The organism is Flavobacterium sp. Root420, from assembly GCF_001427905.1.
Taxonomy (GTDB): Bacteria; Bacteroidota; Bacteroidia; order Flavobacteriales; family Flavobacteriaceae; genus Flavobacterium.
In genome coordinates, this window is sequence record NZ_LMEF01000008.1 from 1 (window position 1) to 57,671 (window position 57,671).

Sequence of the window (57,671 nt, forward strand, 5' to 3'; positions counted from 1 at the left end):
TTCAGTTTTGGTGGAGCAATTCAATTTACCAACTCAATGCGTATTGGCGCGGATAAAAACGCTCAGTTTTTCAAACCCGGCAAAACTTCAAAAACCACAGGTATCGAAAAAAATCGTGTGTGGTTAAATTTGACCAATGAAGAAGGTGCTTTCAAACAAATGCTTGTAGGGTATATTGAAGGGGCAAGCAATGATTACGACAGAGGATATGACGGTCTTTCATTTGACGGAAATAAATATATTGATTTTTATAGTATAGGGGGGACAAGAAAATTTGTAATCCAGGGTCGTGCGCTGCCTTTTACAGATACTGATACAGTTCCGTTAGGATATAAGACTACCATTGCCGGAGACTTTACAATCTCTATTGATCAGGCTGATGGTATATTTACCACTCAGTCCATTTATCTGGAAGACAAAACAACGGGCAAGATTCAGGATCTGCAAGCAGCANTTTACAATCTCTATTGATCAGGCTGATGGTATATTTACCACTCAGTCCATTTATCTGGAAGACAAAACAACGGGCAAGATTCAGGATCTGCAAGCAGCAAACTATACCTTTACAACTGCAATCGGGACTTTCGCAGATCGTTTCGTGCTTCGTTATACCAACAAAACACTTGGAACAGGTGATTTCGAAAATATCGAAAACGGACTTTTGATTTCAGTGAAAGATAAAACCATAAAAGTTACTTCGGCAAAAGAAAACATCAAAGAAGTTACGATTTTTGATATAAGTGGAAAAATGATTTACACTAAAACGAAAGTAAATTCAAGTGAACTTCATCTATCAAACTTACAATCTGGAAATCAGGTTTTACTGGCAAAAGTAACTTTGGAAAATGATTATGTTGTAACGAAGAAAGTCTTATTTCAATAAATAAAAAAAACCTAAGAATACAAAAAAGTCCATTCGCCGCGACGAATGGACTTTTTTTGTAAAATCTAAAATCTTAATTTATCTCTTTTCAATCAAAATACTGACAGCATTTCCGCCAAAACCAACAGCATTAATTAAAACCTTTTTGATTGATTTAGTTTGCTTTTGCTTTTCTCCAAATGGAACTTCAATAAACCTATTATGTTGCATCATCAAAAGAGCTAATTCTAAACTCAATATTCCGGAAGCTCCAAACGTATGTCCAATTTTCCATTTATTTGTTGTCAGTAGCGGCAGTTTTGATCCGAATACTTTTTCGATAGCACGTAATTCCGTTAAATCTCCTTTGATCGTTCCGGGAGCATGCATTACGATTGCATCAATGTCTTCTAAACTTTCACCTTTTAATGCCATTTTCATCGATTTCTGAAAACAGTCTGCTTCTGCAGAAATCGAAATATTATGTTCTAAAATTTCTGTTGCATAACCAACACCTGTAATATATGCGATAGCATTGTCTTTTTCTCCAGCTTCTAAACAACAAACTGCTGCGCCTTCACCCAAAATCATAGTATTTTGAGTCTTTTCAAAATCAAAAGCGAGATTTGGCCAGCTTTCTTCTTCCTGATTAATTCGTGAATATATTTTTAAAGCTCTCATTTGAGCAATCGTAAAATCAGTCAGCGGCGCTTCACTCCCTCCTACCAAAAACTTATCAGCCATTCCGGATTTTAACCAGGCGACTCCGTTTAACAATGCATGTAGCGCTGTTGAACAAGTTATGGAATGTGAAATTTCAGGACCAACACTTTGTAAATCATGCGCAATCCAGGATGAAATATTTCCTAAAGTGGTTGTTGGAGAAGCCAAAGTCTGCGCTTTTCCGGTATCTATATACTCCTTATAATGCTTTTCGAATAAATCAGTAGCCCCGCGAGAAGATCCAATGTTTATCCCGAAGATATCATCTGAACTCCAGCCAGCTTGCTGAACTGCTTTTCGCGAAGCTGCCAAAGCAAACAACACTGAATCGTCTAAAAATTTATATTTAGGATCTGATTCCCGAATCTCAGCAACAATCTGTTTTGATTCAACGCTTAGAGCAGCAACAGATGTTTCCTGCTGATCTAAAAATTGCTTTGAAAAACAATGTTGATTATCGAGGTATTTTTGCCAAACTTCATCGATAGTATTCCCTAAAGGGGAAATAGAAGAAAAAGCGGTGATGGAGATTTTATTTGTATTCAAAATGTTTTTTTATGCTTGGTGTTTTTTTAACCGCAAAGATCGCAAAGGGTTTACGCAAAGGTCGCAAAACTTTGTAAATGTTTGAATTAATTAATTGCAAAGTTCACTAAGTTTTGTGAAAAATGGACCACGGATTACGCGGATTAAACGGATTTACGCAGATTAATAATTTGAAATCTGCGTAAATCCGTTTAATCCGTCAAATCTGCGGGCAAAATTAAACCATTTCTATGGCTTCTTCAATTGTTTTATATACTTTTTCTAGCTGATTATCTGTCATTATATACGGTGGCAGAATATAAACTATGTTCCCAACCGGTCTCAAAATAACCCCTTTATCAATAAAGAAGTTATATAATTTGTTTCGCATGGATCCGTAGTAACTTTCCTCTGAATCGGATTTGATTTCAACTGCAAAAATAACTCCCAATGTTCTGGCTGTAATTACTTTTGCATGATTTTTAATTTTCTTCTGAAATGCTAAATGACTTTTATTGATTCTCTCAATATTAGTCTGCATTTCATCCGTCTGCAATAAATCGATACTGGCCAACGCTGCTGCACAACCTGTTGGATTCGCCGTAAAAGTGTGACCATGAAATAAGGCTTTATTGATATCATCATCATAAAAAGCATCAAAAACGTCTTGCGTAAATGTTGTAATTGCCATTGGAATTGTGCCTCCGGTTAACGCTTTCGATAAACAAATCATATCTGGATCCTCTGAAACATAATCCATTGCAAAGGTTTTACCCGTTTTACCAAAACCCGTCATGACTTCATCAGCAATTGTCAGGACTTTGTTTTCTTTACAAATCTGAATTAATTTAGCTAATGCATCGGCTTCATACATCACCATTCCGGCCGCTCCCTGAACCAAAGGCTCAAAAATAAATCCGGCGCAATTGTGACTTTGAATTACATTTTTCAGCGCCTCAAAACTTTTTTGTTCCTGCCCTTTAACCGGAACCGGAATTCTGACAACATCAATAAACATTCCCTGAAAGGCTTGGGTATAAAACGAAATTCCACTTGCGGCCATTGCGGCAAAAGTATCACCGTGAAAAGCATTTTCAAAAGCAATTATCGTCGTACGTTTTTCATTTTTATTGAAGAAATACTGTAAAGCCACTTTGATCGCCACTTCAACAGCCGTTGAACCATTATCTGAAAAGAAGATTTTTTGCTGATTTTTTGGCAGGATTTCCATCAATTTCTCCGCCACTTTTATTGCCGGTTCATGGGTAAAACCGCCAAACAAAACATGTTCTAAGGTTGTTAACTGCTTATAAATCGCATCGGCAATATATTTATTACTATGCCCAAATGGGTTTACCCACCAAGAAGCAATCGCATCTATATATTCTTTATTGTTTTCATCCCAAAGCAATGCACCCTCTCCTCTGGAAATGGCAATTGGCGTTTGCGAAGTTTTGTGCTGGGTATAAGGATGCCAAAGGTATTGGCTGTCTTTTTCTGTTAAAGTCATTTCAATATATTTCAGATTGCTGATTTTAGATTTTAGATTATTCTAACGATAGAAGATTATCTCGGAATAAATCTGCGTATTCGCGAATTACGTTTTGATCGAAATATGGTTCTTCGTCTATTCTTCCAATGCATTTTATTCCGGTTTTATTGAGAATCAAACTTTCGGTTGATTTGTTTTTACTTCCGCTAAAGATAATTCCTGCCACTTTAAAACCTCGATTTTGAATTGCTTCAATAGTCAACAAAGTATGATTGATACTTCCTAAATAATGTCTCGAAACGACAATTACTTTATAATCGGGCTGGATCAAATCTACAATAGTTTCATTTTCATTTAATGGAACAAAAATTCCTCCCGCACCTTCAATAACCAAATGATTTTCTGTTTTGGGTTCGTTGATTTCTTTTAAATCAATGGTAACTCCATCAATCTCTGCAGCCAAATGCGGACTTGCAGGCGTATTTAATACATAACTGTTGGGAAAGAATTGCGATTTGGAATTTGAAACTTGAGACTTTACTTTATGACTATCCGAATTGTCTAAATCTCCTGCCTGAATCGGTTTCCAATAATCAGCTTCTAAAGCTTCAACTACTATTGCTGAAGTTATGGTTTTGCCAACATCAGTTGAAATTCCTGTTATAAATATTTTCATAGATTGTTGTTTCGCCGAGATTCACAGAGAAAACGCAAAGCAACACAAAGAATAAATAGTTTTGTGAATCTCTGCATTTTCTCTGTGAGTCTCTGTGTAATACTTTCTACAAAAATACCAATAAAACAACAAACCCATCAATTACGATGGGTTGTATTTTATTCTTCTTTTAATTCGTCGATTACTTTTTTGATTTCTTTGGCATATTTTCCGTAAAATTTATGAACCCACCATTCCAGGGCAATTCCCATAAAAAGCATACTAAAAACAACAACCAAAACCAATCCTGCCAATTGGTAATTGGTAATATCGCTTGCAAAAAAACCAGGAATTTTAGATAATTGAAAGTAAAAGAAACCTATTAAAAACAAAATTAAAAAAGGTGTTAATGCAAATCCGAAAGTTTTATACAATTCCATATTCAGCCTTATATCAAAATAAGTTTCATACAAACTATCCTTTGTTTTTAGCTCTATCGAACCCAATCTCTTATAAAAGAAGTAAAGTTTTACCAGATAATAAATGCTGACAGCTGTAAAAAGACTGTAGAGCAAATAAAATAAAACCACCCCCTTCTGAGGAAAATCGAATAATAAAGGAATAAATCCCATCAACACAATTGAAATGATTTGGTAGATAAATTCATTTTTCAAATTGTATTTAATTTTATCGAGTGGCGTATTTGCCGATTGTATTTTTTCTAAATTATTTGGAAGAACTACATTTTCAGTTTGTTCATTTTTCCATGCGTTTTGTATATCGTTAAAATCCATATCCTTGATTTTTAATAATTTCTTTTAATTTTTCTTTTGCTCTGTTTAGTTTCACTCGCGCATTTCCTTCAGAAATTCCGAGATTCTCGCCAATTTCCTTATGCGAAAAACCTTCTAACTGATAGAAAATAATCGCTTTGTCAATTTTTTCCAGTTTCTGAACTGCTTTATAAAAATGATCCAACTGACTTTCTTTGATATGCGAATCACCTTCATCGTCTTTAATATTCTCCGAAGCAATTTCATATTTATCAACTTTCCGTTTTTCCTTTCTAAGAAAAACAATCGCTGTATTTACTGCCACGCGATACATCCAGGTCGAAAACTGACTTTCATTCCGAAAAGTATCATAAGATTTCCAAAGCTGACAAACAATCTCCTGAAACAAATCTTGCTGATCGTCATGATTGTCCATGTACATCTTAGAAACTTTGTACAAAATTCCTTTGTGATTTTCTATCCGATTTAAAAACTCTTGCTCTTTTTCTTTCAAAACAGTTCTAATTCAATATTGGTTTTACACTATATCCTGATTTTCTCAATAAATTAATTACTCCTTCTTCACCTCCTAAATGTGCCGCACCAAATGCAAAAAATACACTTTCTTTTTTCATTATTTCAGGCATATTTTTTACCCAATTATTATTTCTGTTATCCAGTATAATCTTTTTAGTTTTTTCACTTGTAAATTTCTCATCTGTTGAAATAGCATACAAACCACCGATATTTTCTGATTTGTAAGCTGCTACTAACTTAGCAGTCTCTTCCGGAGTTGACTCTGCTAACATTGAAATCATTTCATCGTTTGAATAGGCATTTTCAAACATTTCAAACTGAGATTTAACGGTTTCTAATCCTCCTATCTCAATATTGCGTTTTTTAGTCTGTTCTATAAAGTCCATTTCATAAAATTTCAAATCCGTGCAGCCAAAAGTCTTCATCGAAATTAAACTCATTACTGTCAATAAACTAAAACTATCTACTTGCTGAACGGTCATTCCGGTTGTCTTTTTCAAAATTGCATCAAGTCTTGTCAATTCCTCCGGAATCAATTTTTTACTCAAAGGTTCTTTTCCCATTGCCATTTTTTGCATCTCTGTCATTTCATTTGGGTCTGCAAAATTGATTTCTAAAACTAATTTATTAGAAGCTTCGAATGCTTTTTTTGTTTTTTCTGAAAGAAAATAATCGCCACCGCAAATCATATGAATGGTTCCGTACAAATAAGACGGTTTTGATAATCCGTTTCCGGAAACTTCCCACAAAAGTGAATTTTCTAGTTTTGGAGATTTAGTTTGTGCCTGGGTTGACAAACTAAAAATAATGGCAATTACTGTAAGTACTGATTTGAATAAATTTTTCATTTTGTTGATTGATTAAAGTTATTGATTGATTTGATGATTAAAACTCCTGTTATTGCTTACTGTATTTTTTTTTTATTGAAGCAAAAGTTGCTACAAGCAGACAAATAATGATAATAAATAGATGGGGATATGGCTTACCATACATATGATGGTTTACTACTGAATACGTTAGCTGTAATGAGATTAAAAAAAGCAATACATTACAAATGATTTTTTTTACTGAAGTGATTATAGTTTTCATAAATATTTTGGTTTATTTGATTACGACTCGTAAGTAATCGAATAATCAAAACGTTACAAAAAAATTAATCTTTTTTAAAAATGTGAGGGAATTCAACTATTACACAGAGATACACAAAGCAAAAAAACAGAGATTCACAAAAAATCTTCGTGATTCTCTGTGTTACTTTGTGTATCTCTGTGGAATAATTTAAACTATAAAGACGAAATCTCTCAGAAGTTCTAAAACCTGATTGATTTCTTCTTCAGAATTATAGCTATGAATACAAAAACGCAAACGTTCCTGACCTTCCGGAACGGTTGGAGAAAGAATTGGTTTTACATCAAAACCTTTATCCTGTAATTGTTGTGCCAATTGTTTTACTTTTTCATTCCCGGGAACAATGGCAGATTGTATTGCCGATTTACTTCGGACAAACATTGGCTTTAAGCCTAACAAATTTTTCTGCTGATTGAAGAACACAATGTTTTGACGCAGTTTCTCAATGTTTTCCTTTTCAATTTCCAAATGCTGATAAGCCAATAAAATGGTGGCAACAGAATGTGGAGACAATCCTGTTGTATAAATAAAACTTCGGGCGAAGTTTATCAGATATTCTTTAAGTTCAAGACTTCCTAAAACCACTGCTCCGTGACATCCCAAACCTTTCCCGAAAGTCATAATTCGGGCAAAAATTCTATGATGTAAGTTTAGATATTGTGTCAGGCCTTCCCCCTTCTCACCAAAAACGCCAAGAGTGTGGGCTTCATCAACCACCAAATAACAATTGTACTTTTCTGAAAGCGTTACCAGTTCTTCCAGATTTGGACTGTCGCCATCCATAGAAAAAACAGTTTCCGTAACGATATAGACATTTGTGTTTGGAAATTTTAAGATAAGATGCTCTAAATCTTCAAAATCATTGTGGTTGAATTTATATGATTTGGCATTCGACATTATGATTCCGTCCCTAATTGAAGCGTGACTTAGTTCATCATACAAAATAACATCGTTTCGTTGCGGTACAGCGCTAAAAAAACCAACATTGACATCATAACCCGAATTAAAAATCAAAGCCGATTCAGCGTCTTGAAATTCAGCAATAAAAGTTTCAGCTATTTGATACAAAGAATGGTTACCGGAAATTAATCGGGAACCCGTCGCCCCATTTTGAATAATCTCATTTTCGATTAAATAATGATGTGCCATTTTGAAAATAGCTTCCGATCTTGAAAACCCAATATAATCGTTTGAAGAAAAATCGACAAGATTATTAAAACTTGGCAATTGTCTTAGCGCGTTATTTTGCTTTCGGGTTTCAAGCTTTTGAATAAGATTTTCAGGTAATTTCATAAAAACAAAGTTATGGAATTGAAATTAAATTAAACAAACAGCGGGTTTGATGTTGCCCGCTGTTTTCTAATTGATTATTATATTGCACTAATAAATGGTGATTCTCTGCTGTATTTAGATTCCAGCATTTCGGTTATCATAAAATTGACAATATCATTTGCGCTTATTTTATCTCCCAGGCAATCTTCTAAATTAACTGAAATTTCAGTACTTTCATCCATAAATTCAATAAACGGAACCCGAACCTGAGTCCAATTTACATCACTTGCAATCAAAAAATCATACGCTTTTTGTCGATCTTCCTGAATTATTGGGAAATTGGCTTTCATCCAATCTGTTGCCATCATTGTTTTGAGGCTTTTTTTATCAAATGGAGTATCAATATTAAGTCCGGCCAGCAGAATATATCTTTCAATTCCATAATCCTTCATTACTTTCAAGATATTGCTTGTTGCCAAACTTGCTACAAGCGGTTCGTCTTTTCGCTGTCCCACCGTACTCAAAATAGCCTGACAATCTTTTAATAATAATTTAATAGAATTGAGATCGAGTGCATCTCCTTGAATAATTTCGATTTGCGAACTCTGAATGGTAAAACTTTCAGGATTTCTAAGCAAAAGTTTTATACTAAATTTCTGTTTCAACAACTGGTCTACAAGAAATTTCCCAGTTCTTCCGCCACCGCCTAATACGGCCACTTTATTTATATTTTTCATTATATCTTCTTTTAAAATTTGACAATATTAATTCACGCTTTATCAAAGTGACAAAACGGAAATGATAAAAGCTTACTGAGTTTTTATCTTTGAAATCAATATTTTATAAAGAGATTTTAATACTGCAAAAATATAGAATTGTGGTAAATAAAAAAAGCTATCTAACGCATCGGATGGGTTTTTCCTTTATTTCTGTCCTTCCTTCTCAAGCCATTTAAAGTTTCCTTTCTCAGTCGCATCAAGAAGATCAATATTAAGCTTGTTTGAAATATCTAAAGAAAATTGGTAGGCAGCGTCTTTATTTTCAAAACTATACATTTTGTAATGTCTGTTTTTAACATACCAAAGACTTGTTCCATATTCGCCCCACTTATCCTGGAAAAATGAAACATATTCAAACTCCGTTACTTTAGATTTTACATCATATGAAAATGGTCCAACAATATATCTGGAAATAATAAGATTGGTATCCAGGTCTACAAGCAAATTCTTGGTAGCAGAAAATTTTAATCCGTAAACAAAACAATATGTTCCAAAAAAAACTAATCTTACACAGGCTCTAATACAGATTTCTGTTGATACTTCAATAAAACCATAGTAAACAATTAATGTTACCATATAAATTATAGCACTATAAAAAACTGAAGCTAGTAATAACTCATACCAACTTCTTTTTTTCTCGAAAATTGCAACTTCGTATTCTATCTTTTCTTTCATTTTCCAAAAATAAAAAAAGCCAAACATTTCTGTTTGGCCTTTTCATTTATTTTGAAACTGTTTTAGTCAACTAAAACAATTACTTTATTGTCTTTCATTTCGATAGTACCTGACGTAATCTCTAATGTATAGGTTTGGTCATTTACTTTCGTGAATTTATCCGCTACATCTTTAGAAAAATTGAAACTTGAAGCTGCAATTTTAATAGTTCCTTTTTCCAGAATAGAAACAATAGGAGCGTGATGATTCAATATTTGAAAGCTTCCATCAACTCCAGGTAATGTAACAGATGTTATTTCTCCTGAAAATAATTTTGCTTCTGGTGATACTATTTCTAAAATCATATTTTTTTTAGTTAATAGTTGATGATTGATGGTTGATGGTTGCTTTCTAACAACTGACAACTAACAACTAACAACCAATATTATTATGCTTCAGCTAACATTTTTTCTCCAGCTTCGATAGCATCCTGAATAGAACCTTTCAAGTTGAAAGCTGCTTCCGGAAGATGATCTAACTCACCGTCGATAATCATGTTGAATCCTTTGATAGTATCTTTAATGTCAACCAATACTCCAGGAATACCTGTAAATTGCTCCGCTACGTGGAAAGGTTGAGACAAGAAACGTTGAACACGACGTGCTCTTGATACAGATAATTTATCTTCTTCAGATAACTCTTCCATACCCAAAATCGCGATAATATCTTGCAATTGTTTGTATTTCTGAAGAATCTCTTTTACTCTTTGTGCGCAGTCGTAGTGTTCAGCTCCTAAGATTTGAGGAGTCAAAATTCTTGAAGTAGAATCTAACGGGTCAACCGCTGGATAAATACCTAACTCAGCAATTTTACGAGACAATACAGTTGTAGCATCTAAGTGAGCAAACGTTGTTGCTGGTGCCGGGTCAGTTAAATCATCCGCAGGAACGTAAACCGCCTGTACAGATGTAATAGATCCTTTGTTTGTAGATGTAATACGCTCTTGCATAGCTCCCATCTCTGTTGCCAAAGTTGGTTGGTATCCTACTGCAGAAGGCATACGACCTAAAAGTGCTGATACCTCAGAACCTGCTTGTGTAAAACGGAAGATGTTATCAACGAAAAACAATACGTCCTTACCTTGATCAGTTCCAGCTCCATCACGGAAATACTCAGCGATAGATAATCCTGAAAGCGCTACACGCGCACGAGCTCCAGGAGGCTCATTCATTTGTCCGAAAACGAAAGTAGCTTTAGACTCTCTCATTCCTGGCATATCTACTTTAGATAAATCCCATCCTCCATTTTCCATAGAGTGCATGAAATCATCACCATATTTAATAATTCCTGACTCTAACATCTCACGAAGCAAGTCATTTCCTTCACGTGTTCTTTCACCTACTCCTGCGAATACTGAAAGTCCACCGTGACCTTTTGCGATATTGTTGATCAACTCCTGAATCAATACTGTTTTACCAACACCTGCACCACCAAACAATCCAATTTTACCCCCTTTTGCATAAGGTTCAATTAAATCGATTACTTTAATACCTGTGAATAAAACTTCAGAAGAAGTTGATAAATCTTCGAATTTAGGAGCTGGTCTGTGAATAGACAAACCGTTTTCTCCTGTTTTTGGCAAGTTTCCTAAACCATCAATTGCATCTCCAATTACATTGAATAATCTTCCATATACATCTGCACCGATTGGCATTTGGATTGGATTACCAGTTCCAACTACTTCATATCCTCTAGACAAACCGTCTGTAGAGTCCATAGAGATTGTACGAACAGTGTTTTCTCCAATATGAGATTGTACTTCTAGAACTAACAATGTTCCGTCTTTTTTTGTGATTTCTAATGAATCATAAATTTTTGGAAGTTCAACATCTTTACCGTTGAAAACTACATCAACTACTGGTCCAATGATTTGAGCAACTTTTCCTATTACTTTTGACATTACTTATGTATTTATTAAATAGCTATTTAGGTTTATCGAAAATACCTCTTTTTTCAGAGCGCAAAGATAATTTTTTAAAATATAAAATCAATTTTTTTTTCATAAAAAATACCATGATTTTGTTTGATTCCTAAAAGACAGGCTTCAAATATCTAAAATGGCAATTTTTTATCAAATAAAAAAAGCCACTACATTTTAGAAATGAGTGACTTTCTTACTAAAAAAAATTGGCTTTATTGAATTACTTGCGGATATTGAATTGGGTATAAGGCCAAATCAACATGACGCAGTGTAGAACCATATTTCGCATTAATGGCATCTATAAAAATATTAGCAATTAAACCATAACCTCTTGCACTTGGATGAACTCCATCTAAAGAAAAAGCACCTCCTGTAGCAAATGAAGACGACATGGTGAAATTTCCAAATCGAATTCCGCCGCTTGCTAATTGCGTTAAGGTTGCTCTTGTATCAACAAAAGCCAGATCTTTTTCCTTAGCTACTGCCTCAATTGTTACATTATACGCATCTGTTGCTTTTTTAACCTCAGCTGCTTCTGTTGGAATAAGCACATGTTTATCTTGTAACGGATAAGTTATTCCAAATTTATTTAAAGGAGCAGGTGGTGCAATTCCTAAACCAGAATTTGCTGCAGTTGGAGGCATACCAATATCTGGTCTTGTTGTCAAAACTACTAAATCTGTTGCTTTAGCTTGTCTGGCCTGGCCAAATACAGTACCGTAAAAAGCAGCAGTCTGCGCTCCTAATGTTGGAGTAAATGCAGCAGTTAACTGTGCTGATAAATTTGTCAAACTCTCATCTTTTATTAGAAGAGGATGATTTGCAGCCGTTTCAGACAATAAATTAATTCTGTCTCCTGCACCAAAAGCAGTTAATGCTTGTTTTAACGGGCCATATAATTGTGCATTCAATGCTTGTATTGTCGCTTTACCTACAGCTTCACTACCGCCACCAAGTATTTTAGTCGTCACTGGATTATACGGAACTGTTGTAAAATAAGGGAGTGCCGTGATGTATGGCAAATTTGCCACAACGCCTTTTGCACCTTTAGCAGTAAGTCCTGTAACTAAATTACTATATACACTCGCGAACACTGTTGGATCTGTAATATCATTTCCTCCATAGGTCGACGGATTAGGATTTCCAGTCTGATCCTTTCCTATTCCTCCTGAAGTTGCATAGGATAAAACGTCATTTCCTCCAATAAACAAAGAGAAAAACGTTGGATTCTGAGCAATTGCATCTGCTAAAACCGAAGTCCCTGGAGCACTTGAAAATCTGGCAAAATATGGATTTGCAGCGCCAGTCGCGACACCGGCAACATTTCCGTAACCCGCCGCCAGTAAATGAAAACTTTTAGCACCCGGAACACCTAAATTACCAAATGTACCTGTAAGATGAGCCGTAACCTCAGTTGTTGGTTTTCCCGGAACATTTACAGGAGTCAGAGTTTCTCCAACAAAATATAAACGTGTCCCTGCGATCACATTTCCTCCCAGCAACAAACCACCAATATTATCATTCATATATGGCGTTGCAAAAGCACCTCCTCCGGCCGCAACAAATTGTTGTGCCAAAATATTAGTATAGGCTCCATCCTGCCCTTTTTTAAAGAGCGCATTATCACTATAACCCGCTGCAAAAGAATCTCCAAGGGCAACATATTTTGTAAAAACTGCTGACCCGGGTACAACAGGCACTTCTGCGGGCGCATCACTATCATCATTATTACACGCCATAAAGGTTAAAGAAACCAATAAAAGCCATTTTATATTTTTTTTCATGTCATTAAGTTTAAAATTATTACATCCTTTTATTTTCTTTCGTTTAGAATAATAGAAAGAAAACCCTACTTCATCAAATTAATTATTTTCAATTATGGATTAATTGTCCACGAAGCAAACCACATCTGACCAATTGCTCCAGCACCAATTACCTGAAGATAATCTTTTCCGAAAAGGTTAGTTGCCCCAACTTTAATAACTGATTTAAGTTTTGGAAAAGCATAATTAATCTGAGCATCAAGAACTGTGTTTTCAGGAATCATACCATCTCCGAAAGAAGATTGCCATAAATATTCTGTATTCCATCTTACATTCAAATTAAATCCTAAATTTTTAATCACTTTAGCATTTCCAAGAGAAGCTTTAATTCTGTGTTTTGGTGTATTAAATCCTGCTATGAAACTTGGATCTTCTGATTGATCAAAATCAAATTGTGCGTAGTTATAATTTACCCCTACTTCAAAATCTTTATACACTTTTTTAGACAAACCAACTCCAAAACCTAATGAAGAAACTTCTGCCGTTGTATTAGTATATACCTGATAAACTCTTCTGTCTCCAAACGCTAATGCCTGATACGTTTGCTGAACTGCAGGATTTGAAGGATCTGTTCCTACTGTTCCATAATAAGGAGAAATTACTCTCGCTGTATTCATGAAATCATTGTAGATATTGTAATAAGCATTTATGTCGATTGATAAATCATTTTGAACTACTGAACGATATCCTATCTCAAAAGCCTGAACTTGCTCTGGTTTTACTAAACCAATATTAGCAACCTTAAGATCTCCAGGATTTGCAGAAGCAGCAAAAGCCTGAACAGAAGCTACTGTATATGCATTATGATAAGCATTTTGACCAGACATACCAATAGTCGCAGGCTGTCCGGCAATTGTTTGCCCTGCTGCGCTTACATTTACAGTCTCCTGGAAACGATCTAAATTTTCAGCGGCAGAACCAATTAAAGCAAATGGCCCTAAATCTAAACCAATATACTGATCTTGTGTTGTTGGGTTACGAAAACCTGTTTGATAAGACAATCTGAAGTTATGTCTTTTAGATTCTCCTGCAGAATATACAAATGAAACTCTAGGAGAAAGGTTACCATCAAAATTTTGGCTTTTATCATAACGTAATGATCCTGTAAATTTTAAACGATCATCCATGAATTTCTTTTGCAATTGTGCGTATGCACCATATTCTTTGTACTCAATTGGTCCATCATAATCTGTAAAGATTGTACCTTCTGAATCCATTATATATTTTCTCCAGGAACCACCAACCTGAATTTCTGCCCATTTAATTATATCTCTAAAATTATAATTCACATCAGAATGATATAATTTTGAATGATCAATAAACTTAGCACCCTGAGTAAAATCAGGATTAGATGTTACAGATTTAAGAGCACTGTTAAACTGAGCCGAACCTGGTTCAAATCTTGGAGAACCTGTTGGTTTTGGAATAAAAGAAATAGCAGCTGGTAAAATATTATAATCTGCAAAATTTCTGGCAATTGCAGCAGATTCATTTGCATTAGTTCCCATAACAGCCCCAGAAAATTGGTAAGCTGTAGCATAATTGGTAAACCATTCCTGATCTGATTTTGCAGCTCTGTTTACGTTCCAGGCAGCAAATCGCATATCATATGAATTCCCTGCATCCTCATCAGTAGCATACACTCGAGCAAAAAAGTTTTTTCCTTTTACTTCGATTTTTCCTTGTTGCATCATGAAATCCTTCAGTGCATATCTATTGGCTCCCTGGTAAATTGTACTACCTAAACCAATTTTATATTGTAAAATAACTTCCGTATCATCCTTAAAAGGTTTGATATGCGCAGAGAAATCCGCTTTAATGTTTTTAACTTTATTATCCGTTAAATCCTGTTCACGATATCCGGTTCTACTAACTTGTCCTACATTCGGAATAAAAGTTGTTACTTCATCACCATATACATTTAATCCATCATAGTTTTGATTCATTGCATGACCTTCAGAACCTCCAGTCATACTTCTTTTATCGGCAGCAATCCATTCCGTTGCTTCCATATAGGTGAAATTGGCTTTTAAAGCAAAATTCTCTGTAAATGCTTTTGCAGCTCTAATTCCAAAATCATTGTAGTCATTTGTTCCGGCAGCATCCTGACTTGTCTGGCCATATTTGTAGTAAACACTAATTCCTTCATTAGTAAAAGGACTTTTACTATTCATAAACATAATACCATTAAAAGCATTCGCACCATAAAGTGCAGAAGAAGCACCTGGCAATAACTCCACGTTTGCTACATCAATATCAGAGATCCCAATTAAGTTACCTAATACAAAATTTAATGCAGGAGATGAATTGTCCATTCCATCAACCAATTGCATAAAACGAGTATTTGCAACAGTAGCAAAACCACGTGTATTAATCGATTTAAATGAAATACTACTGGTATTAAAATTTACTTCTTTTAAATTTTCTAAACCATCATAAAAAGTTGCCGCAGTAGTGTTCTTTATTTCCTGAATACCCATCCTTTCAATTGTCACTGGTGACTCAATCACTCTTTCAGGAGTTCTCGAAGCTGAAACCACGATTTCATCCAGCTTAGTTTCTTCATCTTTCAGAACTACATCAAGTTTTTGACTCAGCGATGTTACACTGATTGTTTTAGTTTCAAATCCTACCGCTGATACTTTAATTGAAAAAGGTGGTTTTGCAGTAGTGCTTAATTTGAAAGTACCATCAAAGTCCGTTGAAGTTCCTGTTGAACTCCCAACCACATTTATGTTGGCACCAGGAATAGATTGTTTGTTACTATCGGTAACAGAACCAGTAATTGTATTCTGCGCAAAGGATATTCCGCAGAAAAACAACATAATTAGCAAATACACTCTCATGTGGGTTAGTTTTTGGTTAGTTTATCTAGCCAAAATACAAATATTTTTGATATTAATAAAAAAACGTTAAAAAAAATTAATATAACGCATCTTTTTTGTTAGTATTTTAACATTTTCACATTGTGTTTTATTAAAGTAACAGCAACAACAAAGCATTTCAAATCTTAAATAGTATGCATACATATAAAATTTAAGAGAAAAAATGAAGATTTAATAAAAATAGCGGGTAAGAAAAAAAATTTGACAATAAAAAAAAGCGAGACGTAAATCTCGCTTTTTAACATATTATAAATTATAAACTTATTCTACAGTAACAGATTTAGCTAAGTTACGTGGCTGATCAACATTACAACCTCTCATTACAGCAATATGGTAAGAAAGCAATTGCAATGGTATTGTAGTAATTAACGGAGACAAGGCATCTGAAGTTTCAGGAATCTCAATAACATAATCCGCTAACTCGCGAACCTGAGTATCGCCTTTAGTAACAACAGCGATGATTTTTCCGCTTCTTGATTTTATTTCCTGGATGTTACTTACAATTTTATCATAGTGCCCTTGTTTGGGCGCAATAACAATAACGGGCATATGCTCATCAATAAGAGCAATTGGACCGTGTTTCATTTCAGCTGCAGGATAACCTTCAGCGTGAATATATGATATCTCTTTCAGTTTTAAAGCTCCTTCAAGTGCAACCGGAAAGTTATATCCACGACCTAAATACAGGCAATTTGGGGCATCTTTAAAAGCAGCAGCAATTTCTTTTGCTCTTTCATTTGTTTCTAATGCTTCAGCTACTTTTTCAGGAATTATTTCTAATTCTTGTAAATAAGTATGGAAATCAGTATTTGATAAAGTACCTTTTGCTTTTCCTAATCTTAAAGCAATCATAGTTAAAACTGTGATTTGAGTAGTAAAGGCTTTAGTAGATGCCACTCCAATTTCTGGCCCTGCGTGTGTATAAGCACCTGCGTGACTTTCTCTTGAAATAGAAGAACCTACAACATTACAAACTCCAAATACAAAAGCACCATTTTCTTTTGCCAATTTAATAGCAGCCATAGTGTCTGCAGTTTCTCCAGATTGAGAAATAGCGATTACAATGTCATCTTTATTAATAATTGGGTTTCTATATCTAAATTCAGAAGCATATTCTACTTCAACAGGAATACGTGTAAATTCTTCAAAAATATATTCCGCTACTAGTCCTGCATGCCACGAAGTACCACAAGCAACAATCAGAATTCGTTTCGCATTTAAGAATTTCTCAAGATTATCTTCAACACCAGCCATTTGAACAATTCCTTCATTTGCGTGAAGTCTTCCTCTGTAGGTATCTTTTATAACACTCGGTTGCTCGTAGATTTCTTTAAGCATAAAATGGTCATAACCACCTTTTTCAATTTGCTCCAAATTCATTTGAAGCTCCTGAATATAAGGATCTACTAAAGAGTCATCTTTTATTTTTCTAACTTTAAGAGGCTTGTGCAATCTAATGTTTGCCATTTCACCATCCTCAAGATAAATTGCATTTGAAGTGTATTCAATAAAAGGAGAAGCATCAGAAGCAATAAAATATTCTCCTTCACCAACACCAATAGCCAAAGGGCTTCCTAATCTGGCAGCGACAATTTCATTAGGATTTTTTTTATCAAAAACTGCAATTGCATAGGCACCCACCACTTGATTCAAAGCAATTTGAACTGCCTTTCCTAATTTTATACCTTCATTTTTCTGAACTTCTTCAATTAAGTTCACTAAAACTTCTGTATCAGTATCCGATTTAAAAATATACCCTCTTTTTATTAATTCTTCTTTAAGTGGTGCATAATTTTCTATAATCCCGTTGTGAATAATCACTAATTCACCAGAATTAGAAAGATGCGGATGTGAATTTACATCATTTGGCACTCCATGGGTGGCCCAACGAGTGTGTCCAATCCCAATAGTTCCGTTGGTCGTAAAACCATCTTTTGTTTTAGCTTCAAGATCCGAAACTTTACCTTTTGTTTTACAAAGTTTAACGCCTGAATTATCATACAACATAACTCCTGCACTATCATATCCTCTGTATTCGAGTCGCTTTAGTCCTTTTATAACAATAGGATACGCCTCTCGATGGCCGATATATCCAACAATTCCACACATATATATTTATTAATTTGGTTTCGTATAGTAAACTTCAAGTCTCAATCTCTTATCATCCGGTACAGTAGCTTTACTTCCATATAATATAGTTCCCACCGGACTCATAACTGATCCTCTTGGTGCTTCTGAAAAATACTCGTTTGGATTTATTTGAATCCTATTTTTCAATTTGTTTGAAGCCACTAGATCAATGCTTTCTGTTACAACTAAACCTAATTTTACATTCACAGCTGTAGCATCTTTTATAAGATTCCTGATGTGATTTGTAATTCTCACCTTGTATGATTTTCCACGTTTAGTAGTAGCATCAACCTCTAAAAGACCTCCAAAAATATATCTCGTTGCTTTAGGATCACTACCTGCAAATCCGCTAGTTCCGTCAGAATAATCTATTAACGGAACATTATTTGTTAAATCATACAAATAAACTCTTTTTGGCTCGTAGTCTGAATCTTTCATTTTATCAGAATCAACATAAAAAACCAAATTTGCTTCATTTACAATCCACTTATTTGTTCTGATTTCAGCTAATTTCGTTGCAAAATTAGAAAGGTCTATTACAGCAAGTGACCCCTGACCACCTTTTAAATAAAGATTTTCATCACCATTAGTGTTATCAGGATTCTTTATCGCAGTATCATAGTTGGTGTTTTTAGTATCATTTAACAAACTAACAGCAGCACCAGCTAAATTAATTACGAGAGATTTATCTTCTTTTACAGTTTCTGCGTCTGTTGTAATAGCAGTTTTGGCCTTATATTTAATTGTTATTTTACCTTTAGAAAAATCTAAAAGCGCCATATTGCTCTTAAGTCCTGCTTTCTCTGCCTTAAAATAGAGTCCTCTGAAATACTCCTGAAAAGCATCACCATTTGCAAGTTTTGAAGCTGCGGCATTTAAGATTTTAGCCTGAAAAAAATCTTTATTTAAATTTAGGCGCATTTCCGGAGCAACTCTTGTTGTAGTCTCTTTACCAGTTGTAGCATCAGTCGTTACATCTACTAGCTCTTTAGCATCAAAAAAGAACTGGTCATTCTGCAATACATTTGGATCATCGTTTAATCGATTTCCTTTTTTAAAATTATCAAAATCAGCATTTTGATCTGTATAATACAATTGTGCCAATTGTGATCCGTTATCAAAATAAGAACTACGCATCTGAACGCCAGATTCGTAAACACTTAATTTAAGGTTACCTTCTGGTGCCCCAAAAATAGAATCTAACTCATAAACACGGCTTCCATCAGTATTTGTACTTTTTACATGACTAAAGTAAGGAATATTCAACAACACACTTTCAACAACCGGCTCTTCACCAATAGTTGGAGCATAGTCAACTAATGTAAGCTGAGTAGCAAAATTACCGTTTGTAGTTCCTAAAACAGGATTATCATAAATACCTAATCCATTAATTGCTAATCCATTTGATTGAATTGGCGTAATTTCCTGGTTATAAGCCAAAACATCATATTTTTCAGGCGCTAAATCAAAATGGTTATCTCCGATCAAATCATCACCAATCGCATTAAAATCTTTATCGCAAGAATAGAAAAGAACAACCGTTGCAACTAATAGAATTTTCTTAATAAAAGAAGTATTATACATGTTTAATAATAAAGTTAAAATTTAAAGACCCATACTTTTATAGAAATTTGTATACGCTTCAGCGAATGCATCTTTCGTGGCGAAAGGTAAAAAAGGTTTTCCTGAAGATTCTATAAATTTTGTTAAACTTGGGGATACGTTTTCAGACGCTATAATAACGGCATCAGAATGCAATATACTGGCCTTTAAGATATTTTCGTAATTAGGTATTTCTAAATCAGCAACGGACTCATGTGGAACGCCATCGAATTTCACCTTGTTGATCATTTCCAAATCTAAATTTTCGTCAAAAGATTGCCCGTATACAGACGTTACGATTTTAGTTTCAGAAAATAAAGCTTCGTTTTTATAATAATGTTTCATGTAAATTGGCAACATAGCAGCCAACCAACCGTGAACATGGATAATATCCGGAACCCAATTTAATTTTTTTACCGTTTCAACAACTCCTTTTGCAAAAAATATGGCTCTTTCGTCATTATCAGGATACAAAACTCCCTCCTCGTCAGCAAAAGTTGCTTTACGCTTAAAATATTCATCATTATCGATAAAATAAACCTGAATCCTTTCTTTCGGAATTGAAGCTACCTTAATAATCAATGGCATATCTAAGTCATTCACTACCAAATTCATTCCTGAAAGTCTAATCACTTCATGTAACTGGTGTCTTCGTTCGTTGATATTTCCATATCTTGGCATGAAAATTCTTATCTGACCTCCCTGATCATTAATCATTTTGGGAACGTCATAAGACATTAAAGAAACCTCATTTTCAGCCAAATAAGGCACGACTTCAGATGATACATATAATATCCTCTTATCTTTCATAATAGTATTTTACTTAATTTTTGGTAATAAAAACGTTGCAAAATTACAAAAATTTATGCAGTTTATAACTAATATATTATGTTTGCACTAAATTTTAATAATACCGCCATGCATATTTTCTACGGTAAAGTAGCTTTGATAGCTTATTTAAAAACTATCAAAACCGCAAATTCAACTATCGGATTTGTACCAACAATGGGCGCTTTACACCAAGGGCATCTGGCTTTAATGCAACGATCTCTTAAAGAAAACGATGATACTGTTGTTAGTATTTTCGTCAACCCTACCCAATTTAACAACCCTGAAGATCTTGCAAAATACCCAAGAACACTTGAAGAAGACGTTAAAAAAATGCGAGGTTTAAGTGACAAAATGATTTTGTATGCTCCTTCTGTAGATGATATATATGAAGGACACACTATTTCGCAGGATTTTGATTTTGACGGACTGGAAAATCAAATGGAAGGAAAATTCAGACCCGGACATTTTAACGGAGTTGGAACTATTGTGAAACGATTATTTGAGATTGTTACTCCAACCAATGCTTATTTTGGCGAAAAAGATTTTCAGCAATTACAGATCGTAAAAAAAATGGTCGAGAAAAACCATTTGCCTGTAAATGTTGTTGGCTGTCCAATTTTCAGAGAAGACAATCAGCTGGCTATGAGCTCGCGAAATGAACGCTTAACTCCTGAAGAACGAAAAGAAGCAGCTATTATTTATAAAACCCTAACCGAGGCCAAAGAAATATTCAAAACAAAAACTCCGGAAGAAACTATAGAATTTGTTAAAAATTCTTTCAAAGACAATCCAAGATTTGAACTTGAATATTTTGTTATTGCTGACGAATCCACATTATTACCTATAGAAAACAAAATTAAAGACAAAAACTATCGTGCCTTTATAGCGGTATTTGTTAATTCTATAAGACTGATTGACACCATTTCATTAAATTAATTTACCTTTGCAGCATGCAAATTCAAGTTATAAAATCTAAAATTCATCGTGTAAAAGTAACTGGAGCTGATTTAAATTACATCGGCAGTATTACTATTGACGAAACATTACTGGAAGCTTCAAATATTATTGAAGGAGAAAAAGTATCTATTGTAAACATCAATAATGGCGAACGTTTTGAAACTTACGCAATTAAGGGAGAAAAAAATTCGGGTGACATTACCCTGAATGGCCCTGCTGCAAGAAAAGTTCAAAAAGACGATATTATCATTATCATTTCATATGCAACCCTTGATTTTGAAGAAGCAAAAACCTTCAAACCATGGATTATCTTCCCAAATGAAAACGATAATTCGCTAACCTAAGTTTTTCTTTTACACCATATTTCCTTTCCGTTTGACAAGATTATTTTGTCAAACATGATTACTATTGTCTAAAATAAAGTAAATTCCAGACAGAAAACTTCCTTGCTTTTTTAAAATCCTAAATAACAAAAAAGCAAATAAATTGTTATATTGCTACACTATTTCAATACTTTTTAATTCACTGAAATGCCCCAACTCATGAAAAAAGTTTATTTGCTACTGACCTTAATTTCTGTTTCTGTCTTCTCACAGAAAAAATTTGACAACATTCAATCTGAAAAACTGGGAGAGGAAAGAAGAATAACCATCGGACTTCCTGCTTCTTATGAAGCTAATCCAGAAAAAAAATATCCTGTTTTATATTTATTAGACGGCGATTATTTGTTTGACCCTTTTTCCGGAGCTGCAAGCTATGGTTCCTATTGGGGAGATTTACCTGAAATGATCATTATTGGTGTTCATCAAAATAAAGATGAAGAACGTTACAACGATACTACAATCGATCAAAACACAGGATTACCTTTTGAAAAAGGTGCCGAATTCTTCGAATTTATTGGTGCAGAATTACTTCCTTATATTGAGAAAAAATACCGCACAGCTCCTTTCAAAATTATCGCTGGTCATGACGTTACAGCTAGTTTTATCAATTTTTATTTATACAAAGAACAACCTCTTTTCAACGCTTATATCTGCTTAAGTCCTGAATTGGCTCCTAAAATGGAAGTACGCGTTCCGGAAAAATTTGCTAAAGTAACAGAGCCTTTCTTTTACTATTTATCTGCAGCTGATGGAGATATCAAAAAAATAAAGGAACCTATAGAAAAATTAGACAGCAATATTAGAATCGCTAATAATCCATTAGTGAATTATAAATACGATGTATTTAAAAATACTTCACATTACACTGAAGTTTTACACTCTATTCCAAGTGCTTTATATCAGATATTTGAAGTTTACAGACCGATAAATTCTGCCGAATTTAATGAGAAAATAGCAATTCTTGAATCTGGTTATGCTGATTATCTGGAGAACAAATACAATGTTATGTCTAAAGTTCTGGGCGTTCAGATTCCGGTAAGAATGAGTGATTTTAAAGTAATTGAAAATATTATCTTAAAAAAGAATGCTTACGACGAATTAGGCAAAATGGCCGAAATTGGAAATGTAAATTATCCAAAGGCGATGTTAGGAGAATACGAATTAGGATTGATGTATGAGAAAATGGGAGATCCTAAAAGAGCTTCAAAAAAATACCAAAACGCTTCGCAAATGGAGCCAATTGGCGATTTGAACAAGGATTTGATGTACGAGAAAATTGACGAAATGAATACACTTGCCAAAAAAACCAAATAATGTCTAAAGTTAAAACTTCCTTTTTTTGTCAGAATTGCGGAACTCAATATGCCAAATGGCAAGGACAATGCAATGCCTGCAAAGAATGGAATACTATTGCCGAAGAAATCATTCAGAAACAGGAAAAAGTAGCATGGAAGAGTGAACCGACCTCAACCGGTAAAGCACCACGTCCATTAAAAATCAATGAAATTGATTCGGCTCAGGAAATCCGAATGGATACCACTGATGGTGAATTGAATCGTGTTTTAGGCGGTGGAATCGTTCCTGGCTCTTTGACCCTTTTGGGAGGTGAACCCGGAATAGGAAAAAGTACCCTTTTGCTTCAGATTTCATTAAAATTACCTTATAAAACTTTATATGTTTCCGGTGAAGAAAGTCAGAAACAAATAAAGATGCGTGCCGAAAGAATTACGCCAAATAGTGACAATTGTTATATTCTGACAGAAACAAAAACGCAAAACATCTTCAAACAAATTGAAGCTATTCAGCCTGAAATTGTCATTATTGATTCTATTCAGACTTTGCATACGGATTATATTGAATCTACAGCCGGAAGTATTTCTCAAATTAGGGAAACTACCGCCGAGTTAATCAAATTTGCTAAAGAAACCAATATTCCGGTTATTTTAATCGGACATATCACTAAGGATGGAAATATCGCCGGACCTAAGATTCTGGAGCATATGGTCGATACCGTTTTGCAATTTGAAGGGGATCGAAATCACGTTTACCGCATTTTGCGTTCCTTAAAAAACCGTTTTGGCTCAACTGCCGAATTGGGAATTTATGAAATGTTAGGCAGCGGTTTGCGAGAAGTGAGTAATCCGTCTGAAATATTGATTTCTCACAAAGACGAAGAGATGTCCGGAACTGCTATCGCCACTACAATGGAAGGCATGCGTCCGTTAATGATCGAAATACAATCACTTGTAAGTACCGCAGTTTACGGAACTCCACAACGAAGCACAACTGGCTACAATGCCAAAAGATTAAACATGATTCTGGCTGTTTTAGAAAAAAGAGCCGGATTTCGTTTAGGCGCTAAAGACGTTTTCCTGAATGTAACTGGTGGAATTTCTGTAGACGATCCCGCAATTGATTTAGCCGTTGTTGCCGCCATTTTATCCTCCAATGAAGATATTCCGGTTACAAAAGGTTTTTGTTTTGCCGGTGAGGTTGGTCTTTCAGGAGAAATTCGCCCGGTAAATCGTGTGGACCAACGCATTCAGGAAGCTGAAAAATTAGGATTCAATACTATCTTTGTATCCAAGTACAATAAAATCGCCTTAAAAAATACCGGAATCAAAATTGAGCTTGTCGCTAAAATTGAAGATGTAGCCAGTATTTTATTTGGTTAATTTTTTATAAACCTACTTTATGAATTTTCCAAAACAAAAAATTTCTAAAGCACTCTTAATACTTGCCCTGGTATTAGCAGTGCTTTTTTCAGGACTTTACTTTTTTCGCGATTCGCTTTTAAAACAAGCCATTGCCAAAGTAACCCGCAAAATGAATGTTGATTATAATAGCACTTTTTCAGTAAAATCTGCCTCATTTGATGGTTTGTCCACGATTAAATTAACGGATGTTATTCTGGTTCCGAAAAATGCAGACACGCTTTTTCACATTCATAAAATTGAAACCAGTATCAGCTTATCCAGTTTATTAATTGGTGATGTTCAGGTTGGAACTTTGAAAATCAACAACGGCTACGTTCAATTTGTAAAAAAAGGAAAGATTCGAAATTTTGATGCCTTTTTGAAAAGAGACAAATCAGAGTCGGATACTAACGAAAAAAGAAAATACGCGACTTTTGCCTATCGCATTATCTCAAAATTGCTGAATTTGGTTCCGACCGATATGAATTTGGAAAACCTGAATTTCAGAATTGATGATAACGGTAAAAAAGCCTCAATTTCGATTAGTAAACTCGTTTTAGATAACAAACAGCTCGAAACCAATCTTCATGTGCAAAGCAAAAATTTCGATCAGCGCTGGAACATAAAAGGTTTTGCGGATCCCAGAAACAAAAAAGCAGACATCCGATTTTTCAATCTGGATACCGGTGCCATTCGTGTTCCATATTTGGATGAACGTTACAATCTTAAAGCGAGTTTTGATTCCATTCGTTTAAACGTTGAAAACATTGATAAAGACGGAAACGAATTGCATATTGACGGTTTTACTTCGATTACCAATTTAAAAATCAATCACCTAAAAATTGCCAGCAAAGATGTTGTGATCAAAAATGCCCGTTTTGATTATCGTTTTTTGTTGGGAGATGATTTTATTTCGATTGACAGCACCTCGAGCATGCAATTGAACAAGATAAAAGTAAAGCCTTATGTTTCTTACAACACAGAATCAGACACGGTTTATACTTTGAAAGTTACTATTCCGAAAATGAAAGCACAGGATTTTATTGTTTCGTTGCCAGACGGATTGTTCACCCATTTTCAGGGAATGGAAGCGACGGGAAATTTTGATTATAAACTGGATTTCAAATTCAATAAAAACAAACCCAATACGCTGGTTTTTGACAGCAAAATGAATAAGGAAGATTTAAGAATCACGAAATACGGAGAAGCCAATCTTAACAAACTGAATGGAGAATTTGTCTATCGCGCCATTATTCAAAATGTTCAACAGCGCCCAATTTTGGTTGGAAATGCAAATCCGAACTACACGCCTTTAGATCAGATTTCACCTTATTTGAGAAAATCAGTATTGACGACAGAAGATCCGTCTTTCTTTTCGCATCGTGGTTTTATCAACGAAGCTTTCAAACAGTCGATTCTAAAGAATATCAGAACCAAAAAATTCTCACGCGGTGCCAGTACGATCAGCATGCAGTTGATTAAAAACGTTTTCCTGACCCGTGAAAAAACGCTTTCTCGAAAGCTGGAAGAAATTCTGTTGGTTTATATTTTAGAAAACAATCGCATTGCGAGCAAAGAAAGAATGCTGGAAGTGTATTTCAACATTATCGAATGGGGACCAAATGTGTATGGAATTGGGGAGGCAAGTCATTTTTACTTCCAAAAAAGCCCTTCCGCTTTAAATGTAGATGAATGTTTGTTTTTGGCTACGATTATTCCGAAGCCGAGAAAATTCATGTATCAGTTTAATGACGAAGGTAATTTGAGAGATTATGCCGTAAAGAATCAGAAGTTCTTAAAGAATTTAATGTTTCGTCGGGGCCTTTTAATTCCGGAAGACACTCTTGGCCAATTACCTGTTTACATTTCAGGAAATGCCCGTTCTTTAATAAAAATTAAAGCTCCGGATTCGACTGCTGTTCCTGTTGATTCTTTGGCTATGGATAATGAATTTGATTTGTAAACACTAATTTCACAGATTTACACGAATTATTTCTCATCAATTTTAATATTTATAAATAAAAAATTCCACAAACTAACACGGATGAATCTGTGTTAATTTGTGGAATTCGTGTTTATCATAAATTCTAATTAAGGAGCCGGATCAGGAATAATCGCCTGAACTTTCTCAATCTCGTTTAAGATTTCTTTTGAAAGAATCACATCGATAGTATCAATATTTTCTTTTAATTGCTCCAAAGTAGTAGCACCAATAATAACACTAGTTAGAAACGGCTGTTGCAACACAAATCCCATTGCCAATTCTGTCAAAGTCAATCCGTGCTTTTTAGCAATTTCCAGATATAATTTTGTTGCTTGTGTACATTGCTCGCTGTTGTAACGTGTATATTGAGGAAAAAGTTTAATTCTCGCCTTTGGATGTTCTTCTCCGGTTAAGAATTTTCCCGTCAAAGTTCCAAATCCTAATGGGGAATATCCGAGTAAACCAACATTTTCATGTATTGAAACTTCAGCAGAACCGACCTCAAATAAACGATTTAATAAGTTATATGGATTTTGAATCGTTTTGATTCTTGGCAGGTTTTGATATTTGCTTTCTTCGAGAAAACGCATCATTCCCCAGGCATTTTCATTTGAAACACCAATATGTTTTATTTTTCCTTCTTTAATTAATCCATCAAAAGTCTCCAGAACTTCTCTGAAATTATCTTCCCAAGGGTCATTTTGAACTTTAAAAGCACGCTGTCCAAAAGTGTTGGTTTTACGTTCCGGCCAATGCATTTGATATAGGTCGATATAATCTGTTTGAAGGCGTTTTAAGCTATTTTCTACGGCATATTTAATACTTGCAGGTGAGAAATCCAGTTTTTCGCGCATATAGCCAAAATTCGCATTTGGACCCGCAATTTTTGAAGCTAAAACCACTTTATCTCGGTTTCCAGACTTTTTAAACCAGGTTCCAACTATTTTCTCTGTACTTCCGTAAGTTCCTTCACTTGCCGGAACAGAATACATTTCGGCGGTATCAAAAAAGTTTACACCTCTTTCAAGTGCATAATCCATTTGGGCATGACCTTCTGCTTCTGTATTTTGCTGCCCGAAAGTCATCGTTCCGAGACATATTTTACTAACTTTTATATCGGTATTGGGTAAAGTTGTGTAGATCATTCTTTTCTTTTTAAGGTTCAAAGTTGCAGAGGAACAAAGGTACAAAGGGATTTTTCAAATCAAAATTTGATAAAGGTTAAAAAAAGCACAAGATTCTTTTAAAACTTTTAAGCATAAAAAAGGCTCAAAGTTAAAAACTCTGAGCCTTTGTACCTTTGAACCTATGTGCTTTAATTAATACTATTAAGCATTTCAGCGATTTCATCTAATCTTGGCGTTAAGATGATTTCGATTCTGCGGTTTTTTGCTTTTCCTTCCGGAGTTGCGTTGCTTGCCAATGGAGAAAATTCGCTTCGACCGGCTGCTGTTAGTTTTTGTTTGTTGATTTTAGTGTTTTCACTTAAAATATTTACAATGGCAGTTGCTCTTTTAGTTGATAAATCCCAGTTGTTTGCAATAGGTCCTGAACCTGCATATGGATCGTCATCTGTGTGTCCTTCAATGAGAACTGAAAGATCCGGATTATCTCCTAATACTTTTCCTAACTCCACAACCGCTTTTCTACCTTCAACACCAACAGCCCAGCTTCCTGAATTGAAAAGCAATTTGTTTTCCATAGAAACATATACTTTTCCGTTTTTTTGTTCAACTGTCAAACCTTTACCTTCAAAACCATTTAAGGCTTTAGATAACGTTTCTTTTAGTTTTTTCATTGCCGCTTCTTTTGCAGCGATCATCGCTTCAAGTTCGTTTAAGCGACTTGCCGTTTTATCTAAACGCGCTTGCTCTTCGGCTAATTTTTTAGATTTTGCCTCTAATTGCGCTAACAATTCACGGTTTTTGGCCATATTACTTTCTAATGCATCATTGCTGTTTTTCTCTAATGCATTATAAGAATCCTGTAATACTTTGTATTTTTTTTGCTCGGCAGCAAGATCTGCTTTTTGCTTAGCAAGATCGTCTTTTGTGCTGGCTAAATCTTTGGTTAGTTTATCACGATCTAATTCCAGCTGATTTTTTGATTTTTGCAGTTCAGCATTTTCATCAGCGATGGAACGATTTTCTTTTTTAAGATCTGAATATTTGGTTTCAAGATCGTTGTAGATTTTCTTGGATACACATGAAGTCATAGACAACGCCACAACTAGTAATCCGATAGAGGCCTTTTTAATCATTTTACTTTTGGTTTTATTTGGAGGGTATTAATAATTCAAAATTTCTTGTTTAACGGAGACCCTAGCCCTGATGGGAGGGAAAATCCTTTTGTGTCCGCTGCGGCGGACACAAAAGATTTGGAAGGACAGCAGGAAATAGCTTCTTGAAATTCCAATAAAAAAAATTCCAAATTCCAAAACTGTTCGATTATATCCGTTCTACGTTCGCTTTTCTCTCAACAAGAACAATACCAAACTTTATTCAATTTCGACTAAAACCGGGCAATGATCAGAATGTATAGCATCCGGAAGAATAACAGCACGTTTTAATCGGTGCTCCATGGAATCGCTTACCAAATTATAATCGATACGCCAGCCTTTGTTATTTCCGCGGGCTCCTGCACGATAACTCCACCACGAATAATGATGCGGGTCTTTGTTGAAATGACGGAAACTATCGATAAATCCGGATTTCATAAAACCGTCAAGCCAGGCACGTTCTGCGGGTAAAAACCCAGAAACCGTTTTATTACGCACCGGATCATGAATATCGATCGCTTCGTGGCAAATGTTGTAATCGCCACAAATAATCAGATTCGGAATAGTTACTTTTAATTCGTTGATATAGTTTTGAAAGTCATCCATAAACATAAATTTATGATCTAATCTTTCAATATTTGTTCCTGACGGAAGGTATAAACTCATGACAGAACAATCATCAAAATCGGCACGAAGGTTACGACCTTCAAAGTCCATATGATGAATTCCGGTTCCGAAAACGACATTGTTAGGTTTTATTTTAGAAAGGATAGCCACACCACTATACCCTTTTTTTGTTGCGGGATAATAATATTGAAAAGGATAGCCTGCGGCCGTGATATCATCAACGGGAATTTGTTCCTGGGTCGCTTTTATTTCCTGAAGGCAAATAACATCAGGATTTGCCTGTTGTAACCATTCGATAAATCCTTTAGAAATTGCGGCTCTGATTCCGTTTACATTATAAGAAATAATTTTCATTACAGTTTATTTTTAGGAATTCAAATGTAATAAAAAAGTGGAAAGTTTGTGTTGGAATCAACGAAAAGTAGAGTTTTTTGTTATCTTTGTTCGCTGCTCTAATAAATTAAAAATAGTACATGGGTTTAGTTACCGCGAAAGAAGTTGCAAAGGCAATAAATGTTGATAAGTACGGAGTTTTCGGTACTTTTTCAGGCTGGATTCTTATGAAGGTTCTTAAGATCTCTACCCTTAATAAAATTTACGATCACAATAAACATTTAGAGGATCTTGCGTTTTTAAACGGAATTTTGGATGAGATGGAAATCAAATTTGAAATTCCTGAAGAAGATTTAAAACGTTTACCAAAAGATGGTGCTTATATTACCATCTCAAATCATCCGCTTGGAGGGATTGACGGTATTTTGTTGTTGAAATTAATGTTGGAAAGAGAACCAAATTTCAAAATCATCGCCAACTTTTTATTACACCGAATTGTTCCGCTTAAAAAATACATCATGCCGGTTAATCCTTTTGAAAACCATAAGGATGCCAAATCAAGCGTGGTGGGAATTAAGGAAACTTTGCGCCACTTAAGTGATGGAAAACCTTTGGGAATTTTCCCTGCCGGGGAAGTTTCGACTTATAAAGACGGGAAATTAGTTGTTGATAAACCTTGGGAAGAGGGTGCTTTGAAGTTAATCAGAAAAGCAAAAGTTCCGGTTGTACCGATTTATTTCCACGCTAAAAACAGCAAATTATTCTATTGGCTTTCTAAAATTGATGATACTTTGCGTACTGCAAAACTGCCTTCTGAATTGTTAACCCAAAAAGATCGTGTCATTAAAGTTCGTATTGGTAAACCGATCTCCGTAAACGAACAAAACGAAATTGAATCATTTGAAGAGTATTCAGAATTCTTAAGAAAGAAAACGTATATGCTTGCCAATCCATTTGAAAAGGACAGCAAACTGATTGATACTGCAAGTTTAAAAATACCAAAAGCGCCTAAAAAAATCGTAACTCCTGCCAGCGAATCAAAAATGATTGCTGAAGTTGATGCTTTAAGAAATAGTGATTGCCGTTTGCTGCAAAGTAAAAACTACGAAGTATTTTTTGCAACAGCAAAATCTATTCCGAATGTATTGCATGAAATTGGCCGTTTACGTGAAATTACTTTCCGTGAAGTGGGCGAAGGAACCAATGAATCTATCGACATCGATAAATTTGACCAATATTACCACCATATGTTTTTATGGGATGATGAAACCAAGAAAATTGCTGGTGCTTACCGCATGGGATTGGGTTCTGAAATTTATCCGAAATACGGAATTGAAGGTTTTTATCTTAATGATCTTTTTAGATTCGAACCAGAATTGCATGATATGATGCACAAATCGATCGAAATGGGTCGTGCGTTTATCGTAAAAGAATATCAGCAAAAACCAATGCCTTTATTCTTATTATGGAAAGGAATTATCCATACTACTTTGCGTTATCCTGAACACAAATATTTGTTAGGTGGTGTAAGTATTAGTAATCAATTTTCAGATTTCTCTAAGTCATTAATGATTGAGTTTATGAAATCGAATTATTACGATCCTTATATTGCACAATATATTCATCCGAAGAAAGCTTATAAAGTAAAACTGAAAGATGCCGATAAAGATTTTATTTTTGATGAAGCGGAATCAGATTTAAATAAATTTGATAAAATCATTGACGAATTAGAACCAGGTAATTTACGTTTGCCTGTTTTAATTAAGAAATACATCAAGCAAAATGCGCGTGTTGTAGCTTTTAATGTCGATCCTTTATTTAACAATGCTATTGACGGTTTAATGTATATCAGGATCGCCGATATTCCGGAGAGCACTATGAAACCTGTTATTGAAGAATTTCAAATAGAATTAGAACGAAAATTATCTGAGAAAGAAGATTAATTGTGATTCGATATAAAAAGAAAATCCCGTTAGTAAAAAATTACTAACGGGATTTTTTATATTCTAAAACCAGGGTTTTCTACCAACCTGATACGTTTGGTAAAACTCTTCGTCGGTCTTTGTTAGATAAAGAATCCCTTCTATAAGTCCTATTAAACTACCTAGTCCGCATAAAAGATTAAGAAGTATTTGAATTATTCCTTCTTTGGTGTAACCTAAATAGAATTTATGAATTCCTAAAGCTCCTAGTAAAATTCCAAAAATTCCAGCAACAACTTTTTTATTTTCTGGCTTAGGAGTTCCAAACTCTGATTGTGTATTTTCCATAATCTTAATTTAAATTTTAAAATCAATTATCATTAAAAAGAAAACCCATCCGCCATTGCAGATGGGATTTTTTTGTTTTAGAACCAGCCTTTTTTTCCTACTTGATAAGTCTGATAAAATTCTTCGTCTGTTTTCGTCAGGTAAATAATTCCCTCAATGAAGCCTATTAAACTTCCGATTCCACAAGTAACCAAAGTGATTACTATTTGAATAATCCCTTCTTGTGTATATCCTAAGATGAATTTATGTATTCCAAATCCTCCTAATAAAATACCTAGAACTCCGGCAACAACTTTTTTATTCTCTTGTGTTGGAGTTGATGGTGTGTTCCAAGCTTCTGGTTTTGTATTTTCCATTTTTATTTATTGTAAATTATTGTAATTCAACGTTTCCGATTTCATTAATTTCTTCAATTTCATTTTTTGGATCATTTCCATAATAGTTTTCACCTGAATCTCCTTCTGTGAATAACAGTACCAAAATCCAAATTGGACCAACTAATGGAATCATAGCTACCAAAATAGTCCAGCCACTTTTACCAATATCGTGCATTCTTCGAACTGAAACTGCCAAAGACGGAACCATTGTTCCTAGTGCATAAAGCATAAGTAAGCCATAAGCTAAACCAAGAGCCAAAGGGCCATTATCTGTAGCCGCGTATATAATAACTCCTAAAACAACAAACAATAAAAAGATAATTGTACTAGCCAAACGGAAATACCAATATTCACTTCTTCTGGCTCTTCCTCTGAAATTTGCATAGTTTTCGAAAACTACTTTTTTGTACCATTCAATCATAATTAATAAAATTAGTTAGTTAAACCCTACTCTTTTTAGGATTTTCGGCCGCTCCTCTCTAAAAATTTTGTTAAAAATTTTCCGAACAATATTAGAAAAAAATAATCTTAAAAACTAATTCCGAATGTTACTTTTAAAGAAAAGACTTATTATTAAAAACTAAATTCATTTTACAGAAAAAATACAACTCCTTAAGTCTTAGCCACATTGGGCTATTGAGCATAAACTGCTTTGATTTTATCTACAATAACCTGTGCCAAACGTTCATGACTTTCAAAAGTCCAGCCTGCAATGTGTGGTGTTAGTAAAACATTTTTAGCTTCTAATAAATATTGAAAAGCTTCCGGCGTATTTTTATCCTGAAAAAGGGTTTCAAAAGATAATTTCTCATACTCCAAAACATCTAAACCTGCCCCCAGAATCTTTTTAGACTTCATGGCTTCAACCAAATCCGCTGTAACGATATTTTTACCACGCGAAGTATTAATGATCCAAAATGGCTTTGCAAATGCATTTATAAAAACTGCATTTACCATTTTGTCCGTTTCTGGTGTCCACGGAAGATGTAAACTCAAAACATCAGTTCTTTTTTGTAATTCTTCCAAAGAGACTTGCGTGGCATTTTCGTCACCTACATTGTCCAGAATATCGTAAAATAAGACATCAACATCAAAACCGCGAAGTTTTTTGGCAAAAGCTTTTCCCATATTTCCATAACCAATAATCCCGACCGTTTTTCCGTCGAGTTCATGACCGCGATTGCTTTCACGATTCCAATGGCCGGCTCTTATTTCGGCGTCAGCCTGATTCAGATTATTAAAAAGAGATAAAATTACACCTAACGAATGTTCTGCAACAGCGTTGCGATTACCTTCAGGGGCAGCAATTAAATGGATTCCTTTTGTCTCGGCATAATCGCAATCGATACTTTCTAAACCCGCGCCAACTCTGGCAATAAACTGTAAATTGGCTCCTTTATCTAAAAACGTTTTGTCGATTTTAAAACGGCTTCTGATTACGATTCCGTTATAATCCTGAATTTTAGCTTCAATTTCTTCCTTTGAAGATTTAAAATCGGCGTGGTTCTCAAAACCGGCTTCTTCAAGTTGTTGCCAAAGAATAGGATTGTTGCTGTCAATATGTAGAATTTTTACACTCATGTCTAAAATTTTTATTATGCTAATGAAAAACAAAAATACAGCTTATTTTATTTTAATCTCGCAAAGTCGCAGAGGCGCAAAGAAAAATGACTTAAGAAAAACTAAACTTTGCAGCTTGGCTACTTTGCGAGAATAATTAAAACCAAACTTTAAAAGTCTTAACCTTTGTCGGAATTTTTTATTGCTTATATTTTTTTTAACTTTGAAAATAACTCCGCTGAGAATTCTTTCCGATATTCATCTTCAAATCAGCTTAAATTCTCACCAATGAAATTGACTAAAACTTTTAAATCCTTTTTTGCTAACGAAAAATCGGGAGGGCTGTTATTGCTTTTTGTTACTATTATTTCGCTTTATCTTGCCAATTCCTCTTTTCAGACTGAATATATAGCTTTTTGGGAAAAAGATTTAGGCGGACATTCCATCACACACTGGATCAATGACGGATTAATGACAATTTTCTTCTTGTTGATTGGTTTAGAATTGGAACGCGAAATTTACCATGGAGAATTATCGAGTATTAAAAATGCCTCCTTACCCTTAATGGCAGCTTTAGGCGGAATGTTGGTTCCTGCGGGAATATTTTTAGCCTTGAACTATGGAACTTCAACTCAAAATGGAGCCGGAATTCCGATGGCAACAGACATTGCGTTTGCAATTGGAATTTTGTCATTGTTAGGAAACAAGGTTCCGCCTTCACTAAAAGTATTTTTAACCGCCTTGGCTGTTATTGACGATTTGGGCGCTATCATTGTAATTGCCATTTTTTATACCACTTCAATTTCTTTCGCCAATCTTGCCATTGCTTTAGGAATTTGGGCAGTCTTATTTGTTTTCAACCGAATGAAAGTCCACAATCTGATTCCGTATTTAATTGGGGGAATTGCTATGTGGTATTTTATGCTCAATTCTGGTGTTCACGCTACGATTACGGGCGTAATATTGGCATTTGTAATTCCGTTTGGGGATGGTGGCGAAAAATCAATTTCACATAAACTGGAACACTTTTTACATAAACCTGTAGCTTTTGTAATACTGCCATTGTTTGCTGTCGCCAATACTTGCATTGCAATTGGCTCTGACTGGCATCAGGGATTAAATCATTCTAATACTTACGGAATTATTCTAGGACTTGTTATTGGTAAACCATTAGGGATTTTGCTTTTCTCTTTTATGGGTGTAAGTGCCGGTTATTGCGTTTTACCAAAAAAATTAAAATGGACTCATATTTTAGGTGCCGGAATGTTGGGCGGAATTGGTTTTACGATGTCAATCTTCATTACCATTTTGGCCTTCAAAGATCCTGAGACTATTGTTTTTTCCAAAATTGCCATTTTGATTGCTTCTGTACTTTCCGGAATTTTCGGATTTGTTTATTTGAAGTATGTTTTGTCTAAGAAAACCACTTAACTTCAATGAAATCAACTTATAAAATCTTTTATACTATTTTCTCTATTATACTAATTTCAGCTTGTACCAATAAAAAAGCAGAAACTGTAGTAGAGAAAAATATTCCTAAAGTCGAGATGTCTCTTCAAACAAATAAAAACGAAGAATCAATTGAAGGAATTTATAAAACAGCTGAATGTGACATTTCTGTAGAAATAACAAAGACCAAAGACGGATATCAATACTTCTTAAAAACAAATACTCGTAGAGCAAAAGGCAAGGCTATTTTTTCTAAAAATGAATCGGACGAAAAATATTTGTTTTTGGAAGGAATAAAATGGGATGAATATGAAGGAGATATCAGCAATCAGGAAAACGATTCAATTACAGAATCAGAACCAAAAGAATTAGAAATACCAGTTGGAATTGACGCAAGCTATGTAAAAGACACACTTACAATTCAAAATTATGGCAATTCTACGAATTCTTATACTAAGATTTCAGAATGTGGTTTGAAATATATTCAACTTATAAAAAAGTAAAATTCCAATTTTTTTAAATAACCAAATTCCAATTTTACTTTAAATGAAAAGAATTAATCAAATACTTTTTTCTTCAATAGTAGTGATCATTTTGCTTGTTGGGTTGATATTTTATCAAATGAAAACATCTAAACCAGAAAATCCAGGCTGTGCAACACAAGATCGCCCAAAAGATTTCTGCGGAACACATAAATTCACAGAAAACGGTGAGAAAGGAAAAGAAATCTTCAATTCAAATTGCGCTGCTTGCCATAAAAAAGACGCAAAATCTACTGGACCGGCACTTAGAAAAATAGACTCTTTGATTTATATAAAATGGCTAACTAATAAAGAAAATAAAATTGACAGCAACAAAGTTGAATTATATGGAATTGATTATCATAAAATGGTATTCTCGAAAACTTTAGACGAAAATCAAATTGCTGGTTTAATAGAATACTGTAATAACTAACTTTAAAACTTACTTATTATGATTGCAAGAATCTGGCACGGAAAAACAAAAGTGGAAGATTACGAGGTTTACACCGAATTTCTACAAAAAACCGCTATTCCTGATTATTCAAAAACACCCGGTTTTATAAAATTATCCTTTTTAAGAAATATCAAAAACAATGAAGGTCATTTTACTTTGATCACGTATTGGGAGAATCTCGAAGTAATTAAAAATTTTGCCGGAGAAGACTTTAAAAAAGCGAAATATTACCCTGAGGATGTTCATTTTCTTTTAGAATTTGAAGAAAAGGTTGAGCATTTTGAGGTTTTTAGTTGATTAAAACTCTAATTATCACGTAACATTGTCATTTCGACGAAGGAGAAATCACACTAGAAACTCCGCAATCAAAATCGTCGATCTTTGGCGAGCCACGTGTGTGATTTCTCCTCCGTCGAAATAACAAAAAACCGAGTATTCCAATATAAAAAATTCCAAATCCCAACGATAAAACATTGGAATTTGGAATTTTTTATATTGGAATTTCTTTTTTAAAGTTTATCCCTTAATCTGTTTCAAAGAAGTCTTAATTCCCTTTATTAAAGATGAACTAAAACCATTGTGCTCCATTTCATTCAAACCAACGATTGTACAGCCCTGAGGCGTGGTTACACGGTCGATTAATTGTTCCGGATGCACTTTTTCCTCTAACAACATTTTTGCAGCTCCTTTTACGGTTTGTGCTGCAATTGCCAAAGCTGTCTGCGAATCAAAACCAATTTCGATTCCGGCTTGCATAGACGCACGTATATATCGTAAGGCATAAGCCGTTCCGCACGCTCCAAGAACTGTGGCCGCATCCATTAATTTTTCGTCAATAACCGGAGCTGTTCCTAAATCCTGGAACAAATCAACAATTGGCAACGCTTTTTCTCTGTCTTTTTCAGGAAAAGAAATACAAGTCGCTGATTCACCAAATTGCGCTGCTATATTCGGCATGATTCGGATTACCGGATATTCATTATTTGTTTTAGATTGAAGCACATCAAGGGACAAACCGCTTACTGCAGAAGCAATCGTTTTGCCTTTGATTACCGGTAAAATTTCAGCAAAAACAGTATCAACCTGATACGGTTTAATAGTTAAAATTACCACATCAGCTTCCTGAATATTGTGTTTATTATCATTAGAAACCGTAATTCCGTATTCTGTTAAATATTGAATACTGGCAGTGTTTCTTCTTGTTACTGTAACCTGATTGTTTTTGGAGAATTTGGCAATTCCCAAGGCAATAGAAACCCCTAGATTCCCTCCTCCAATTATATGTACTTTCATTGCTTATTTATTGGCTGGTTAATAGCATCTTTTCGGTTTGCAAATTACATAGATTTTAAGGATCTTAAATCACTGTAATCTATTAATTTGTGGCAAAAATCTAAAATCCAAGAATCAATTTGGCCACTCCAAAGTAGAGCATAATTCCAAAAACGTCATTGGTTGTTGTAATAAACGGACCTGTCGCAATTGCGGGATCGATTTTATTTTTATGAAGAAAAAGAGGCACTAAAGTTCCTAAAGTCGCAGCGAATAAAATCACTACAATCATCGAAATTGAAATCGCCATTCCCACTAAATATTGTTGGTACATAATCGAATGATATCCTAAAAGAAGTAATGAGATAATACTTCCGGAAATCATCGATACAGAAATCTCTTTACTAAAATAACCTCGGCTGAATTCTTTTAAAGTTCCGTTTGCCAAACCTTGTACCACAATCGCAGAAGCCTGAACCCCAATATTTCCGGCTGTAGCCGAAAGCAATGGAACAAAAATAATTAAAGTGGAATATTTTTGAAATGTTGCTTCGTTTCCTTTCAATACAAAAGAAGCCACAATTTCGATTACCATACCAATTAACAACCATGGTAAACGCGCTTTGGTTAACTCCAAAACACTATCGTTTGATTCAACGTCTTGTGTAATACCCGCTGCCAACTGGTAATCTTTGTCGGCTTCGTCCTTGATTACGTCTACGATATCATCAATTGTAATTCTTCCGACCAAACGACCGAGTTCATCCACAACAGGAATAGCCTCCAAATCGTATTTTTGCATGATACGTGCTACCTCAACATCTTCAGTATCAACATTTACAAAATTTAATTTTCTGATATAGATGTCACCAATTTGTGTTTTAGTCGAAGTCGTCAACAAATCTTTTAATGATAATCTCCCTTTTAAGCGGTTTTCATCATCGACCACATAAATCGAATGTACTCTGGAAACATTTTCTGCCTGAATACGCATTTCTTTTACGCAAGTCAGTACATTCCAATTTTCATTGACTTTTACCAACTCTTTTCCCATCAAACCACCTGCAGAATTTTCGTCGTAACGCAACAAATCGACAATGTCTTTTGCGTGTTCGACGTCAAGCATTTCCGAAATTACTTCGGCTTTGATTTCTTGTGAAAGTTCACCGATAATATCGGCCGCATCATTGGTTTCAAGCTCATCAAGCTCTTCAGCAATTTCTTTAGGCGAAAGTCGGCTTAAGATGTTTTCACGCAAATCATCTTCTAACTCAAGAAGAATTTCTGCTGTTTTATCACTATCTAAAACCCTGAAAATATAAGTTGCTTCGTCGAAATCCAGCTCGTCCAGGATTTCGGCAATATCGGCGTGGTGCAAATCGTTTAATAAAACTTCAAGTTCTTTGTCGTTTTTATTAACAATATGCTCTTCTAATTGGTGGATTAATTCTTTGCTAACTTTGAACTCCATCGGCTTCTATTTTTTGAGTCAGTTCAATAAATTCTTCTACACTAAGTTGCTCGGGACGTTTATCAAAGATAGTGTCTAATCGCAAATCATCAGTTAAATTTAATGTTTTCAAACTGTTACGTAATGTTTTTCGTCTTTGCTGAAAAGCAGTTTTCACTACCGTAAAGAACAACTTTTCACCACATGGAAGACTATAATCTTCCTTTCGGGTCATTTTCATCACACCCGACTTCACCTTGGGCGGAGGAATAAAAACATTTTCGTCAACAGTAAACAAATACTCAGTAACATAGAAAGCCTGGGCTAAAACAGATAAGATTCCGTAAGCCTTCGAGCCTTTTTTCTCGCAGATTCGCTCCGCAACTTCTTTTTGAAACATTCCCGAAAACTCTGGAATCTGATCTCTAAACTCTAATGTTCTAAAAACAATCTGAGTCGAGATATTATAAGGAAAGTTGCCAATTATAGCGAATTGTTTGTCTTTGTAAACTTCATTGATATTGTATTTCAGAAAATCCTGAGAGATAATCTGATCTTTTAATTTCGGATAATTTTCACCCAAATACGTCACAGATTCGGTATCGATCTCAATCACGTGCGTATTAATTGGTTTGTCAAGCAAATACTTAGTCAACACACCCATTCCTGGTCCTATTTCCAGAACCTCATCGTATCCTTTTAAGCTCAAGGTATCAGCAATTGCTTTTGCAATACTTTCATCTTTTAAGAAGTGTTGTCCTAAATGTTTTTTGGCCTTTACTTTTTCCATTATATATTTTATTTACCGCGAAGGCACTATGGTTCTTTTGCCACTAAGTCGCTAAGACACCAAGTTTATTTTTTATTTCTTATTTTGCCACGAAGGCTCGAAGACGCAAAGTTTTATTTTTTATCGTTACGATCAATTACAATCTGAAAATTATCTTTGTTTTTATCTACCTTATTTTTCACAGGAAATTTACTTATTCTCTCACTTAAACGCAGAAAACTATAAATTCTTTCTACCTTCGACAACTTCAAAAATTCCTCTTGCTGCTGTCTATTGCTCTCTTCTTTTGTTTGAAATCGAATTTCCATACTAATTTTATTAATGAAATCTGATCCCAATAGCTATTGGGAGAGACTGAAAACTCAAATTAATGTTCTGAAATAACTTCCAGTTCCGTTCTGAAAGAAAGCATTTTGTCTGCGAACAATTCTAAAGCTTCTTTGTGAAATGCCGGTTCGTCTTCAATATAATATTGATCCAGTGTTTCTTTACTATCAGTAACATATTGAACTGAATAGGTAATGCCGCCCATCTCTTCTTCAATTAAAACCCTGACAATTCTTGCAGACGAAAACTTTTCTGTTGCCAGAATTTCAGGTATGTGTTTTTCCTGCATCCACTTTAACCATTGGTCATGAACGCTTTCGTGTATATTGGTGGTAACGTTGTAAATTATCATTTTTTAAAGGTTCTGAGATTCTAAGGTTCTAAGGTTCTGAGCTTTTTTCTTCTTAAAATCTTAAAACAAATCGTCATATTATTAATTCTATTCTTTTTGGAATTTGGAATTTGCTTTTTGGAATTTTACAAATTCTTATCTCCTCTTAACTCACGGTATTTTTTTCTGGCATCAACAAAGTAAATACTGTCCTGATGGTTAAAAATTACCTTTTCATACAAAGCTTTTGCTTTTTCAATATCTTTTAATTCGCCGTTGTAAATTTCTGCCGAAAAAAACAATGCTTCATCAACATAAATTCCGTCGCTATGATGGTCAATGATCTGCTGGTATTGGCTTAAAGCCGAATTATAATCCTTCAGACTTTCGTAAATTTTACCTAAACGCAACATTGTTACAGCTTCTATTTCCTGTCCTTTATAAGTTTTCAGAATGTTCTGAAACTGTGTAATCGCTTCTTGTTTTTTATTCTGATAAATTAAAAAATCACCTTTTGCAAACTGCTTCAATGCTGTTTGTGTCGAATCGGCAACGGTGTTGTCATTTATCAATAAAAAATATTCCAGAGCATCGTTGGCAATCAGCTGCGTGTTAGCCGACTTTAATTCTTTGAACTGTTTTAAAGCCCATTCAAAATCAGTTTTATAATAACTTGTTTTTGCTGCTTTCAAACTCGCTTCGTGCGACATCACATCATTCTTTAAATCCAATTGAATCTGCGAATAATAAATTAACGCCTGATTGAACTTTTCCTGCAAAAGCAAAATATCTCCCAACTCCATTTTAGCATCTGCTTCCTGGTAATCATTCAAATTAAGCTCTAAGGCCTTTTTTACAATTGCGATACCCTCTTCTGGCTTTTTTAAATTAAATGCCTTAAAATGCGCCTGAATTAATTGCAAAGATAAGGTAAAAGGAGTTATTTCATAGGTTGTAAGCAATTGTTGTAATTCAGCATCGATTATTGGATACTCTTTTTCCTGTGCTTTATCAATTTTAATTTCCATTAAATAGTAATTGGTCTGCACCAATAAATCTAAATCTTTGGTATTAAGAAGAATAAAGTTCAGAATTTCAGCCGCCGTCTCTGTGTCATCTTCGTTTAGTGCAAACTGACTTAGATTGACAATGCTTGAAAGCGACTCAGGTTCGCGCTTGTAAATCGCTTTTTCCTGAATAAAAGCTTTGCCAAATTCCTTCTGTTGTACATAAAACCAGCTTAAATAGTGATTCCAAAATACATCCTGATCTTTTTGCGTTTTTAGAATTAATGCTTTTCGCATTGCATCTTTAAAAGCCGTATTGTCGGTTTCGCCGTTCATAAAACGCGATAATTGTGTCTGAATCAAATTGGCATTTTGCGGATTCTGATAAGATTCCGTAAGTAAAAGATCAATCATTTGATCGGTCTTTCCTAACTGGCCATATAACATTCCGATTTGGAAATTGAAATTGTAATTGGGCTGGACCTGCATTGCCGTTTGATAGGCTTTTAACGCATATTCCAGCAATACTTTTTTCTCGAAAGAATTCCCGATTCCGTAAACATCGTTCGCATTTGTTTTGATTTTTTCGATAGCCTGATCGTAGTAATTTTTGGCTTTTGAATCGTTTTTCTGAAGCTGGAAATTATACCCTAATTCCACTAAAAAAACACCTTGTTTGTATCTGTTATAACGATCCTGAATCATTTTTTCAGCCAAAGCAAATTGCTGCAGTTGCTGATAACAATCAACCGTTCTTAAAAAATATTGGGTATTTGATGGTGCGCTGTTTAAAAGCTCTTCGTAACTGATCTTCGCTTTTTCAAAATCACCTTTATCATAGTAATATTGAGCCAGTTGCTCATTTTGAGAGAATACAAAACCGGACCACAACAAAACGATATAAATAAGGATGTTTTTCATATTTCAGTTTTTTAGTCAGTCTCAGTTTTTGCACGCAATCTACTGTAAACTGTGACTGCGACTGTAAACTACTATTTAATTTCAACCTTTGATTTCCAAACAATCAAAGTTAAGCCAATTAATATAAAAGGGATACTTAAAATTTGTCCCATATTGATCAGCATATTATTCTCAAAACTTTCTTGATTTTCCTTAAAAAATTCGATTAAAAACCGGGCTAAAAACAACAGTGCCAGAAAAGTCCCAAATAGTAAACCGCTTGCTTGTTTTGTTCTTTCTGATTTATACATCCAAAATAAAATTCCAAAAATCAATAAATACGAAAATGCCTCATACAATTGCGTTGGATACCTCGGAATTAAATCATCTCGTTGAAAAACAACTCCCCAATTTCCATTTGTAGGTTTTCCGTAGATTTCAGAATTCATAAAATTACCCAGCCTGATAAAAGCCGCTGTAACCGGAACTCCAATTGCCATTCTGTCCAACAGCCATAAAAAATTCACTTTATACTTTTTGCAATATAAAATTATAGCAATTAAAACCCCGATTGTACCCCCATGACTCGCTAATCCCTGAAAACCAACAAACTTATAAACGCCGCCTATTTTCTGAATAGGCAAAAGAATTTCGATTGGATGTTTCAAAAAATATTCAGGTTCATAAAAAATACAATGTCCTAATCGGGCTCCTAAAATTGTACCTACAATTACATAAACCAACAGACTATCCAGATTATTTAAGGGCAACTTCTCTTTTTTATAAATATTTCTGACAATATAATACCCAAGTAAAAGTCCGGAAGCAAAAAGAGCACCATAATATTTCAAAGGAAAACTATCTGTAATCATAACAATAACAGGATCTACATTCCAATTTAATACTGCGCTCATATCTGGTTCTTTTTAAAGTATCCCGTTTCAGTCTCAGTTTTCAGAGTGTGACTGAATACTGAGACTGTACTGTAAACTAGTTAATCTATAATATCAAATCCGCAGTAAGGGCGTAAAACTTCTGGGATTACGATTCCTTCCGGCGTTTGGTAATTTTCTAAAATTCCGGCCAAAACTCTTGGCAAAGCCAATGAACTTCCGTTAAGTGTATGCGCCAATTGGTTTTTTCCGTCTTTGTCTTTAAAACGTAATTTCAAACGATTGGCCTGGAAAGTCTCAAAATTAGAAACTGAACTAATTTCTAACCAACGATCCTGCGCTGTAGAAAACACTTCAAAATCATATGTCAAAGCCGATGTGAATCCCATATCGCCACCGCATAGACGTAAAACACGGTATGGTAATTTCAATTCCTTCAAAATATCTTTTACGTGCTCCACCATTCCATCAAGTGCCTGATAAGAATTATCCGGATGTTCGATACGTACGATTTCTACTTTATCAAATTGATGCAAACGGTTTAATCCGCGTACGTGTGCTCCATAAGAACCTGCCTCACGACGGAAACATGGTGTATAAGCCGTATGTAAAACGGGTAATTCGCTTTCGTTTAAAATAACATCACGAAATAAATTCGTAACCGGAACCTCAGCCGTTGGAATCAAATATAAATCATCAATGGTTGAATGGTACATTTGACCTTCTTTGTCTGGCAATTGTCCTGTTCCGTAACCTGAAGCCTCGTTTACCAAATGCGGTACCTGAACTTCATTGTATCCTGCAGCTGTATTTTTATCTAAGAAATAGTTAATTAAGGCACGCTGCAAACGAGCACCTTTTCCTTTGTACACCGGAAAACCTGCGCCTGTAATTTTTACACCCAATTCAAAATCGATAATATCGTATTTCTTTACCAATTCCCAGTGAGGTTGTGCATTTTCATGCAAAACCGGAATATCACCTTCCTGAAAAACATTCAAATTATCATCCGGAGTTTTTCCTTCAGGAACAATATCAGCCGGAAGGTTTGGCAATGTGTATAATTTATTCGTCAATTCGGTTGCCAAAGCTTCTGCTTTTTCACCTAATTCTTTACTTTTTTCTTTTAATGAAACGGTTTTTTCTTTTAAGATTGCGGCTTTAGACTTCTCCCCCGCTTTCATTAATTCGCCTATATCTTTGGATAATTTATTAGATTCAGCTAAAGTATTGTCTAATTCTACCTGTGTAGCACGACGGTTTTCGTCTAATTGCACGACCTCTTCAACAACGCTTTTAGCATCGATATTTCGTTTTGCTAAAGCCTTGATTACTTTCTCCTGATTCTCTCTAATAAATGCGATTTGTAACATAGCTTTGTGTTTATAACTAGTATTTTTATATAAAGGAAGCAAATTTAAGGAAATGTTTGCTAAGAATACGACAAAGTTTAAAAGGAAAAAGTTATTTCACAGAGATTCAAGAAGGTTTCACCGAGATATACAAAGTATTTTTTAAAATCTTTGCGAATCTCTATGTAATTCTTTGTGTATCTCTGTGAAATAAAAAGCAAAAAAAACGGAAACAGCCCTTAAGCCGTTTCCGTTTAGCTTCGTCTCAATTGAGATTCAGCAAATAAGATAGCATGAATTATCTTGTATAAACCGTGATAACACCAGCTGCATCTTTCACTTTTAATTCGTTAAGCGTAAGATTCAGGATATCCTGAGTTTTAGTTACACCATTTATAACGGTAGTTAGATTATTGTGTGATCTCGAATAAATCCCTGACTGAACTGTTAATGTACAAGCAGTTGTACTATAATCTCCAACGTTTGCTGTATTATCTAATTTTAGTTCTAAATAATCTTTGTTACATCCACTTTGATTTTCTGGTGCATCAGTCAATGTTTCTGTTCCGCTTATAACAGTTCCCGTTTTGCTAAGATCCCATTTTCCTGTTAGCGGAACTAGTGTTTCCCCTTCATTATCATCATTGCTGCAAGATGTTGTAAATAAGCCAATGCTTAGTATTAAGGCGAGTAATAATCTTTTCGTTTTCATGTTTGATTTCTTTAAATATTAATAATGCTAAAGTAATTTTAAAGTTTTCACAACGTGTTACATAAATTTTCCGACGTGTTACATAATTTCTAGAAGTCATGGAGCTTTACCACACAGATACACAAAGATTTTCCACGGAGTTGCACAGAGTATTAATACTTTGTGAATCTCTGTTAGATTAAAACTATTTCACAGAGATACACAAATAAAAAAACTGAGATACACAAAGAGGTTTTTACATATCCTTTGCGAACCTCTGTGAAAAATCTTTGTGTATCTCTGTGGAATAATCCTACTTACGCTCGACTAACAAATCTTTAAGTTCATTTGTTTTCAAAAAGGTTGCCAGGCGGCCGGCAAGCAATAAGACTTCTCTTTCTTCAGGAGCGATGCGTAGTTTGGTTTGAACATGAGAAGCAAATTCATATAAGATCAGGATTTCGCTTGCCGTTAATTCGTTGAATTTATCCCGGGTTAAAGTGGCCAAAATTACTTCGCCATCCTTATCTCTTTTAAAACTAAGCTCTCCAAACTGATCAATTAACTCTTTTTTGAAATTGGCATAAAACCGAAGCCAGGTCGAATAATCGTCGTCTGAACTTTTTAATTCGGTTACCAAGTCTTCATACTTCTGACCTTTATCCATCTTTAATAAATAATCCCGAAGCGTTGTAAAACCAATTACCTGATAATTCGAAACCGGAATTTTATAACGGTCCATTAGATTTTCGACATCTCTGTCAAAAGTGATATAACGCGTTTGAACAGTATATAACGATGCCGTTTCGAAAAGCGAAATCAGCTTGATTTTTTCATCGCTTATGTAAGGTTCTTTTTTTCCTTGTCCCAAACAATCAATAAAAAGTGCCCTTTTGTTTTTATTATCTACTTTAGAATCATCGCGCAGTAATTCGACTAAAGTTTTATATCCCATATTATCCGAAGCGCCGCCATCAATAATACATAATATTTTCTGCTGATTTTTAACCCCGAATTTTACTTTTGGCAAAACGCCCGGAAAAGCGGAACTCGCTGTAATGGCATAAGTAACCGGAAAATTAAAACCATCATTTACCTCATTATGATTTAACGGAATCGAAGCTCTGTTTGGTGCCAAAGACGAATTCAAATTCAAACCGCGAATAATGTGCGGCATAAACGGAATGCGTTCTCCGTTGTTATAAGCCGTTCCATTGGCCACCATCATCGGTAAACTGGGTGTGTTTTTACTTTCCTTCGGAACAAAAAAATCAGACATCAACATTTGAGTTGAAAACTTATTTGGATTGTCAGGATTTGTATTGTCGTATTGCAGAATCTCCGAATCTAGTCGTTGTGTCATCGAAATTTTATCTCCTTTTTCGTTTCGGCTATTGTTTAGAAGTGACAAAATCGTAGCCGATTTATCTACATAATCTTTGTAAGCATCAGCTTTGGAGAAATAAAACTCATTAAACGTACAATTGTCGTAATTGAGTTTGTTTTTTAGAATCGTTAAATAATACCCTGCCGAATAACAACCTCCGGAAACGGTCGAGAAATAATCGATTTCATTTAAAAAGTTGCGTTGCAGATTGTTTTCTTCAATTTCCTCTAACCCCAAAAGAACGCCCATACTAAAAAACTGCGCCCTCGAACCACCGCCTGAAATAGCAATTCCTAAAGCAATATTGGGATTTTGAAATTTGGTGTCACGATCCTGGACCGATTTATAATCATTTAAGGAAACACCTGGAATAGAACTATAATTGATCTCTGAGAAAAGGTTGATTTTATTTTGAGAAAAGCCTATTTCAATGAAAAGAAAAAGCAATAACTGCACGTATTTATATCTCATTTTGAATCAATTAAATCAATAATGCGAAGTTAATAAAGTTATTTCACAAAGTTACGTTAAGTTAACACAGCGATTCATTGAGTTTTTTTGATGTGAATGAATCTACTAAAGACACGATCCCGAAAATTCGGGACGGGGACAAAGTTTTTATTCTCAAAGATTGAATCTGCAAAAAACCTTAGAATCTTAGCAACTTAGAACCTTAAAATCTTGAAGCTACTCGACATTAAACAACCTTAAAATATACGAGAGTTCATATACAATAAACAGAATTGCCAGAATAGTATGAAAAGTTTTATTATGAAATTTTATCGCCACCAGACAAAACCCAACATGTGTTGCAATCCGGACATAATATTCGGTTTGATTGTATAAAAAGTAATTCCCGCCTTTTATGGCTGTATCTATCACGTCGGCAATAAAACTGATGGCCAGAATAGCAAAAAACCAATTTTTACGCGAATAAAAATAATCTTCATAACCGGTATAATCTACTAAATCATCAGGATACAAAATGGCACAGAGCAGATAATAAATCAGAATGTAGCAGATGATAAAAAAGTAATCTATAAAATACCATTCGGTTATCAACTTGAGATTAAACTCCCACCACCAAAAATGAATAATCAGCAAAAAAACATAAAACACCCAAAGCGAGTGCACAAAATAGAATTTCTTTCTCCCCGGATGCTGAATAAAAATAACCGAGCCTTTGATAAGATGCGTTAAACTCAACCCAAGAATGATTCCGATAATAGATTTGATATGCGTTAGTTCTTCCATAAAATGATATTGATTTTATAAAGAACTAAAATTAATTCAATTAATTCAGAAACAAGTATTTGTGGGTAAAAATTCACTACATCAGCTTAACCGCAAGGTTCGCAAAGAGTTTACGCAATGTTCGCAAGGGAAATTAAACTTTGCGTCTCCGCGACTTGGCGAGATTAAAACTAACCTCTTAGCGTGCCTTGCGTAAACTCTTTGCGAACCTTGCGGTTAAGCTTACTAAGCCCGTTTAATCTCATGCCCCACAAATTCCTCCAAGGTAGCAAACATATCATCTACCGAAAGCACTTCAAAGTCAGGGTGATTTTTTAGAAAATTAGCATTTAAAGTCACTAAATTTTCCTCCAATTCATAAAAAGTATCATTGTTCAAAGAATCACGAACCGGATTAACGCCTTCAAATTTTCCGCTTACAAATTTATTCAGCTTAACGCTGCTCATCAATTTGACTTTTTTGCTTTGTAGTTGAAATAACTCTAAGTGTTTTTCGGCGCCAATTAAAGCCAGTCCTTCTTCGATTAATTCGTTCAGTTCTTTATTCCAGGCCGATTTATAGACAAACTGCGCAAAATTTCCTTCGGCATATTGCGACCAGTAATAATCAAGATAATAACTCATTAAAGCATCCGGATGAATAAATTCGTCATCGACACCTTCCTCCCGCATTAAATTGATAACCGAAATATTGGAATGAATAACATCATGAAGATTTTCACTATTCATTGCCGTTTCAGAAACTATTATTCTACCGAATTCTTCCATTTTGATTTGTTTTGAGATTGATTTGCAAATTTCAGTTAAATAGAAACAGAAAAGAAATACAATCTGATTTATATCGCATCAGATCCGTCTGTATGCTGCTTTTCATTCATTTTTGCCACCAAAACTTTCAAACGCAAGGCGCGTTCTCTTTTTTCTTCCTGAAGTTTAGCCTTCTTCCGATTCAGCAATTTGGTATGCAAAGCCTTGTTTTTCGTATTTTTTTCAGGTCCTTTTGCCATGATTTCTATGCAAATATAAGAAATTGAATGACAATAAGATTTTGGGCGTTCCCTCCGGTCGGGCTATTCGCTGCAAGTCCTCGCACTTCCTTCGTCAGGCTGTGGGCTTTCCGCTGCTATCCCTAACGCTCACGTTTTCATAAGAAGATTTAGTTTTGTGAGATTATTTTGTACTATTAAATTGAGTATTTTAGCTTGAAATAATCAAACCTGTCATATGATTAAAAAATACATTTTGTTCTTTTTCTTAATAGTAATAGGATGTCAACCGCCAAAAAAGAATCATGATTTTACTTTCTTTAAATGGAATATTCACGAATCTTATTACTTAAAGTTCAATTCATCTGACACACTTTACTTTATTAATACTTATCCATTGGAAGAACAAACTTCTTTTACTATTTTAAATGAAGAAGAAAAGGAAAAAATCCAAAGCACTTTAGATATTATATCTTTTCCAAAAGAAAAAGAGTTTGCAAGTTCCGTTGATGACGGAGAAACTTTTGCTTTTGAATTAAAAGGCAAAAAACAATCAAAGCAACTTAAAATTCATGGTCACCAAGGCCCAAATCAATTTTGGCTATTCGGAAAATCATTAGAAACAATTAAAGACCAGCATACTTTCATTAAAATCAATAAAAAGTTTGATTTAAGTGAATTTAATAAAATGATTCTTTCTCCACCACCACCAATAATTTGCAATCAATGTCCGCAACGATGAAAAAAACACATCTAATCTTCATTCTATTTTTAATCGGCTTGAATTCTCACTCCCAAGAAAACAAAACGATTCAAAAACTAGATACAGAACTTCAAAAATGTTTAGATGATACAGGGAACAATATGTTGAGCTGTACACTTGAATATTACAACAAAATAGACGAACAACTTAACATAACATACAAAAAAATCAGAGCTATATTAAGCAAACCAGAGCAGGAAAAATTAAAAAACAAACAATTGGCATGGCTTAAAAAAAGAGATCTACATTTTAAAAAAGTTGAAGCCGAAACTGCAAAAGAACTGGATGGAGACAATGCTTCACAAGATTACAGGATGATCTGTTCTCATGAAAACGCTCTATTTGTGAGAGATAGAATTATGGAGTTAGAAAAAACATATTCAAAAAACTAAAATCAACTCAACCCAATGAATCTCCCAAAAAACCTAACCTTATTCTTCGTTTCTGGAGTTCTCTCTATTATAGCAGGAATAATTTACGCCATAATACTAATAAACGGCAACTCCGCAGAAGATGGCTTAATGGGAATTTATATTTTGTTTAGTTTGATTCCGGTTTCTTTAGTTTTATTAATTGATCGTCTTTTGGTTCGGAAGTTTGGGAATCAAAAAATAAATAAAGTGCAATTCTATTTTCTAGGATTTGTTATACTTTTATGGATTCTTAGGGCGATAGTAAATTTATAAGAATAAAAACTTATGATTTCAAGCCAATTAAAAAAACCAACCCCATGAAAAACCTCATAATCGCCATTATTTCGCTTTTATCATTTTCGATCTATTCCCAAAACCGTTACGAATTGCAGGATGAAGGCGCGGAAAAACTTTATCTTTCAAATTCTATCAGTGAAATGGCCGATCGAAAAATCATTACAACTGAACCAATTGTTGTAATTGATGGCGTTCCGTATCGTTTTCAGGATTTAGAGAAACAGAAACTCCCTTTGTCAAAAAAAGAAATTATAAATATTGTGCCTTTGGATAGAGAAAAAGGCATTAAAATTTATGGCTCTTTCGCAGAAGCGGGAGTTTTAATCGTAACTACAAACAGAAAGAAAAAATAGTTTCAATAAGCAACACAAAATGGAACCGACCTTTTTCGCAACTCAGGAAAAATTCAGGGCATGGCTACAAAAGCACCACCAAACAGAAACCGAATTATTAGTTGGTTTCTATAAAGTGAACAGCAAAAAACCTTCTATGTCCTGGTCAGAATCTGTAGATCAGGCACTTTGTTTTGGCTGGATCGACGGCGTTCGCAAATCAATTGATGAAGAAAGTTATACCATCCGGTTTACACCGAGAAAGAAAACCAGTATTTGGAGCGCCATCAACATCAAAAAAGTCGAAGAACTCACCAAAGCCGGACTCATGAAAGAAGCTGGTCAAAAAGCTTTCGACTTAAGATCAGAAGAACGTTCCCGAATTTATTCGCACGAAAAAGATCCTTCTTTTCTAACTTCTGAATTTGAAAAACAATTCAAAGCCAATAAAATAGCTTGGGAATACTTTAACCAGCAAGCACCATCCTACAAAAAAGTCATGATTCACTGGATTATGAGTGCCAAACAAGAAAAAACACAAGTTTCGAGATTGGAGAAAACGATAAAAGTTAGTGAGGAGCGGAAACGAATGCTGTAAAAATAACAAATGTTTATCAATTTGATTGAGCGACAAATAGTAACTTTATCCTCTTTCTTATAATTTAATTCATCAAAAAGTCAAACAATGGAAAACAGAACCACTTTACAATACTATGTTTTAGATGTATTCTCGAATAAAAGTTATAAAGGAAACCCATTGTCGGTTGTTTTTACAAATGGTGATTTAGAATTAGAAACCTATCAAAACATTTCAAAAGAATTTGGTTATTCTGAAACCTCCTTTATCTATTATTCAACAAAGAAAAAAGCGCTAAAGGTTCGTTCGTTTACCCCAACCGGAATCGAGATTGATGGGGCAGGACACAATTTACTGGGTGCGGTTTGTGGTGCCTTGCTAAAAAGAATGCCCATTTTTGAAGAGCAAAATGAAAGCGAACGTTTTGTTATCATGAAAAATTTATCTATTCCACTAACGGTAAGTTTTGATTCGATTACTTATGATCCGGTGGTACAAATGCATCAAAAATCGGCGGTTATTAAACAAGAAATCCCAACTTACAGAATTGCGGTAGCATTGGGTTTAAAAATTGAAGATCTGGACGTTAATGCCTTTGTTCCGACAATTGTAAAAACAGAAGTTGCACACACTATGGTTCCCATAAAAAACAGCCAGGTGCTCAATAGTATTGTGCCTGACAACCAACTTTTAATTGAAATATCAAAAGAATATCATTTTGAAGGATTTTATTGTTTCACCCCTGCTGATGAAAATCAGGAACACATAGTCGAAACAAGATTTTTCAACCCTATAATCGGGATATATGAAGATCCGGCTACCGGAACGGCCGCAGGTCCTTTAATTGGCTTTTTGACTCAAAAGAAATTCACTAAATCAGACAAAGAGTATAAAATTCTGCAAGGTGTCAAATTAAAACAGGCTTCTATGATTGAAGTTATGAATCGTGAGGAAGATATTTTAGTTGGTGGGTCGTCTATTATTACGATGCGTGGGGAATTATATTTATAAAAAAAAGCTGCATTAATGCAGCTTTCCTTTTCTATTTCTTAATCTCATGTGGCAATGTTTGTTTTTGCTGAGGGGGAATTCGTTTCTTTAAAAACAAAATCTGCCCTAAATGACTTGACTGATGTTCCATAACATGAAACCAGCAATACTGGTTTGTCCAGTCATACCTTTGCTGAACTTCGGCGAACCACGCGTCGTCTCTTTTCTTTAATTCCGAAATGGTTTTTGCCCGTACCTCATTATAAATATCCAAATAATACTGAATATCATGTCCTTTAAATTCATCTCTTCCGCCTTGGTCTAAATTTAAGGCTTTATCCCATTTTTTCTTTTCTTCTTCGTTAAATTCTCTGTTTTCAAAAGTAAAAACCTGATAGTATTTTTCGGCTGCAGCCAAATGCATTACAAGTGCTCCAATTCGGTTGGCCTCTTCATCATGCAAATAATCTATTTCATATTGATTCATGTTTTTAACGGTTCTTTCAACCCGATCTTTAAGATCTTCCAACATCGAAATCATGTCTGCAATTTTAGGTGAAGCATCTTCAACATTTCCAATCTTTGCCTCTTGTCTGGGTTTAATACCGTTTCCTTCCAGCAATAAACTAGTTTTTCCATCAACACTTGATTTATCCAAAGTAATTTTATATTCCTTTACTTTAACAATCGCATCTTTAGAAATACCTAAACCCCATTTTGGAATATCGTCAGTTTTTATCGGAATTTCAAAACTTGAATTTAAGACTGCGAGAGGCTCAAAAACTCCTTTTGCATTTTCAATCAGCAATTCAAATTTATCAAAATAAAATTTTCCATTATACAAGCACAAACCTCCAAAACTTAGCGATTTACTATTCTTATCGATCGTTCCTTCTACTGTATAAGATTGCCACTCTTTTGATTTTACTGGTCTGTCTCTCATGTTGTCAAAAAAACCATCTTCGTCATTTTTAGTGTCTACTCTTGCCCATACTCCAGCCCATGCTTTTGGTTCAGTACTTTCAACTTTAACAGAAGCAATTACTTTAAATTTCTTAGGTGAAGTCGTTTGAATATCAATTGTCTGATTGAAAGAAGTCCAATCGCTGGAAATCGTCTTTTGTGTTTGAGCCCCGGTAAAAACAAAACTTAAAAACAATAATAAACTAGTAACTTTTTTCATTGTCCGTATTTTTAGAATTCTTTGTAAATATAAAATTGTTTTTTAAGGAAAAAACTTAATATTCTTTAAATTTTAAAACAAAAACAAAAAAAAGCCGCATTTAAAAATGCAGCTTTATGTAAATCAAAAATTATTTTTTTAGTTCGTTTTCATAGGCGGTAAATCAAACGCAACAGAATCGTGTTCGAAATTATTGCGGTGTCCACCATCGCAAAAAGGTTTGTTTGCAGATAATCCGCAACGGCAAAGTCCTAATGCAGATCTTCCCTGAAGTCCGTAAACTGTTCCTTCTGAATCCATGATTTCAAAATCACCTTCGATTTTGATTGATCCGTTTTTATTGATGATAAGTTTTGTCTTGCTCATAAAATTGTCTTTGTTTTTTTCAGGGCAAAGGTTGCAAAATATATCTTTATTTATAAGATGCAAACGTAGTTTAAACTGGTTCTATTTTATGGGGGTTGTCTCACAGAGTCACACAGAGATTTTCGCAGAGATACGCTAAGATTTTTGTTTGATTTCATTAAAAAAATCGCGCAAAGACGCAAAGGCGCAAAGTTTTATTTTCTTGGCGCCTTTGCGTCTTTGCGCGATTAATTAGCTTTTTCTTAAAACTCTCCGCGAATCTCGACGCTTTTTCTTTGTGAATCTCCGCGAAATAACAAATTCTCAATTCTATTGCTTATTTTTGCACTCAATAAAATTGAAAGATGATACAGAATCCAAAAAGATATACTATTACGGCAGCCTTACCTTACACCAACGGACCTATTCATATTGGGCATTTGGCGGGGGTTTACGTGCCTGCAGATATATATTCGAGATACTTGCGTTTGCAAGGAAAAGACGTTGCATTTATCTGCGGAAGCGATGAACATGGCGTTGCAATTTCGATGAAAGCAAAAAAAGAAGGAGTTACGCCACAAGAAGTTATTGATAAATACGACGGAATTATCAGAAAATCATTTGCTGATTTCGGAATTTCATTTGATAATTATTCTCGTACTTCGGCTAAAATTCACCATGATACAGCTCAGGAATTCTTTAGGACTTTGTATGATAACGGTGATTTTATTGAAGAAGTAACGGAACAATTGTACGATGCAAAAGCAGATCAGTTTTTGGCGGATCGTTTTGTGGTTGGTACTTGCCCGAAATGTGACAATCCGGAAGCTTACGGCGATCAATGCGAAAAATGCGGGTCGACTTTGAATGCGACCGATTTGATTAATCCGAAATCGACTATTACCGGAGAAACTCCGATTTTAAAATCTACAAAACACTGGTTTTTACCTCTAGACAGATATACTGATTTCTTAACAGAATGGATTTTAGTCGGACATAAAAACGACTGGAAACCGAATGTTTACGGTCAGGTAAAATCATGGGTTGATGGTGGATTAGAACCTCGTGCGGTAACGCGTGACCTTGATTGGGGAATTGATGTTCCGGTTGAAGGTGCCGAAGGAAAAAAATTATACGTTTGGTTTGATGCGCCTATCGGATATATTTCGTCTACGAAAGAATGGGCGGCGCGCGAAGGAAAAGACTGGGAACCGTATTGGAAAGATGAAGAAACCAAACTGGTTCACTTTATCGGGAAAGACAATATCGTTTTTCACTGTATCATTTTCCCGGCGATGCTTAAAGCTGAAGGAAGTTATATCTTACCTGACAATGTTCCTGCAAATGAGTTTTTGAATTTGGAAGGGAACAAACTTTCGACTTCTAAAAACTGGGCAGTTTGGCTCCACGAATATTTAGAAGAATTTCCGGAGAAACAAGATGTTTTGCGTTACGCATTAACTTCAAATGCTCCAGAAACTAAGGATAACGATTTTACGTGGAAAGATTTCCAAGCCAGAAACAATAACGAATTGGTAGCAATTTTTGGAAACTTCATTAATCGTGTTGTGGTTTTAACCAACAAATATTACGACGGAATTATTCCGACACCAAATGAATTTTCAGAAGTTGATGAGCAAACTTTAGCCGAGTTAAAAGCCTATCCGGCTGTGATTTCGAGTTCAGTAGAGCGTTACAGATTCCGTGAAGCTTTGGGTGAATTGATGAATGTTGCCCGTTTAGGAAATAAATATCTTGCTGACGAAGAGCCTTGGAAAGTTATGAAAGACAATCCGGAGCGTGTAAAAACGCAAATGTATGTGGCGTTGCAAATTGCTGCTGCGTTAAGTGTTTTGGCTGAACCGTTTTTACCCTTTACATCAGCTAAACTTTCTAAAATCCTTAATTTAAGTGATCTTAAAGAGCATTTTGAAGGATTTAGCAAATTTCTTAAAGAGAAAAATCGTGATGCAAAAGACATCATTATTGATAAAACACTAGGTTGGAACGATATTGCTGAAAATTCAGATTTAATTCCGGCAGGACATAAAATTGGCGAAGCAGAATTGCTTTTTGCCAAAATAGAAGACGAAGAAATACAAAAACAAATAGATAAATTGGAAGCTACTAAAACAGCCAATCTTGCAGAAAGCAAACAGCCGGAGCCACAAAAAGAATTGATTCAGTTTGAGGATTTCGCTAAAATGGACATTCGTGTTGGTACTATTCTGGAAGCAGAAAAAATGCCAAAAGCCAATAAACTTTTAGTTCTTAAAGTGGATACTGGAATTGACGTTCGTACCATCGTTTCCGGAATTGCTGAAAGCTTTTCGCCAGAAGAAATTATCGGAAAACGTGTTTCTGTATTAGCTAATTTAGCGCCAAGGGCTTTACGTGGTGTCGAAAGTCAGGGAATGATTTTGATGACTACAAATGCTGAAGGGAAATTGGTCTTTATCAACCCGGATGCTGATGCACCAAATGGTGAAACGGTAAACTAAAGTTTTATACTACTATAAAATGGCGTGAATCGATTATACTTTTAATTGATTCACGCTTTTTGATTTTAAAAAAATTTCAAAAAACAATTGTATTTCAGAAAAAATCAGGAAATTGCTCAAAAAACAAAATCTATTAAAATGTTTAAAAAATACATTCTTATTCCTTTTTTATTGCCTTACCTAAATTCATTTTCACAAGAAATAGTAAAAGAATTTGACCTTAAATTAGAAAAGAAAAGAGACTATTTTCAGGTTATCAACGAAACCGATAAAGAAGTTATTTTGTTCCTAAATGATAAAGAAAAAGTCAGTTCTGTTAGATTTGATGAAAAATTCAATGTAAAAGACTCTTTATCAACTACGAGACCAGAAAAAAAATACAAAGAAATTGTTGGATATAGTCAGAATGAGCGTAATTATTTTCTTTTCTGGGCATCTGAAGACAGAAAGGAAATTGATGTTCAGTATTTTAATTTCATAAAAAAAGAAACCAATACAACTCCAATCAATTTAGAATTAAAAAAAGAAAAAATAGTTAAGGAGCTTACAATTAATAGTACTTTTTATTTAATTACAATTGTCAAGAACACGAGTATATTAAAATTCTATATTTCAGATAATGATGGCAATTTAAATGAAAAAATTGTAGACTTATCTCATCTAAAATTCAAAAACAGTTCTAATCAAAATGTGCTATTATACAATGTATTAATAGGAGGAGATCCATTTAATCCTTCTATACAAATGGAACATATTAGCAATGAAAGTCAGCCTTCATTAGCATTGAGTTCAAAGGAATTTAAGATTTACACGTATAAGAAAGACGAAATTATTTTGACATTAGACAATAATACTTCTTCAACAGATATTTTAAAAATCAATCTTAATGATTTTACTGCTAGTTTAAAATCGATTGAACAGCCGAAAATAGCACAAGACACATCTGATTTGAATTTTACTAAATCAAATTCTTTTTTAATTGATGATGCAATTCTACAAATAAAAACAAATCCCAGTGTTTTATTTTTAACCATTAGCAATCAAAATGGAAATAGAATTAATCAGTATAAAACCTTGCGCGACGAAGAA

56 protein-coding genes and 2 pseudogenes (1 of these 58 running past the window's edge) are annotated in these 57,671 nt (G+C 34.5%); 20 read left to right on the forward strand and 38 right to left on the reverse strand.

Features of this window, described 5'->3' with window-relative positions:
* Both ASC72_RS24055 and ASC72_RS24775 read left to right on the forward strand, forming a co-directional pair.
* A pseudogene (locus tag ASC72_RS24055) lies at nt 1–453 on the forward strand (hypothetical protein); the annotation flags it as partial.
* Between the two features lie 217 nt (nt 454–670).
* Nucleotides 671–883, forward strand: coding sequence for a T9SS sorting signal type C domain-containing protein (locus tag ASC72_RS24775; protein WP_371258440.1), 213 nt, complete (start codon nt 671–673; stop codon nt 881–883).
* 78 nt (nt 884–961) lie between these two features.
* On the opposite strand, the gene ASC72_RS06380 is transcribed toward ASC72_RS24775, so the two are convergent.
* The 16 genes from ASC72_RS06380 to ASC72_RS06455 all read right to left on the reverse strand — a co-directional run bounded on the left by ASC72_RS06380 (nt 962) and on the right by ASC72_RS06455 (nt 20,631).
* The gene (locus ASC72_RS06380) at nt 962–2,131 is read right to left on the reverse strand and encodes a beta-ketoacyl synthase N-terminal-like domain-containing protein (RefSeq protein WP_056188555.1); all 1,170 of its coding nucleotides are present in this window, start codon (nt 2,129–2,131) and stop codon (nt 962–964) included.
* Nucleotides 2,132–2,348: 217 nt separating this feature from the next.
* Entirely contained in the window at nt 2,349–3,620 is a 1,272-nt protein-coding gene (gene bioA, locus ASC72_RS06385; protein WP_056188557.1) for an adenosylmethionine--8-amino-7-oxononanoate transaminase, read from the reverse strand.
* Between the two features lie 37 nt (nt 3,621–3,657).
* Nucleotides 3,658–4,278, reverse strand: a complete 621-nt coding sequence (gene bioD / locus ASC72_RS06390) for a dethiobiotin synthase (protein WP_056188560.1) — start codon at nt 4,276–4,278, stop codon at nt 3,658–3,660.
* Between the two features lie 158 nt (nt 4,279–4,436).
* The gene (locus tag ASC72_RS06395; RefSeq protein WP_056188562.1) at nt 4,437–5,051 is read right to left on the reverse strand and encodes a hypothetical protein; all 615 of its coding nucleotides are present in this window, start codon (nt 5,049–5,051) and stop codon (nt 4,437–4,439) included.
* The gene (locus ASC72_RS06400; RefSeq protein ID WP_056188564.1) at nt 5,041–5,544 is read right to left on the reverse strand and encodes an RNA polymerase sigma factor; all 504 of its coding nucleotides are present in this window, start codon (nt 5,542–5,544) and stop codon (nt 5,041–5,043) included. Before ASC72_RS06400 ends, ASC72_RS06395 begins: the two co-directional genes overlap by 11 nt.
* 7 nt (nt 5,545–5,551) lie before the next feature.
* Entirely contained in the window at nt 5,552–6,415 is an 864-nt protein-coding gene (locus ASC72_RS06405) for a TraB/GumN family protein (protein WP_056188566.1), read from the reverse strand.
* Nucleotides 6,416–6,845: 430 nt separating this feature from the next.
* Nucleotides 6,846–7,988, reverse strand: a complete 1,143-nt coding sequence (locus ASC72_RS06410) for a pyridoxal phosphate-dependent aminotransferase family protein (protein WP_056188568.1) — start codon at nt 7,986–7,988, stop codon at nt 6,846–6,848.
* 77 nt (nt 7,989–8,065) lie between these two features.
* The gene (locus tag ASC72_RS06415; RefSeq protein ID WP_056188572.1) at nt 8,066–8,704 is read right to left on the reverse strand and encodes an NAD(P)-dependent oxidoreductase; all 639 of its coding nucleotides are present in this window, start codon (nt 8,702–8,704) and stop codon (nt 8,066–8,068) included.
* A 186-nt stretch (nt 8,705–8,890) separates the two neighbouring features.
* Nucleotides 8,891–9,421, reverse strand: a complete 531-nt coding sequence (locus tag ASC72_RS06420) for a hypothetical protein (protein WP_056188577.1) — start codon at nt 9,419–9,421, stop codon at nt 8,891–8,893.
* Between the two features lie 62 nt (nt 9,422–9,483).
* Nucleotides 9,484–9,765, reverse strand: coding sequence for a F0F1 ATP synthase subunit epsilon (locus ASC72_RS06425; protein ID WP_056188773.1), 282 nt, complete (start codon nt 9,763–9,765; stop codon nt 9,484–9,486).
* A gap of 83 nt (nt 9,766–9,848) precedes the next feature.
* The gene (gene atpD / locus ASC72_RS06430) at nt 9,849–11,360 is read right to left on the reverse strand and encodes a F0F1 ATP synthase subunit beta (RefSeq protein ID WP_056188579.1); all 1,512 of its coding nucleotides are present in this window, start codon (nt 11,358–11,360) and stop codon (nt 9,849–9,851) included.
* 233 nt (nt 11,361–11,593) lie between these two features.
* Complete coding sequence (locus ASC72_RS06435; RefSeq protein WP_056188583.1) at nt 11,594–13,165, reverse strand: G-D-S-L family lipolytic protein; 1,572 nt, start codon at nt 13,163–13,165, stop codon at nt 11,594–11,596.
* A 92-nt stretch (nt 13,166–13,257) separates the two neighbouring features.
* Nucleotides 13,258–16,050 (reverse strand): carboxypeptidase-like regulatory domain-containing protein, encoded by a 2,793-nt coding sequence (locus ASC72_RS06440; RefSeq protein WP_056188586.1) that lies wholly within the window; start codon nt 16,048–16,050, stop codon nt 13,258–13,260.
* Nucleotides 16,051–16,350: 300 nt separating this feature from the next.
* Complete coding sequence (glmS, locus tag ASC72_RS06445; protein ID WP_056188589.1) at nt 16,351–18,198, reverse strand: glutamine--fructose-6-phosphate transaminase (isomerizing); 1,848 nt, start codon at nt 18,196–18,198, stop codon at nt 16,351–16,353.
* A 9-nt stretch (nt 18,199–18,207) separates the two neighbouring features.
* The gene (locus tag ASC72_RS06450) at nt 18,208–19,803 is read right to left on the reverse strand and encodes a DUF4270 domain-containing protein (protein WP_056188592.1); all 1,596 of its coding nucleotides are present in this window, start codon (nt 19,801–19,803) and stop codon (nt 18,208–18,210) included.
* A gap of 21 nt (nt 19,804–19,824) precedes the next feature.
* Nucleotides 19,825–20,631, reverse strand: a complete 807-nt coding sequence (locus ASC72_RS06455; RefSeq protein ID WP_056188595.1) for a glycogen/starch synthase — start codon at nt 20,629–20,631, stop codon at nt 19,825–19,827.
* Nucleotides 20,632–20,709: 78 nt separating this feature from the next.
* Here ASC72_RS06455 and panC point away from each other — a divergent pair, with 78 nt between their 5' ends.
* The 5 genes from panC (at nt 20,710) to ASC72_RS06480 (ending at nt 26,651) form a co-directional block, all read left to right on the forward strand.
* Complete coding sequence (gene panC / locus ASC72_RS06460) at nt 20,710–21,588, forward strand: pantoate--beta-alanine ligase (RefSeq protein ID WP_056188597.1); 879 nt, start codon at nt 20,710–20,712, stop codon at nt 21,586–21,588.
* A gap of 14 nt (nt 21,589–21,602) precedes the next feature.
* Complete coding sequence (gene panD / locus ASC72_RS06465; RefSeq protein ID WP_026984155.1) at nt 21,603–21,953, forward strand: aspartate 1-decarboxylase; 351 nt, start codon at nt 21,603–21,605, stop codon at nt 21,951–21,953.
* A gap of 198 nt (nt 21,954–22,151) precedes the next feature.
* Nucleotides 22,152–23,306 (forward strand): alpha/beta hydrolase, encoded by a 1,155-nt coding sequence (locus ASC72_RS06470; protein WP_056188599.1) that lies wholly within the window; start codon nt 22,152–22,154, stop codon nt 23,304–23,306.
* Nucleotides 23,306–24,667 (forward strand): DNA repair protein RadA, encoded by a 1,362-nt coding sequence (gene radA, locus ASC72_RS06475; protein ID WP_056188601.1) that lies wholly within the window; start codon nt 23,306–23,308, stop codon nt 24,665–24,667. Before ASC72_RS06470 ends, radA begins: the two co-directional genes overlap by 1 nt.
* A gap of 19 nt (nt 24,668–24,686) precedes the next feature.
* Nucleotides 24,687–26,651 (forward strand): transglycosylase domain-containing protein, encoded by a 1,965-nt coding sequence (locus tag ASC72_RS06480; RefSeq protein WP_056188603.1) that lies wholly within the window; start codon nt 24,687–24,689, stop codon nt 26,649–26,651.
* A gap of 128 nt (nt 26,652–26,779) precedes the next feature.
* On the opposite strand, the gene ASC72_RS06485 is transcribed toward ASC72_RS06480, so the two are convergent.
* The 3 genes from ASC72_RS06485 to ASC72_RS06495 form a co-directional block, all read right to left on the reverse strand.
* Nucleotides 26,780–27,817: an aldo/keto reductase gene (locus tag ASC72_RS06485; protein ID WP_056188605.1), complete on the reverse strand. Its 1,038-nt coding sequence runs from the start codon at nt 27,815–27,817 to the stop codon at nt 26,780–26,782.
* A 170-nt stretch (nt 27,818–27,987) separates the two neighbouring features.
* Entirely contained in the window at nt 27,988–28,932 is a 945-nt protein-coding gene (locus ASC72_RS06490; protein ID WP_056188608.1) for an OmpA family protein, read from the reverse strand.
* A gap of 237 nt (nt 28,933–29,169) precedes the next feature.
* On the reverse strand, nt 29,170–29,931 hold the full coding sequence (locus ASC72_RS06495) for an exodeoxyribonuclease III (RefSeq protein WP_056188612.1): 762 nt from the start codon (nt 29,929–29,931) through the stop codon (nt 29,170–29,172).
* Nucleotides 29,932–30,050: 119 nt separating this feature from the next.
* Here ASC72_RS06495 and ASC72_RS06500 point away from each other — a divergent pair, with 119 nt between their 5' ends.
* Entirely contained in the window at nt 30,051–31,853 is a 1,803-nt protein-coding gene (locus ASC72_RS06500; protein ID WP_056188614.1) for a lysophospholipid acyltransferase family protein, read from the forward strand.
* 63 nt (nt 31,854–31,916) lie between these two features.
* Here the strand turns inward: ASC72_RS06500 and ASC72_RS06505 are convergent, their stop codons facing one another.
* From ASC72_RS06505 to ASC72_RS06520, 4 genes are all read right to left on the reverse strand, one after another.
* On the reverse strand, nt 31,917–32,180 hold the full coding sequence (locus ASC72_RS06505) for a TM2 domain-containing protein (RefSeq protein WP_056188618.1): 264 nt from the start codon (nt 32,178–32,180) through the stop codon (nt 31,917–31,919).
* 77 nt (nt 32,181–32,257) lie between these two features.
* Nucleotides 32,258–32,536: a TM2 domain-containing protein gene (locus ASC72_RS06510; RefSeq protein WP_056188620.1), complete on the reverse strand. Its 279-nt coding sequence runs from the start codon at nt 32,534–32,536 to the stop codon at nt 32,258–32,260.
* 16 nt (nt 32,537–32,552) lie between these two features.
* A complete protein-coding gene (locus tag ASC72_RS06515; RefSeq protein ID WP_056188622.1) occupies nt 32,553–32,978 on the reverse strand; it encodes a DUF805 domain-containing protein in 426 nt (141 codons plus the stop codon).
* A gap of 212 nt (nt 32,979–33,190) precedes the next feature.
* Nucleotides 33,191–34,138 (reverse strand): 2-hydroxyacid dehydrogenase, encoded by a 948-nt coding sequence (locus ASC72_RS06520; protein ID WP_056188625.1) that lies wholly within the window; start codon nt 34,136–34,138, stop codon nt 33,191–33,193.
* Between the two features lie 267 nt (nt 34,139–34,405).
* On the opposite strand from ASC72_RS06520, the gene nhaA reads away from it, so the two are divergent.
* From nhaA to ASC72_RS06540, 4 genes and pseudogenes are all read left to right on the forward strand, one after another.
* Complete coding sequence (nhaA, locus tag ASC72_RS06525; protein WP_056188776.1) at nt 34,406–35,548, forward strand: Na+/H+ antiporter NhaA; 1,143 nt, start codon at nt 34,406–34,408, stop codon at nt 35,546–35,548.
* Nucleotides 35,549–35,553: 5 nt separating this feature from the next.
* Nucleotides 35,554–36,069 (forward strand): hypothetical protein, encoded by a 516-nt coding sequence (locus tag ASC72_RS06530; RefSeq protein WP_056188628.1) that lies wholly within the window; start codon nt 35,554–35,556, stop codon nt 36,067–36,069.
* Between the two features lie 211 nt (nt 36,070–36,280).
* Nucleotides 36,281–36,520 (forward strand): annotated as a pseudogene (locus ASC72_RS24780) (cytochrome c); the annotation flags it as partial.
* Between the two features lie 18 nt (nt 36,521–36,538).
* Nucleotides 36,539–36,838, forward strand: coding sequence for an antibiotic biosynthesis monooxygenase (locus tag ASC72_RS06540; RefSeq protein ID WP_056188635.1), 300 nt, complete (start codon nt 36,539–36,541; stop codon nt 36,836–36,838).
* Nucleotides 36,839–37,057: 219 nt separating this feature from the next.
* On the opposite strand, the gene proC is transcribed toward ASC72_RS06540, so the two are convergent.
* The 13 genes from proC to ASC72_RS24215 form a co-directional block, all read right to left on the reverse strand.
* On the reverse strand, nt 37,058–37,834 hold the full coding sequence (proC, locus tag ASC72_RS06545; protein ID WP_056188637.1) for a pyrroline-5-carboxylate reductase: 777 nt from the start codon (nt 37,832–37,834) through the stop codon (nt 37,058–37,060).
* Nucleotides 37,835–37,934: 100 nt separating this feature from the next.
* A complete protein-coding gene (mgtE, locus tag ASC72_RS06550; protein WP_056188640.1) occupies nt 37,935–39,284 on the reverse strand; it encodes a magnesium transporter in 1,350 nt (449 codons plus the stop codon).
* Nucleotides 39,268–40,053, reverse strand: coding sequence for a 16S rRNA (adenine(1518)-N(6)/adenine(1519)-N(6))-dimethyltransferase RsmA (gene rsmA / locus ASC72_RS06555; RefSeq protein WP_056188643.1), 786 nt, complete (start codon nt 40,051–40,053; stop codon nt 39,268–39,270). The genes mgtE and rsmA overlap by 17 nt, the downstream gene beginning before the upstream one ends.
* Nucleotides 40,054–40,166: 113 nt before the next feature.
* The gene (locus ASC72_RS06560) at nt 40,167–40,361 is read right to left on the reverse strand and encodes a hypothetical protein (protein WP_056188777.1); all 195 of its coding nucleotides are present in this window, start codon (nt 40,359–40,361) and stop codon (nt 40,167–40,169) included.
* A 59-nt stretch (nt 40,362–40,420) separates the two neighbouring features.
* Nucleotides 40,421–40,732, reverse strand: coding sequence for a DUF4286 family protein (locus tag ASC72_RS06565; protein WP_056188645.1), 312 nt, complete (start codon nt 40,730–40,732; stop codon nt 40,421–40,423).
* Nucleotides 40,733–40,857: 125 nt separating this feature from the next.
* A complete protein-coding gene (locus tag ASC72_RS06570) occupies nt 40,858–42,639 on the reverse strand; it encodes a tetratricopeptide repeat protein (RefSeq protein WP_056188648.1) in 1,782 nt (593 codons plus the stop codon).
* Between the two features lie 71 nt (nt 42,640–42,710).
* Nucleotides 42,711–43,532 (reverse strand): prolipoprotein diacylglyceryl transferase, encoded by an 822-nt coding sequence (gene lgt, locus ASC72_RS06575; protein WP_056188651.1) that lies wholly within the window; start codon nt 43,530–43,532, stop codon nt 42,711–42,713.
* Nucleotides 43,533–43,612: 80 nt separating this feature from the next.
* Entirely contained in the window at nt 43,613–44,884 is a 1,272-nt protein-coding gene (gene serS, locus ASC72_RS06580) for a serine--tRNA ligase (RefSeq protein WP_056188654.1), read from the reverse strand.
* 277 nt (nt 44,885–45,161) lie between these two features.
* A complete protein-coding gene (locus ASC72_RS06585) occupies nt 45,162–45,575 on the reverse strand; it encodes a lipocalin family protein (RefSeq protein ID WP_056188658.1) in 414 nt (137 codons plus the stop codon).
* Nucleotides 45,576–45,867: 292 nt separating this feature from the next.
* Entirely contained in the window at nt 45,868–47,412 is a 1,545-nt protein-coding gene (locus ASC72_RS06590; RefSeq protein WP_056188662.1) for a patatin-like phospholipase family protein, read from the reverse strand.
* Nucleotides 47,413–47,628: 216 nt separating this feature from the next.
* Nucleotides 47,629–48,195 carry a hypothetical protein gene (locus ASC72_RS06595; protein ID WP_056188665.1) on the reverse strand — a complete coding sequence of 189 codons (567 nt, stop codon included), beginning with the start codon at nt 48,193–48,195 and terminating at the stop codon, nt 47,629–47,631.
* Nucleotides 48,196–48,420: 225 nt separating this feature from the next.
* Nucleotides 48,421–48,963 (reverse strand): hypothetical protein, encoded by a 543-nt coding sequence (locus ASC72_RS06600; RefSeq protein WP_056188668.1) that lies wholly within the window; start codon nt 48,961–48,963, stop codon nt 48,421–48,423.
* Nucleotides 48,964–49,031: 68 nt separating this feature from the next.
* Nucleotides 49,032–49,202: a hypothetical protein gene (locus ASC72_RS24215; protein WP_198528485.1), complete on the reverse strand. Its 171-nt coding sequence runs from the start codon at nt 49,200–49,202 to the stop codon at nt 49,032–49,034.
* Nucleotides 49,203–49,578: 376 nt separating this feature from the next.
* Between ASC72_RS24215 and ASC72_RS06605 the strand changes: the two genes are divergently transcribed.
* From ASC72_RS06605 to ASC72_RS06630, 6 genes are all read left to right on the forward strand, one after another.
* On the forward strand, nt 49,579–49,923 hold the full coding sequence (locus ASC72_RS06605) for a hypothetical protein (RefSeq protein ID WP_131725785.1): 345 nt from the start codon (nt 49,579–49,581) through the stop codon (nt 49,921–49,923).
* The gene (locus ASC72_RS06610) at nt 49,920–50,336 is read left to right on the forward strand and encodes a lysozyme inhibitor LprI family protein (RefSeq protein WP_056188674.1); all 417 of its coding nucleotides are present in this window, start codon (nt 49,920–49,922) and stop codon (nt 50,334–50,336) included. The genes ASC72_RS06605 and ASC72_RS06610 overlap by 4 nt, the downstream gene beginning before the upstream one ends.
* A gap of 15 nt (nt 50,337–50,351) precedes the next feature.
* Nucleotides 50,352–50,630 (forward strand): hypothetical protein, encoded by a 279-nt coding sequence (locus ASC72_RS06615; protein ID WP_056188677.1) that lies wholly within the window; start codon nt 50,352–50,354, stop codon nt 50,628–50,630.
* Between the two features lie 44 nt (nt 50,631–50,674).
* The gene (locus tag ASC72_RS06620; RefSeq protein ID WP_056188680.1) at nt 50,675–51,007 is read left to right on the forward strand and encodes a hypothetical protein; all 333 of its coding nucleotides are present in this window, start codon (nt 50,675–50,677) and stop codon (nt 51,005–51,007) included.
* A gap of 19 nt (nt 51,008–51,026) precedes the next feature.
* Nucleotides 51,027–51,584 (forward strand): YdeI family protein, encoded by a 558-nt coding sequence (locus ASC72_RS06625; RefSeq protein ID WP_056188684.1) that lies wholly within the window; start codon nt 51,027–51,029, stop codon nt 51,582–51,584.
* Nucleotides 51,585–51,671: 87 nt separating this feature from the next.
* Entirely contained in the window at nt 51,672–52,574 is a 903-nt protein-coding gene (locus ASC72_RS06630) for a PhzF family phenazine biosynthesis protein (protein ID WP_056188687.1), read from the forward strand.
* Nucleotides 52,575–52,605: 31 nt separating this feature from the next.
* Here ASC72_RS06630 and ASC72_RS06635 read toward each other — a convergent pair whose 3' ends face one another.
* Both ASC72_RS06635 and ASC72_RS06640 read right to left on the reverse strand, forming a co-directional pair.
* The gene (locus ASC72_RS06635; RefSeq protein WP_056188690.1) at nt 52,606–53,736 is read right to left on the reverse strand and encodes a DinB family protein; all 1,131 of its coding nucleotides are present in this window, start codon (nt 53,734–53,736) and stop codon (nt 52,606–52,608) included.
* A 138-nt stretch (nt 53,737–53,874) separates the two neighbouring features.
* Nucleotides 53,875–54,102: a CDGSH iron-sulfur domain-containing protein gene (locus ASC72_RS06640; RefSeq protein WP_026984188.1), complete on the reverse strand. Its 228-nt coding sequence runs from the start codon at nt 54,100–54,102 to the stop codon at nt 53,875–53,877.
* Nucleotides 54,103–54,446: 344 nt separating this feature from the next.
* Between ASC72_RS06640 and metG the strand changes: the two genes are divergently transcribed.
* A complete protein-coding gene (metG, locus tag ASC72_RS06645; RefSeq protein WP_056188695.1) occupies nt 54,447–56,582 on the forward strand; it encodes a methionine--tRNA ligase in 2,136 nt (711 codons plus the stop codon).
* Between the two features lie 138 nt (nt 56,583–56,720).
* Nucleotides 56,721–57,671 carry the 5' portion of a hypothetical protein gene (locus ASC72_RS06650; RefSeq protein ID WP_131725786.1) on the forward strand. Its footprint extends 531 nt past the window's final position, so only the first 951 of its 1,482 coding nucleotides appear in the window; its start codon is at nt 56,721–56,723; its stop codon lies beyond the right edge, outside the window.

Coding starts and splice junctions, on each gene's coding strand:
- bioA (WP_056188557.1), bottom strand. CDS start 3,620: ATGACTTTAACAGAAAAAGACAGCCAATACCTTTGGCATCCTTATACC.
- bioD (WP_056188560.1), bottom strand. CDS start 4,278: ATGAAAATATTTATAACAGGAATTTCAACTGATGTTGGCAAAACCATA.
- ASC72_RS06395 (WP_056188562.1), bottom strand. CDS start 5,051: ATGGATTTTAACGATATACAAAACGCATGGAAAAATGAACAAACTGAA.
- ASC72_RS06405 (WP_056188566.1), bottom strand. CDS start 6,415: ATGAAAAATTTATTCAAATCAGTACTTACAGTAATTGCCATTATTTTT.
- ASC72_RS06410 (WP_056188568.1), bottom strand. CDS start 7,988: ATGAAATTACCTGAAAATCTTATTCAAAAGCTTGAAACCCGAAAGCAA.
- ASC72_RS06415 (WP_056188572.1), bottom strand. CDS start 8,704: ATGAAAAATATAAATAAAGTGGCCGTATTAGGCGGTGGCGGAAGAACT.
- ASC72_RS06420 (WP_056188577.1), bottom strand. CDS start 9,421: ATGAAAGAAAAGATAGAATACGAAGTTGCAATTTTCGAGAAAAAAAGA.
- ASC72_RS06425 (WP_056188773.1), bottom strand. CDS start 9,765: ATGATTTTAGAAATAGTATCACCAGAAGCAAAATTATTTTCAGGAGAA.
- atpD (WP_056188579.1), bottom strand. CDS start 11,360: ATGTCAAAAGTAATAGGAAAAGTTGCTCAAATCATTGGACCAGTAGTT.
- ASC72_RS06435 (WP_056188583.1), bottom strand. CDS start 13,165: ATGAAAAAAAATATAAAATGGCTTTTATTGGTTTCTTTAACCTTTATG.
- ASC72_RS06440 (WP_056188586.1), bottom strand. CDS start 16,050: ATGAGAGTGTATTTGCTAATTATGTTGTTTTTCTGCGGAATATCCTTT.
- glmS (WP_056188589.1), bottom strand. CDS start 18,198: ATGTGTGGAATTGTTGGATATATCGGCCATCGAGAGGCGTATCCTATT.
- ASC72_RS06450 (WP_056188592.1), bottom strand. CDS start 19,803: ATGTATAATACTTCTTTTATTAAGAAAATTCTATTAGTTGCAACGGTT.
- ASC72_RS06455 (WP_056188595.1), bottom strand. CDS start 20,631: ATGAAAGATAAGAGGATATTATATGTATCATCTGAAGTCGTGCCTTAT.
- panC (WP_056188597.1), top strand. CDS start 20,710: ATGTTTGCACTAAATTTTAATAATACCGCCATGCATATTTTCTACGGT.
- panD (WP_026984155.1), top strand. CDS start 21,603: ATGCAAATTCAAGTTATAAAATCTAAAATTCATCGTGTAAAAGTAACT.
- ASC72_RS06470 (WP_056188599.1), top strand. CDS start 22,152: ATGAAAAAAGTTTATTTGCTACTGACCTTAATTTCTGTTTCTGTCTTC.
- radA (WP_056188601.1), top strand. CDS start 23,306: ATGTCTAAAGTTAAAACTTCCTTTTTTTGTCAGAATTGCGGAACTCAA.
- ASC72_RS06480 (WP_056188603.1), top strand. CDS start 24,687: ATGAATTTTCCAAAACAAAAAATTTCTAAAGCACTCTTAATACTTGCC.
- ASC72_RS06485 (WP_056188605.1), bottom strand. CDS start 27,817: ATGATCTACACAACTTTACCCAATACCGATATAAAAGTTAGTAAAATA.
- ASC72_RS06490 (WP_056188608.1), bottom strand. CDS start 28,932: ATGATTAAAAAGGCCTCTATCGGATTACTAGTTGTGGCGTTGTCTATG.
- ASC72_RS06495 (WP_056188612.1), bottom strand. CDS start 29,931: ATGAAAATTATTTCTTATAATGTAAACGGAATCAGAGCCGCAATTTCT.
- ASC72_RS06500 (WP_056188614.1), top strand. CDS start 30,051: ATGGGTTTAGTTACCGCGAAAGAAGTTGCAAAGGCAATAAATGTTGAT.
- ASC72_RS06505 (WP_056188618.1), bottom strand. CDS start 32,180: ATGGAAAATACACAATCAGAGTTTGGAACTCCTAAGCCAGAAAATAAA.
- ASC72_RS06510 (WP_056188620.1), bottom strand. CDS start 32,536: ATGGAAAATACAAAACCAGAAGCTTGGAACACACCATCAACTCCAACA.
- ASC72_RS06515 (WP_056188622.1), bottom strand. CDS start 32,978: ATGATTGAATGGTACAAAAAAGTAGTTTTCGAAAACTATGCAAATTTC.
- ASC72_RS06520 (WP_056188625.1), bottom strand. CDS start 34,138: ATGAGTGTAAAAATTCTACATATTGACAGCAACAATCCTATTCTTTGG.
- nhaA (WP_056188776.1), top strand. CDS start 34,406: ATGAAATTGACTAAAACTTTTAAATCCTTTTTTGCTAACGAAAAATCG.
- ASC72_RS06530 (WP_056188628.1), top strand. CDS start 35,554: ATGAAATCAACTTATAAAATCTTTTATACTATTTTCTCTATTATACTA.
- ASC72_RS06540 (WP_056188635.1), top strand. CDS start 36,539: ATGATTGCAAGAATCTGGCACGGAAAAACAAAAGTGGAAGATTACGAG.
- proC (WP_056188637.1), bottom strand. CDS start 37,834: ATGAAAGTACATATAATTGGAGGAGGGAATCTAGGGGTTTCTATTGCC.
- mgtE (WP_056188640.1), bottom strand. CDS start 39,284: ATGGAGTTCAAAGTTAGCAAAGAATTAATCCACCAATTAGAAGAGCAT.
- rsmA (WP_056188643.1), bottom strand. CDS start 40,053: ATGGAAAAAGTAAAGGCCAAAAAACATTTAGGACAACACTTCTTAAAA.
- ASC72_RS06560 (WP_056188777.1), bottom strand. CDS start 40,361: ATGGAAATTCGATTTCAAACAAAAGAAGAGAGCAATAGACAGCAGCAA.
- ASC72_RS06565 (WP_056188645.1), bottom strand. CDS start 40,732: ATGATAATTTACAACGTTACCACCAATATACACGAAAGCGTTCATGAC.
- ASC72_RS06570 (WP_056188648.1), bottom strand. CDS start 42,639: ATGAAAAACATCCTTATTTATATCGTTTTGTTGTGGTCCGGTTTTGTA.
- lgt (WP_056188651.1), bottom strand. CDS start 43,532: ATGAGCGCAGTATTAAATTGGAATGTAGATCCTGTTATTGTTATGATT.
- serS (WP_056188654.1), bottom strand. CDS start 44,884: ATGTTACAAATCGCATTTATTAGAGAGAATCAGGAGAAAGTAATCAAG.
- ASC72_RS06585 (WP_056188658.1), bottom strand. CDS start 45,575: ATGAAAACGAAAAGATTATTACTCGCCTTAATACTAAGCATTGGCTTA.
- ASC72_RS06590 (WP_056188662.1), bottom strand. CDS start 47,412: ATGAGATATAAATACGTGCAGTTATTGCTTTTTCTTTTCATTGAAATA.
- ASC72_RS06595 (WP_056188665.1), bottom strand. CDS start 48,195: ATGGAAGAACTAACGCATATCAAATCTATTATCGGAATCATTCTTGGG.
- ASC72_RS06600 (WP_056188668.1), bottom strand. CDS start 48,963: ATGGAAGAATTCGGTAGAATAATAGTTTCTGAAACGGCAATGAATAGT.
- ASC72_RS24215 (WP_198528485.1), bottom strand. CDS start 49,202: ATGGCAAAAGGACCTGAAAAAAATACGAAAAACAAGGCTTTGCATACC.
- ASC72_RS06610 (WP_056188674.1), top strand. CDS start 49,920: ATGAAAAAAACACATCTAATCTTCATTCTATTTTTAATCGGCTTGAAT.
- ASC72_RS06615 (WP_056188677.1), top strand. CDS start 50,352: ATGAATCTCCCAAAAAACCTAACCTTATTCTTCGTTTCTGGAGTTCTC.
- ASC72_RS06620 (WP_056188680.1), top strand. CDS start 50,675: ATGAAAAACCTCATAATCGCCATTATTTCGCTTTTATCATTTTCGATC.
- ASC72_RS06625 (WP_056188684.1), top strand. CDS start 51,027: ATGGAACCGACCTTTTTCGCAACTCAGGAAAAATTCAGGGCATGGCTA.
- ASC72_RS06630 (WP_056188687.1), top strand. CDS start 51,672: ATGGAAAACAGAACCACTTTACAATACTATGTTTTAGATGTATTCTCG.
- ASC72_RS06635 (WP_056188690.1), bottom strand. CDS start 53,736: ATGAAAAAAGTTACTAGTTTATTATTGTTTTTAAGTTTTGTTTTTACC.
- ASC72_RS06640 (WP_026984188.1), bottom strand. CDS start 54,102: ATGAGCAAGACAAAACTTATCATCAATAAAAACGGATCAATCAAAATC.
- metG (WP_056188695.1), top strand. CDS start 54,447: ATGATACAGAATCCAAAAAGATATACTATTACGGCAGCCTTACCTTAC.